This window comes from Roseivivax halotolerans (assembly GCF_900115815.1).
GTDB classification, from domain to species: Bacteria; Pseudomonadota; Alphaproteobacteria; order Rhodobacterales; family Rhodobacteraceae; genus Roseivivax; species Roseivivax halotolerans.
Map to the genome: position 1 here is coordinate 1 of NZ_FOXV01000003.1, position 55,218 is coordinate 55,218.

At 64.0% G+C, this 55,218-nt stretch carries 57 protein-coding genes, 1 tRNA gene and 1 riboswitch; of the genes, 17 read left to right on the forward strand and 41 right to left on the reverse strand.

Annotated elements, in window-relative coordinates; translation table 11 throughout:
* Positions 1 to 94: 94 nt before the first annotated feature.
* The 8 genes from BM171_RS04960 to BM171_RS04995 form a co-directional block, all read right to left on the reverse strand.
* Positions 95 to 628 (reverse strand): IS3 family transposase, encoded by a 534-nt coding sequence (locus tag BM171_RS04960; protein ID WP_093009736.1) that lies wholly within the window; start codon positions 626 to 628, stop codon positions 95 to 97.
* A gap of 8 nt (positions 629 to 636) precedes the next feature.
* Positions 637 to 930 carry a transposase gene (locus BM171_RS04965; protein ID WP_093009737.1) on the reverse strand — a complete coding sequence of 98 codons (294 nt, stop codon included), beginning with the start codon at positions 928 to 930 and terminating at the stop codon, positions 637 to 639.
* Between the two features lie 805 nt (positions 931 to 1,735).
* A complete protein-coding gene (locus BM171_RS04970; RefSeq protein ID WP_093009738.1) occupies positions 1,736 to 3,217 on the reverse strand; it encodes an inorganic phosphate transporter in 1,482 nt (493 codons plus the stop codon).
* A 27-nt stretch (positions 3,218 to 3,244) separates the two neighbouring features.
* A complete protein-coding gene (locus tag BM171_RS04975) occupies positions 3,245 to 3,721 on the reverse strand; it encodes an NUDIX hydrolase (protein ID WP_093009739.1) in 477 nt (158 codons plus the stop codon).
* Positions 3,722 to 4,054: 333 nt separating this feature from the next.
* The gene (locus BM171_RS04980; RefSeq protein ID WP_093009740.1) at positions 4,055 to 5,374 is read right to left on the reverse strand and encodes a TRAP transporter large permease; all 1,320 of its coding nucleotides are present in this window, start codon (positions 5,372 to 5,374) and stop codon (positions 4,055 to 4,057) included.
* A 2-nt stretch (positions 5,375 to 5,376) separates the two neighbouring features.
* The gene (locus tag BM171_RS04985; RefSeq protein WP_093009741.1) at positions 5,377 to 5,949 is read right to left on the reverse strand and encodes a TRAP transporter small permease subunit; all 573 of its coding nucleotides are present in this window, start codon (positions 5,947 to 5,949) and stop codon (positions 5,377 to 5,379) included.
* Between the two features lie 68 nt (positions 5,950 to 6,017).
* Positions 6,018 to 7,022, reverse strand: coding sequence for a TRAP transporter substrate-binding protein (locus tag BM171_RS04990; RefSeq protein WP_093009742.1), 1,005 nt, complete (start codon positions 7,020 to 7,022; stop codon positions 6,018 to 6,020).
* Positions 7,023 to 7,060: 38 nt separating this feature from the next.
* Positions 7,061 to 7,561 carry a gluconokinase gene (locus BM171_RS04995; protein ID WP_217646674.1) on the reverse strand — a complete coding sequence of 167 codons (501 nt, stop codon included), beginning with the start codon at positions 7,559 to 7,561 and terminating at the stop codon, positions 7,061 to 7,063.
* A 100-nt stretch (positions 7,562 to 7,661) separates the two neighbouring features.
* Here BM171_RS04995 and gntR point away from each other — a divergent pair, with 100 nt between their 5' ends.
* Positions 7,662 to 8,690 carry an HTH-type transcriptional regulator GntR gene (gntR, locus tag BM171_RS05000; RefSeq protein WP_093009744.1) on the forward strand — a complete coding sequence of 343 codons (1,029 nt, stop codon included), beginning with the start codon at positions 7,662 to 7,664 and terminating at the stop codon, positions 8,688 to 8,690.
* A 152-nt stretch (positions 8,691 to 8,842) separates the two neighbouring features.
* Here the strand turns inward: gntR and BM171_RS05005 are convergent, their stop codons facing one another.
* The 5 genes from BM171_RS05005 to BM171_RS05025 all read right to left on the reverse strand — a co-directional run bounded on the left by BM171_RS05005 (position 8,843) and on the right by BM171_RS05025 (position 15,147).
* Positions 8,843 to 9,424: a hypothetical protein gene (locus BM171_RS05005; protein WP_139218669.1), complete on the reverse strand. Its 582-nt coding sequence runs from the start codon at positions 9,422 to 9,424 to the stop codon at positions 8,843 to 8,845.
* Positions 9,425 to 9,481: 57 nt separating this feature from the next.
* On the reverse strand, positions 9,482 to 10,564 hold the full coding sequence (locus tag BM171_RS05010) for a cache domain-containing protein (RefSeq protein WP_093009746.1): 1,083 nt from the start codon (positions 10,562 to 10,564) through the stop codon (positions 9,482 to 9,484).
* Between the two features lie 307 nt (positions 10,565 to 10,871).
* On the reverse strand, positions 10,872 to 11,969 hold the full coding sequence (locus BM171_RS05015; RefSeq protein ID WP_245760188.1) for an HlyD family secretion protein: 1,098 nt from the start codon (positions 11,967 to 11,969) through the stop codon (positions 10,872 to 10,874).
* A 162-nt stretch (positions 11,970 to 12,131) separates the two neighbouring features.
* A complete protein-coding gene (locus tag BM171_RS05020) occupies positions 12,132 to 13,163 on the reverse strand; it encodes a family 8 glycosyl hydrolase (RefSeq protein ID WP_175497493.1) in 1,032 nt (343 codons plus the stop codon).
* Positions 13,164 to 13,176: 13 nt separating this feature from the next.
* Positions 13,177 to 15,147 (reverse strand): glycosyltransferase, encoded by a 1,971-nt coding sequence (locus BM171_RS05025; protein WP_093009749.1) that lies wholly within the window; start codon positions 15,145 to 15,147, stop codon positions 13,177 to 13,179.
* A 332-nt stretch (positions 15,148 to 15,479) separates the two neighbouring features.
* On the opposite strand from BM171_RS05025, the gene BM171_RS05030 reads away from it, so the two are divergent.
* From BM171_RS05030 to thiD, 6 genes are all read left to right on the forward strand, one after another.
* Positions 15,480 to 16,694 carry a CaiB/BaiF CoA transferase family protein gene (locus tag BM171_RS05030; RefSeq protein ID WP_093009750.1) on the forward strand — a complete coding sequence of 405 codons (1,215 nt, stop codon included), beginning with the start codon at positions 15,480 to 15,482 and terminating at the stop codon, positions 16,692 to 16,694.
* Positions 16,691 to 17,425, forward strand: a complete 735-nt coding sequence (locus BM171_RS05035; RefSeq protein WP_093009751.1) for a glutathione S-transferase N-terminal domain-containing protein — start codon at positions 16,691 to 16,693, stop codon at positions 17,423 to 17,425. Before BM171_RS05030 ends, BM171_RS05035 begins: the two co-directional genes overlap by 4 nt.
* Positions 17,426 to 17,564: 139 nt before the next feature.
* Positions 17,565 to 18,314, forward strand: coding sequence for a type I methionyl aminopeptidase (map, locus tag BM171_RS05040; protein ID WP_093009752.1), 750 nt, complete (start codon positions 17,565 to 17,567; stop codon positions 18,312 to 18,314).
* A gap of 115 nt (positions 18,315 to 18,429) precedes the next feature.
* Positions 18,430 to 18,525: riboswitch (TPP riboswitch) on the forward strand.
* A 47-nt stretch (positions 18,526 to 18,572) separates the two neighbouring features.
* A complete protein-coding gene (gene thiM, locus BM171_RS05045) occupies positions 18,573 to 19,364 on the forward strand; it encodes a hydroxyethylthiazole kinase (protein ID WP_093009753.1) in 792 nt (263 codons plus the stop codon).
* Positions 19,361 to 19,969: a thiamine phosphate synthase gene (thiE, locus tag BM171_RS05050; protein ID WP_093009754.1), complete on the forward strand. Its 609-nt coding sequence runs from the start codon at positions 19,361 to 19,363 to the stop codon at positions 19,967 to 19,969. The genes thiM and thiE overlap by 4 nt, the downstream gene beginning before the upstream one ends.
* Positions 19,966 to 20,772, forward strand: coding sequence for a bifunctional hydroxymethylpyrimidine kinase/phosphomethylpyrimidine kinase (gene thiD / locus BM171_RS05055; protein ID WP_093010097.1), 807 nt, complete (start codon positions 19,966 to 19,968; stop codon positions 20,770 to 20,772). Before thiE ends, thiD begins: the two co-directional genes overlap by 4 nt.
* A 126-nt stretch (positions 20,773 to 20,898) precedes the next feature.
* Here the strand turns inward: thiD and BM171_RS05060 are convergent, their stop codons facing one another.
* From BM171_RS05060 to BM171_RS05080, 5 genes are all read right to left on the reverse strand, one after another.
* Positions 20,899 to 21,573 (reverse strand): fumarylacetoacetate hydrolase family protein, encoded by a 675-nt coding sequence (locus BM171_RS05060; protein WP_093009755.1) that lies wholly within the window; start codon positions 21,571 to 21,573, stop codon positions 20,899 to 20,901.
* A 102-nt stretch (positions 21,574 to 21,675) separates the two neighbouring features.
* Positions 21,676 to 22,470, reverse strand: a complete 795-nt coding sequence (locus tag BM171_RS05065; protein WP_093009756.1) for an FAD binding domain-containing protein — start codon at positions 22,468 to 22,470, stop codon at positions 21,676 to 21,678.
* 95 nt (positions 22,471 to 22,565) lie between these two features.
* Entirely contained in the window at positions 22,566 to 24,932 is a 2,367-nt protein-coding gene (locus BM171_RS05070; RefSeq protein WP_093009757.1) for a xanthine dehydrogenase family protein molybdopterin-binding subunit, read from the reverse strand.
* 85 nt (positions 24,933 to 25,017) lie between these two features.
* The gene (locus BM171_RS05075) at positions 25,018 to 25,503 is read right to left on the reverse strand and encodes a (2Fe-2S)-binding protein (RefSeq protein ID WP_093009758.1); all 486 of its coding nucleotides are present in this window, start codon (positions 25,501 to 25,503) and stop codon (positions 25,018 to 25,020) included.
* 76 nt (positions 25,504 to 25,579) lie between these two features.
* Positions 25,580 to 26,101 (reverse strand): SRPBCC family protein, encoded by a 522-nt coding sequence (locus BM171_RS05080; RefSeq protein ID WP_093009759.1) that lies wholly within the window; start codon positions 26,099 to 26,101, stop codon positions 25,580 to 25,582.
* Between the two features lie 146 nt (positions 26,102 to 26,247).
* Here BM171_RS05080 and BM171_RS05085 point away from each other — a divergent pair, with 146 nt between their 5' ends.
* On the forward strand, positions 26,248 to 26,979 hold the full coding sequence (locus BM171_RS05085; RefSeq protein WP_093009760.1) for an ABC transporter ATP-binding protein: 732 nt from the start codon (positions 26,248 to 26,250) through the stop codon (positions 26,977 to 26,979).
* Entirely contained in the window at positions 26,976 to 27,767 is a 792-nt protein-coding gene (locus tag BM171_RS05090) for an ABC transporter permease (protein WP_093009761.1), read from the forward strand. Before BM171_RS05085 ends, BM171_RS05090 begins: the two co-directional genes overlap by 4 nt.
* A gap of 9 nt (positions 27,768 to 27,776) precedes the next feature.
* On the opposite strand, the gene BM171_RS05095 is transcribed toward BM171_RS05090, so the two are convergent.
* From BM171_RS05095 to BM171_RS05105, 3 genes are all read right to left on the reverse strand, one after another.
* The gene (locus BM171_RS05095) at positions 27,777 to 28,901 is read right to left on the reverse strand and encodes a pyridoxal-phosphate-dependent aminotransferase family protein (RefSeq protein WP_093009762.1); all 1,125 of its coding nucleotides are present in this window, start codon (positions 28,899 to 28,901) and stop codon (positions 27,777 to 27,779) included.
* Between the two features lie 82 nt (positions 28,902 to 28,983).
* Entirely contained in the window at positions 28,984 to 29,442 is a 459-nt protein-coding gene (locus BM171_RS05100) for an Lrp/AsnC family transcriptional regulator (protein ID WP_093009763.1), read from the reverse strand.
* Positions 29,439 to 29,894, reverse strand: coding sequence for an Lrp/AsnC family transcriptional regulator (locus BM171_RS05105; protein ID WP_093009764.1), 456 nt, complete (start codon positions 29,892 to 29,894; stop codon positions 29,439 to 29,441). Before BM171_RS05105 ends, BM171_RS05100 begins: the two co-directional genes overlap by 4 nt.
* Positions 29,895 to 30,029: 135 nt before the next feature.
* Here BM171_RS05105 and ilvC point away from each other — a divergent pair, with 135 nt between their 5' ends.
* Entirely contained in the window at positions 30,030 to 31,052 is a 1,023-nt protein-coding gene (gene ilvC / locus BM171_RS05110; protein WP_093009765.1) for a ketol-acid reductoisomerase, read from the forward strand.
* Between the two features lie 59 nt (positions 31,053 to 31,111).
* Here the strand turns inward: ilvC and BM171_RS05115 are convergent.
* From BM171_RS05115 to iscR, 15 genes are all read right to left on the reverse strand, one after another.
* Positions 31,112 to 31,188: transfer RNA gene (locus BM171_RS05115), tRNA-Arg, on the reverse strand.
* A 69-nt stretch (positions 31,189 to 31,257) separates the two neighbouring features.
* On the reverse strand, positions 31,258 to 32,280 hold the full coding sequence (locus tag BM171_RS05120) for a methyltransferase (RefSeq protein ID WP_093009766.1): 1,023 nt from the start codon (positions 32,278 to 32,280) through the stop codon (positions 31,258 to 31,260).
* Positions 32,281 to 32,345: 65 nt separating this feature from the next.
* Positions 32,346 to 33,566: a cysteine desulfurase gene (locus BM171_RS05125; protein ID WP_093009767.1), complete on the reverse strand. Its 1,221-nt coding sequence runs from the start codon at positions 33,564 to 33,566 to the stop codon at positions 32,346 to 32,348.
* Positions 33,559 to 34,149: a YIP1 family protein gene (locus tag BM171_RS05130; RefSeq protein WP_093009768.1), complete on the reverse strand. Its 591-nt coding sequence runs from the start codon at positions 34,147 to 34,149 to the stop codon at positions 33,559 to 33,561. The genes BM171_RS05125 and BM171_RS05130 overlap by 8 nt, the downstream gene beginning before the upstream one ends.
* Positions 34,146 to 34,634, reverse strand: coding sequence for a YIP1 family protein (locus tag BM171_RS05135; protein ID WP_093009769.1), 489 nt, complete (start codon positions 34,632 to 34,634; stop codon positions 34,146 to 34,148). The genes BM171_RS05130 and BM171_RS05135 overlap by 4 nt, the downstream gene beginning before the upstream one ends.
* Positions 34,635 to 34,638: 4 nt before the next feature.
* Entirely contained in the window at positions 34,639 to 35,922 is a 1,284-nt protein-coding gene (gene sufD / locus BM171_RS05140) for a Fe-S cluster assembly protein SufD (protein WP_093009770.1), read from the reverse strand.
* Positions 35,922 to 36,677, reverse strand: a complete 756-nt coding sequence (gene sufC, locus BM171_RS05145) for a Fe-S cluster assembly ATPase SufC (RefSeq protein WP_093009771.1) — start codon at positions 36,675 to 36,677, stop codon at positions 35,922 to 35,924. Before sufC ends, sufD begins: the two co-directional genes overlap by 1 nt.
* Positions 36,678 to 36,710: 33 nt before the next feature.
* Positions 36,711 to 37,313 carry a hypothetical protein gene (locus tag BM171_RS05150; protein ID WP_093009772.1) on the reverse strand — a complete coding sequence of 201 codons (603 nt, stop codon included), beginning with the start codon at positions 37,311 to 37,313 and terminating at the stop codon, positions 36,711 to 36,713.
* Complete coding sequence (locus BM171_RS05155; RefSeq protein WP_093009773.1) at positions 37,310 to 38,203, reverse strand: FkbM family methyltransferase; 894 nt, start codon at positions 38,201 to 38,203, stop codon at positions 37,310 to 37,312. Before BM171_RS05155 ends, BM171_RS05150 begins: the two co-directional genes overlap by 4 nt.
* Positions 38,203 to 38,517, reverse strand: coding sequence for a heavy metal-binding domain-containing protein (locus tag BM171_RS05160; protein ID WP_093009774.1), 315 nt, complete (start codon positions 38,515 to 38,517; stop codon positions 38,203 to 38,205). The genes BM171_RS05155 and BM171_RS05160 overlap by 1 nt, the downstream gene beginning before the upstream one ends.
* Complete coding sequence (locus tag BM171_RS05165) at positions 38,514 to 38,726, reverse strand: hypothetical protein (RefSeq protein WP_093009775.1); 213 nt, start codon at positions 38,724 to 38,726, stop codon at positions 38,514 to 38,516. The genes BM171_RS05160 and BM171_RS05165 overlap by 4 nt, the downstream gene beginning before the upstream one ends.
* Positions 38,723 to 38,902 (reverse strand): hypothetical protein, encoded by a 180-nt coding sequence (locus BM171_RS05170; RefSeq protein ID WP_093009776.1) that lies wholly within the window; start codon positions 38,900 to 38,902, stop codon positions 38,723 to 38,725. Before BM171_RS05170 ends, BM171_RS05165 begins: the two co-directional genes overlap by 4 nt.
* A gap of 28 nt (positions 38,903 to 38,930) precedes the next feature.
* The gene (gene sufB, locus BM171_RS05175; RefSeq protein ID WP_093009777.1) at positions 38,931 to 40,475 is read right to left on the reverse strand and encodes a Fe-S cluster assembly protein SufB; all 1,545 of its coding nucleotides are present in this window, start codon (positions 40,473 to 40,475) and stop codon (positions 38,931 to 38,933) included.
* Between the two features lie 47 nt (positions 40,476 to 40,522).
* The gene (locus tag BM171_RS05180; RefSeq protein WP_093009778.1) at positions 40,523 to 41,566 is read right to left on the reverse strand and encodes a cysteine desulfurase family protein; all 1,044 of its coding nucleotides are present in this window, start codon (positions 41,564 to 41,566) and stop codon (positions 40,523 to 40,525) included.
* A gap of 106 nt (positions 41,567 to 41,672) precedes the next feature.
* Positions 41,673 to 42,137, reverse strand: a complete 465-nt coding sequence (gene iscR, locus BM171_RS05185; RefSeq protein ID WP_093009779.1) for a Fe-S cluster assembly transcriptional regulator IscR — start codon at positions 42,135 to 42,137, stop codon at positions 41,673 to 41,675.
* Positions 42,138 to 42,304: 167 nt separating this feature from the next.
* Here iscR and BM171_RS05190 point away from each other — a divergent pair, with 167 nt between their 5' ends.
* Together BM171_RS05190 and BM171_RS05195 are read left to right on the forward strand one after the other, a co-directional pair.
* Positions 42,305 to 42,958, forward strand: coding sequence for an alpha/beta hydrolase (locus BM171_RS05190; RefSeq protein WP_093009780.1), 654 nt, complete (start codon positions 42,305 to 42,307; stop codon positions 42,956 to 42,958).
* Between the two features lie 2 nt (positions 42,959 to 42,960).
* Positions 42,961 to 43,218, forward strand: coding sequence for a hypothetical protein (locus BM171_RS05195; RefSeq protein ID WP_245760189.1), 258 nt, complete (start codon positions 42,961 to 42,963; stop codon positions 43,216 to 43,218).
* 16 nt (positions 43,219 to 43,234) lie between these two features.
* On the opposite strand, the gene BM171_RS05200 is transcribed toward BM171_RS05195, so the two are convergent.
* The 4 genes from BM171_RS05200 to BM171_RS05215 all read right to left on the reverse strand — a co-directional run bounded on the left by BM171_RS05200 (position 43,235) and on the right by BM171_RS05215 (position 49,650).
* The gene (locus BM171_RS05200; protein ID WP_093010098.1) at positions 43,235 to 43,819 is read right to left on the reverse strand and encodes a DUF924 family protein; all 585 of its coding nucleotides are present in this window, start codon (positions 43,817 to 43,819) and stop codon (positions 43,235 to 43,237) included.
* Positions 43,820 to 43,904: 85 nt separating this feature from the next.
* Positions 43,905 to 45,194 (reverse strand): MFS transporter, encoded by a 1,290-nt coding sequence (locus BM171_RS05205; RefSeq protein WP_093010099.1) that lies wholly within the window; start codon positions 45,192 to 45,194, stop codon positions 43,905 to 43,907.
* 57 nt (positions 45,195 to 45,251) lie between these two features.
* Positions 45,252 to 46,343 carry a tRNA preQ1(34) S-adenosylmethionine ribosyltransferase-isomerase QueA gene (queA, locus tag BM171_RS05210; protein WP_093009781.1) on the reverse strand — a complete coding sequence of 364 codons (1,092 nt, stop codon included), beginning with the start codon at positions 46,341 to 46,343 and terminating at the stop codon, positions 45,252 to 45,254.
* Between the two features lie 25 nt (positions 46,344 to 46,368).
* A complete protein-coding gene (locus BM171_RS05215) occupies positions 46,369 to 49,650 on the reverse strand; it encodes a YhdP family protein (protein WP_139218671.1) in 3,282 nt (1,093 codons plus the stop codon).
* Positions 49,651 to 49,757: 107 nt separating this feature from the next.
* On the opposite strand from BM171_RS05215, the gene BM171_RS05220 reads away from it, so the two are divergent.
* The 5 genes from BM171_RS05220 to BM171_RS05240 all read left to right on the forward strand — a co-directional run bounded on the left by BM171_RS05220 (position 49,758) and on the right by BM171_RS05240 (position 54,628).
* Positions 49,758 to 50,219, forward strand: coding sequence for a peroxiredoxin (locus tag BM171_RS05220; RefSeq protein ID WP_093009783.1), 462 nt, complete (start codon positions 49,758 to 49,760; stop codon positions 50,217 to 50,219).
* A gap of 36 nt (positions 50,220 to 50,255) precedes the next feature.
* Positions 50,256 to 51,062, forward strand: coding sequence for a ferritin-like domain-containing protein (locus BM171_RS05225; protein ID WP_093009784.1), 807 nt, complete (start codon positions 50,256 to 50,258; stop codon positions 51,060 to 51,062).
* Between the two features lie 207 nt (positions 51,063 to 51,269).
* Positions 51,270 to 52,580, forward strand: coding sequence for a M23 family metallopeptidase (locus BM171_RS05230; RefSeq protein ID WP_093009785.1), 1,311 nt, complete (start codon positions 51,270 to 51,272; stop codon positions 52,578 to 52,580).
* Entirely contained in the window at positions 52,570 to 53,121 is a 552-nt protein-coding gene (locus BM171_RS05235; protein WP_093009786.1) for a bactofilin family protein, read from the forward strand. Before BM171_RS05230 ends, BM171_RS05235 begins: the two co-directional genes overlap by 11 nt.
* Before the next feature lie 10 nt (positions 53,122 to 53,131).
* Complete coding sequence (locus tag BM171_RS05240) at positions 53,132 to 54,628, forward strand: MFS transporter (protein ID WP_093009787.1); 1,497 nt, start codon at positions 53,132 to 53,134, stop codon at positions 54,626 to 54,628.
* On the opposite strand, the gene BM171_RS05245 is transcribed toward BM171_RS05240, so the two are convergent.
* On the reverse strand, positions 54,601 to 55,185 hold the full coding sequence (locus BM171_RS05245) for an HNH endonuclease (RefSeq protein ID WP_093009788.1): 585 nt from the start codon (positions 55,183 to 55,185) through the stop codon (positions 54,601 to 54,603). The two genes, BM171_RS05240 and BM171_RS05245, sit on opposite strands and share 28 nt — an antisense overlap.
* Positions 55,186 to 55,218: the final 33 nt, after the last annotated feature.

Below are 55,218 nucleotides of genomic sequence, written 5' to 3' on the forward strand. Positions count from 1 at the left end.
CGGCGGAGCCGGTCGGTCCAGGCGAAGGACGTGAACTGGCTGCCCTGATCCGTGTTCATGATCTCGGGCGGGCCGAACTTGTGGATGGCCTCGCTCAGCGCTTCGCACCGTTGCCCGGCAGGCGATTTGCTACGCAAATCTGCCGAGAGGGGCAGAAGTCGGCCTCCAGGGTGTTCGAGATCCGCCAGGATAGAACCTTGCGCGTGTGCCAGTCCATGATCGCTATGAGGTATAGGAACCCGCGGCGCATGGGCAGGTAGGTGATGTCCGAGCACCAGACCTGGTTCGGACGATCCACGCGCAGACCTCTCAGCAGGTAGGGATAGGTCTTGTGCCCCTTCGCTGGCCTGCTGGTGTTTGGCTTCTGGTAGATCGGCATGAGCCCCATCAGCCGCATCAACCGACGTGTCCGCTTTTCGTTCACGAGGTTGCCGTCGTTGCGAAGGTGCCGGGTCATTTGCCGGACACCGAAGAAGGGCGTCTCCAGGAACTGTTCGTCGATCTGCCGCATCAGGCCGAGGTTCTGTTCGGTCTCTCCCTTCGGCTCGTAGTAATAGGACGAGCGCGCGATCGACAGCAGCTTGCACTGCTGACCGATGGACAGCTGAGGATGGTCAGGCTCGATCATGCCGCGCCTCACTTCCCGCCCCAAGGCTTCAGCTTTCGTTCCAAAAAAGAGTTGGCCACCGCCAGCTCCCCGATCTTGGCGTGGAGCTCCTTCACCTGCTCCTCGTCCATCTCGGGTTTCTTACGGCTCCCGCGCTCGAACACGCCGGACGCGCCTTCGAGCAGGGCTCGCTTCCATTGATGGATCATCGTCGGATGCACCCCGAAGCGGCTCGCCAGCTCGGCCGCCGTCTCTTCACCCTTCAGGGCTTCCAGCGCGACCTTCGCCTTGAACTCAGGCGCGTGCTGCTTGCGTTTCGACATCTCTGATCTCCTTCTCGTCGAAGATCAGCAGACTGCAAATCGTAGCTTATGTCAGTGTCCGAATTTCGGGGGATAGCTCAAGTTGAGGAGTTGGAGTATTTCGAAACCGAAACACAGGCGCTCGCATGGCTTAATGCAGGGGTTAGTTAGACTTCCTCAGAAACCTTAAGCTACCACATGATCGTCGCGAAACTCATTCAAACCAACATTTTGGCGTCAAACGGTCAATTGGCGCAAAGCACCTCGTATATAATGCGAACGACGGTGCCCGAGCGTCCATCGCTTTAGGTTTGCTCCTTGAACCCGCTTGGATGTCCGCTCTGATGATGCGCTTAGGGTTGTTGTGCACCTGCCGCGTAAGCCCGCAATCTGCCCTCTCTCACCGATAGCGGTTGGCAGATGTCAGCTACAAGCTGAGCGGCTGCTTATGGTGTTGCCGGTGCGGCATGCGAGTTCCCGGGAAACTATCGACGCTATCAAGTTCCGACTTCCAAGGAAGAGAGGACACACCCTTGCAGGGCCATCGCTGAATATTCTCTGAGCGTCCTATCCGACGGTTTTGGCTTCAAAAGAGTGTGGTCCACATCCTTATTGTTCTCATTCCATTTATTGGGCCCTTGGGTACGCCTCCCGGGCCTACCAGCTTTCATGGGCGTTCTGGGCTGGATCGGCCCATTTTCTGCGCGGATCAGTCTCGCCGCCCCAAGTTTCCGAGCGAAACATCTCGCCTGCCCTGATGCCACCGCGAGAGCCGGATCGCCGGCCAGCGGCCTCACTGTTCGGTTCGAACGTGACGACGGGCGTGTCAGATCGACACGAAGGACAGGGCCAGGAAGCAAATCGCGGACAGCCCGGCAGCTGCAGGGACGGTGATGACCCAGGCTGCGGCAATCGTCAGAAAATGCGAGCGCCGCACCAGCTTGCGACGCCGACGCTCCTCGCTGGGAACGCGTCGTGCCGCCGGACGCGTGTCTTGGATCATGCGGGCGCGGCGCTCGGCATGCCATTCGCGGAAGAACCCGACACCGAAGACCCCGCCGACCGCGATATGCGTCGAGCTGACGGGAAGGCCGAGCCATGAGGCCGCGATCACCGTGACGGCCGCCGACAGCGCCACGCAATAGGCGCGCATCGGGTTCAGCTTGGTGATCTGGTTGCCGACCATCTGGATCAGCTTCGGACCGAACAGCATCAGTCCGAACGAGATGCCGATTGCGCCGATCAGCATGACCCAGACGGGAATCGCAACCTCGGCGGCCGCTCCACCCGTCTCCTGCGCGTAGACGATAGCAGCGAGCGGGCCGACCGCATTCGCGACGTCGTTTGCGCCATGCGCGAAAGACAGAAGAGCGGCCGATATGATCAACGGCATCCGGAACAGCACCTTGAGAGAGCGGTTCCGGTTCTCGAGCCCATTCGACTGGTGGCGGATCAGGGGCACGGACGCGCTGGCGCAGAGCGTGCCGATGGCGGCTCCGATCATCAGGGCCGTCGGCATGTCGATCGACATGACGTGCTTCAAGCCCTTCAGCGCAAGATAGCTGGCGAACGCCGCCGCCATCAGTCCGATCAGGACCGGCACCCAGATGCGGGCCGCGGCGATCTTGTCCTCGACATAGATCACCTTCCACTTGATGAAGGCGAGCATGGCTGCCGCGATGATGCCGCCGAGCGCAGGCGAGATGACCCAGCTGGCCGCGATCGCGCTCATCGTGGTCCAACTGACCGCGCCGAGCCCGGCTGCCGCGATACCCGCTCCCATGACGCCGCCGACGACCGAATGGGTGGTCGAGACCGGTGCGCCGATGAAGGTCGCAAGGTTCACCCAGAGCGCGGCTGAGAGCAGCGCTGCCATCATAGCGGTGACGAACACCCGGCTGTCGGCGAGGCTTTCAGGCGCGACGATCCCCTTGGAAATCGTGTCCACGACGTCACCGCCCGCCAGCAGCGCACCCGCGCTCTCGCAAATGGCCGCAATCGCGATGGCGCCAGCCATGGACAGCGCCCGCGCCCCGACCGCCGGACCCATGTTGTTGGCAACGTCATTCGCGCCGATATTGAGCGCCATGTAGGCGCCGAACGCTGCCGCTACCACGACGAAGATCGCGCCCGGCGTCTGCCCGACGATCAGGCCGGCGGCGATCGCGGCGACACCGACGAACAGCAGCGACAACCCCGCTCCGATAAGCGGCCGCGACGCATACATGGTCGCGGCCTCGAGCCGCGACAGACGGTTGAGGTCGCGGTCGAGGGTTTGCCAGCTATAGGAGCCGTCCTGCTCGCTCATGTGTTTTCTCTCTCAGGGGGGCAAGGCTTATCGCGAAGGACCAGACAGCAGGGCTTCGGCATCGGACAGGAGCCTTTTCAGCTCCGGTTCCTCGACCGCGTCCGCAGCATCGCGCGGCGTCATCCAGCGGCGCTCGCGTTTTCCGGCTTCCGGATACACGTCGTAGAGCAACTCGGTTTCGATCGAATAGACGTCGACATTGGTCGGAACCGGGATACCGCCCCGAAGGCGCTTGTCGTAGCGATATTGTCCGATCCAGCCCGGTTTTCCGCCGCGCGGCTTCACGCCAGCCTCTTCCCATGCTTCCTCCAGCGCGACGCCTCCCGCATCAAAGCCGGTCTTGGGCCAGCCCTTGGGCAGGATCCAGCGGCGCGTCTCGAGAGAGGTCACGAGCAGGATTTCAAGCTTGTCCCGGTCCCGCCGAAAGCACAGCGCAGCGACCTGATACCGCGACGGGCGCCTCAGGATCGGCTGGATGAACTGGGACCATATCGTGTTGAACATCGGCATTCCTCGGATTCGATCAGCCGGTATCATCTGTGGCGTTCGGAATTCAACTTGGTGCGGCGACCTTGCGGTCCGGCGCATGATCACGGCCGGCAGGCCGTCTTGCACGCTCCGAGCGCGATGACGCGCGGAAACTGCGCGCGCCTGCCGAAAGGCGCAAGGCGCGGCTCGACCGTCGAACTGGTGTCCTGCCCCTGCGGCGCGCCGGAACGCCGCCGAAGCCGGGACTTGCCGACAGGCCGAGCGGGCCAACCACCGAGCACTTGGGGAAAGCAGCCGCCGCCAAATAGGGCGAGCACGTCAGGCCGACCCGGCCGGCGGCCCTGCCCGTCAGCGCCCGGTGATCCCCGGGAAGGCGATGAGGACGGCAAGCGCGAGGATCTGCAACGCGATGAAGGGCAGCAGCGACCGGAAGATCTCACCGAGGCTGATATCTGGCGGGGCCACGGATTTCAGGTAGAACGCGGCCGGACCGAAGGGCGGCGAGAGGAAGCTCACCTGCATGTTCATGCAGAACAGCACCCCGAACCACACAGGGTCATATCCAAGATCTGTGATGATCGGCACGAAGACCGGCATCGCCAGCAGCGCGATGCCCACCCAGTCTAGGAACATGCCCAGAAGGAACAAGATCCCCATCATGAACAAGAGCACGACCAGCCGGTTGTCCGAGATATTGGCAACCAGCGATTGGATGAATTCAAGCCCGCCCATCAGGTTGAAGACACCCACGAGCGCCGAGGCGCCGATCCCGATCCAGACGATCATGCCGACGGTCTGAAGCGTCTGCAGCGCCGCGCCTTTCATGAGCGCAAGCGTGAATTCCCCGCGCAGCATGGTCGAGATTATGACGCCCAGAACGCCAACCGCGGAGGCTTCGGTCACGCTGGCGATCCCGCCGTAGATCGAGCCCAGAACGCCGATCACCACGAGAATAGGCAGGATCAGGCCCCGCAGAAGCTTGAGCTTTTCCGAAAGCGGCGTCTCGTCGTCAGGTGGCATTGCGGGAGCGATGGCTGGGTTCATGTAGGCGCGGATCAGTACGTAGGTGACGTAAAACCCGGCCAGCATCAGCCCCGGCAGGAAGGATGCGGTGAAGAGATCCCCGATGGAGACGTTCGCGGTCAGCCCGTAGATGATAAGGACGATAGACGGCGGGACCATCGTGCCGAGCGCCCCGCCCGCGCATACGACGCCGATGGCAAGACCTCGGTCGTAGCCGAGGCGCAGCATCTGCGGCAGCGCGATGAGGCCCAGGAGAACGATCTCGCCGCCGATGATGCCGGACATCGCCGCGAGGATCACCGCGACGATGATCGTCTGGATGGCGACGCCGCCGCGCAGCCGTCCGCCCACGAGCTTCATCGCGTCGAAAAGATCGCGCGCGATGCCGGAGCGGTCGAGGATGGCGGCCATCAGGACGAACATCGGCACGGACACGAAGACGAAGCTCGTGACGAAGGAATAGACCCGGCTCGTGATAAGCGGCACCGCCATCGGTCCGAACCATCCCAGAGCGAAGATCAGCGCGACGAGCAGCGTCACGAAGGCCAGCGGAATGCCGGTGACGAGCAGCAGCAGGAGCATGCCGAACATCATGTAGGTGGCGGTCTCGACGCCGAGCCCCTGAAGCGATCCGAAAAGTTCCATCGTTACCGTTTCCCGCGTGCGTAATTCACGGTGAGCACAAGGAACTGCACCGCCATGACGGTCAGGACCGCCAGAAGGAAGACTTTCATGAGGCCGGGATAGACCGGATCCCAGGCGCTGCCCGAGCGTTCCAGCCGGAATTCGCCCGACGGCGTGAAGGCGGCACGGCCGACCATGATCCAGGCGGCATAGGTGAACATCGCCGACGAGAGCGCGCAAACTGCCGAGATGATCACGTCGAAGACGCGCCGCACCTTTGGCGACACCGCATCATAGATCAATACGACGCGGATATGGCTGTTGCGCGCCACGCAATAGAGCCCGCCATAGACGAAGGCGATGCCGGACAGGAAGATCGTGGTCTCGTGCGCCCAGGTGGTGGGATTGTTGAAGAAGTAGCGCAGGACCACTTCCTGGATGAGGATCAGCATCGCCAAGACGATACCGATGGCGAAGACGATCCCGCCTCGGGAGATGAGCCGCCCGAGCAGTCCGGCCTCGGGGATCGGCCCGCCCTCGTCTCTTGGCGGCTCTTCGCTGCTGCCGTGCTGGATATCGTCCCGTGCCGTGGTCATCGGCTGCCCTCCTCAAGACCGGGGCCGGCCTCGTGACAAGGCCGGCCCCACTTACCTTCGAGAGACCCTTACATCAGGCCCTGCTCGCTCAGATACGCGGTCAGCGCGTCGTAGACCTTCTGTGCGTTGTCCGAACGCTCGGCGACCTTTTCCCATTCGCCTTGGGCGATCTGGCGGAACTTGGCGCGCTCCTCGTCGGACCAGTCATGCACGGTCACCTCGCCCGAGGCTTTCGCCTCTTCGACGGCCTGCTGGTCAGCTTCGTTCAGCGTTTCGATCTGCATCTGCGCGAAGTCCTGGACGGACGTTTCGAGCATGGTCTGCTGCTCTTCGCTCAAGCTGTCCCACTTGGACTTGTTCATCGAGATCTCGACGAGCGGCATGGAGTGGAAACCGGGATAGACCGGGTGCGGGGCGACGTCGTGCATGCCCTGCGCCTGGTTTGTCGAGAAGACGGTGTAATCCGCCGCGTCGATCACGCCCTTGTCGAGCGAGGTGAAGACCTCGGAGCCGGGCAGGTTCACAGGAGCCGCACCTGCCGCCGCGAAGACCTGCTGCACGAGGCCTTCGGGCGCGCGCACCTTGAGGCCCTCCAGATCGTCGACACCTTTAAGCGGCACCTTGGAGACGAACGCCTCGAGGCCCGGCGTGGTCGCGCCGATGAATTGCAGGCCATAGGGGTTCACGAGCTCGTTCATCAGCTCCTTGCCGCCGCCTTCATACATGAAGTCGAGCATTTCCTGCGGGTCGCCATAAGCGCCAACGGGGTTCGCGATCAGGCCGAAGGCCGGATCCTTGCCCGCAAAATACGAGGTGTCGGTCACGTGACCGTCGAGAATGCCCGCCGCGATGGCGTCCTGTGTCTCGTTATGGGCGACGATGGACTCGACCGGCAGAAGCTCGATCTCGATCGCGCCGTCGCTCATATCGGAGACGCTCTCGGCCCATTGCTGCTGAAGCTGGAAATTCGGGTTGCCCGCCGGATCGGACGACTGGAAGCGCAGGGTCATGTCCTGCGCGAAGGCCGGGCCAGCAACGCTGGCCATGAGGGCTGCTATGGTCAGATGTTTCATGATTTGGGTCCTCTTCCCTTGGTGAAATCAATGCCGGGTCAGGCTGTGGGCCTGACGCGGCTCGCGAAGGCCTCTGCGGCATCCACGATGTCGGTGACAGGCCGAACGATATCGATGGTCAGAACGTCCGGCCCGTCCGGCGCTTCGAGAAGCGCGAACTGGCTGTCGATCAGGCTGGCGGGCATGAAGTGGTCGCTACGCCCGGCCATACGTTCGGCGACGAGAGACCGTGACCCCGACAGGTGCACGATCCGCAGGTCGCTGAGCGCCGATGCCAGCCGGTCCCGATAGGAGCGCTTCAAGGCGGAACACGCGATGACGGTGTCCTTCCCCGAGCTCAGCGCCGCCTCTGCGATCCGGTCAAGCCAGCTCCAGCGATCCTCGTCAGTCAGCGGATCGCCACGGCTCATCCGGGCGACTGCCGAGTCCGAATGGTAGCTGTCGGCCTCGATGAACTGCGTGCCTAGACGGTCGGCCAGCCTGCTGGCGACGGACGACTTACCCGTTCCGCACACCCCCATGACCAGCACGTGTGTCACGCAAATTCCTCCCGAAATGCAGCTTTCCGCCGAATGACAGCGCTATCATTAGTTGACAGCGCTGTCATTGGTCAAGGATAGACTCAGCAAGGAGCAAAGAATGACGCAAGCGCCAAGAAAAAGCCCGCCACGCGTGACCTTGGAGGATGTGGCACGCCGCGCGCAGACCTCGACGATCACCGTCAGTCGGGCATTACGCCGCCCCGGAATGGTGTCGGAGAAGCTGCGCGAGCGAATCGCGAAAGCGGTGACCGAACTCGGTTACGTTCCCGATCCTGCGGCGAGCGCGCTTGCCTCGCGCCGCTCGAACGTCATCGGTGTTCTGATCCCGTCCGTCACCAATTCCGTCTTCGCTGAGGTTCTGTCGGGGCTCTACGACACGATCGCGGGCAAGCCGTTCAACGCCCAGCTCGGGAACACGCGCTATGCGCCTGAGACCGAGGACGAGCTTATCCGCGTCTTCCTCAGCCAGCGGCCCGCAGGGCTCGTCGTGACGGGAATTGACCAGTCGCCCGTCTCTCGCGCCCTGCTCGCCGCCGCGGATTGCCCCGTCGTGCAAATCATGGAACTCGGCGAGACGCCCACCGACATGATGGTCGGCTTCTCGCACAGGGATGCCGCACGAACGGCAACGGATCATCTGATAGAACGCGGCTACAAATTCCCCGCCTTTATCGGGGCCCGCATGGACCCTCGGTCGGAGCGACGATTGCAAGGCTTCCGCGATGCCATCGCGGCCGCAGATATCGCTGAGGGGGATCGCGTCGTGACCACGCCGACCCCGTCGAGCGTCACCCTCGGCGAGACCCTGCTGGCTGAGCTTCTGGCGCAAGCGCCCGAAACCGATGCGATCCTTTGCAACAACGACGACCTTGCCCTCGGCGTGCAGTTCGCCGCCCATCGCAGGGGCATCGCTATCGGTCCTGAACTTGGCCTCTGCGGGTTCAACGACATCGAGGTCATGGAAGCCGCGCATCCGTCCATCACCAGTGTGCGGACTTTCCGGCGCGAGATGGGCCGGCTGGCCATTGATATGCTGATGGCGCGTATCGAAGGCAAAGACGTGGACGAGAACGTGCGCGACCTCGGCTACGCACTGATGCCGCGGGACAGCACGATGAGAGAATGAGGATCGGTCCCGCGAAGCGAAGAGCGCCGGACAAGCGCGACGTTTGGCTATGCGCGCCCTCCCATGCCAGAGAGATCGTCATCCAATGCCGGCGAGGACATCCTGACCGGATCCGCATTGGAACCCTCCTCCGACGCATTCGGTCTTAATGCTCAGAACGTGTTGAATGACACGCCCACGAAGACGTCTTCTGACAGGAACCGATACCCTGCCCTCAAGCTCAGGCGCGTGTCCGGAATACGTTTTGAAACGGCCAAGGCGGCGTCGTCGTATGTGTCGCTTCCCCCACGGCTGACCTCGATCGCGAGCCCGGCGGACGAGATGTTGGCCTGTGCCAGCACGAACCAAGCCGAGTCGATCGTGTCATATTCAACCTGCCCGTAGAGCCCGCCGAAACCCGTGGCCCTGTAGTGATCCGCGACAAGCTTGAGCCCAATCTCGCCGTTGTCGAACCCATCTCCTGCCTCGTGTTCGATTTTGGCAGACGGTCCGATCTTGAGGCTTGTGCCGTCGGCCGAGTAAAGGGTGTAGCCAGTCGAAACGGCAAGCTGCGCCTCGTCGCCGGCAGACGAGAGAACCGAGCCGAAGGTCAGCCGATCCCGCGTCACCGATCCCACCGCCACCGCCGTCTCGGTCGAGAAATCCGCTTGCAGGAAGGTGCCGTCCGCTTTGGCGGCTGGGGCCACGATTGTCGCCAACAGGGCTCCGGTCGCGATAGCTCCGTTCATACGCATTGCGATCCTCGTTATTGCATTGGAATTGCGGGCGCACGGCGTCGCAGAATTGATCGCCTAGTCACGCGAGAAGTTGCCGGCAGATTGCAGACGCGTCTGCAGCTTAGCCAATGTCGACGACAAGCTCGCCGCTTCGGCGGAGGAGGCATTCTCGCGCGGATAGACTTCCTCGCCGTTCGCGATGCCTTCGGCCACCCGGACAAGCTCTGCAATGGGGCGCAGCACGAGCCCGCTGATGAGCGCATAGACAAGCGAGAGTGCCGCGATCAGAAGCCCCATACCCCAGGTCGAACGCAGCTCGTCGAGGAAGCCGGGAGCATCGGGGTCGCTGGCAGGCACGCGCACGATTAGGTTCCAGCCGAGGTCGGGCACGACGAGACCGCCGACATTGCTCGCGAACGCGGAGACGAACTCTGTCGACGAGGTATCGGTGAGCACACTGGCGGGACGGCGCGGTCCGGTTGCCTGGTTCCTCTCCTCCTCCAGCAATTCATTGCCGAACAGGTTCGTGTCGCTGGCAACGACGCGGCCGTCGCGATCGACGATAAAGGCGTCGAGCCCGAACGTGTCGGCAACGTTTTGAACGTAGCCGCGCACCCATCCGAGGCTCACCCTGTAGACGACCACCGCTTGCGGCAGCCCGTCCGGCCCCAGAACGGGTCGCGAGAAATTCAGGAACGTCTGGTCGAGTTCGTCGCTCTGGTCCGATGCGAAGACATCACCGACGCTTTTCCCGCGCAATCCATCGCGGAACCACTCTGCGTTGGAGACATCCTCCCCGACGCGCCAGTCTCTCGAGCCCGCGATGATCGTGCCTCCCGGATCCGCGATACCGGCCCAGGTGACCGCGTAGCTTGCATCGGCCGCGGCGTTGACGAATTGATCGCGCGTGTCGGCTTGCGAGATGTCGACGTTGCGGACGACAGCCCCGAGGCTGTTCCATTCCCGCTCGATCGCCTCTGTGAACGTGGTGCGCATCGCTTCAGCCCCACGCAGGGCACTCGCTCTTTGTGCATCGGTTTTCACTTCCTGCGTCTGGAGAAACAGCCACAGGATGGAACAGGCGAAAATCAGGATCGCGAAAAGAATATTCCCGCCGATCACGACGACCGCGAGCCTTGGTGCAGTCATGTCTTTCATTTTCAGCTTCTCAAACAATCTCGTTTCAGGCGTCACGCTTTGTGACCGTTGGACAGCGTCATTTTGGAGCCGCAATCCGGCTGAACTTGGGCCCGAGCGACATGCGGGCATCACGAGTATATTATCTGCTTACCACGCTGCAAAATATTGAAACGTCTTGGAAAACCGGGACATCGAGTGACAGCTGGACGAGCCCTGCACCCGTGGGTTAACCAATGCGCCCTCAAGATGTCGGCATGGCCCTCTCTCGCCGCGCTTTGATCGCACGCGGTCGCCTTGGAGCAGGTCTTCCAAGCGCAGCTTGGCGTTACCCGAAGACGCTTCGCACCCAATCGAGCGGACGGCGCTCGAAAAATGCACGGCCCGTTCTCCCTACCACGCAGCCCAATTCCGAATCCTGGTTCAAGGCCGGGACGCGCAGCGTGACATCGAACCGCTCGAGGTGTTGCTGGGACGGCGCGACGGCGAGGTTCCCGTAAATCCTCTCGGCGCCACTTCCCGCAAGACGGGTCACCGTCGCATCATAGATGTCGGACTGTCCCGACATCCTGAATTCGGCGGATTGTCCGAGTGTCAGGTCGTTGTAAATCCGCTCGGTTACCGACAACGTCACGATCAAAGACTCGCAATCGAGGATCCGCAACAGCGGATCGCCGCGCTGGACGATGACGCCGTCGGCCTGAAGCACCTCCCAGAAAAGGCCCGAGACCGGGGAAGAGAGCTGTCCCCCGCCTGCCAGTGTGGCACGCACGCGCGATTGATCGACGCGCGCCGACACAGCGTCCAAGCGCTCCTGTGCCCGCACGAGATCGGCTTCGAGCGCGGCGATGTCCGTTTCGAGCTGCATCGACAGCTGCTCCGAGACCGGCGCATCGTTGTAGCCATCTCCGAGATACACACCGGCACGCGCGGCCGCGAGTTCGATCTCCAGAACGGCCACCCGTTCCCGTGCCGAGGTGAGCGTCAAGCCTCCTTCGTCCGGGCTTTGCGTGTCAGATCCGTCCTCCGCCGGTGATCCGCCGGTTTCTGTATCCGCTTCGCCCGGCACGCTCCCCGCTTCGAGACGCTCGACGCGCTCGCGGGCGAATTCGAAGCGGGTGGCAAGCTCCTCCACTCGCCTGTCCTGGTAAGATGCACTCCGTTCAGCAAGACGGTCGCGAGCCTGTTTCGCGGCCTCCAGGCGCTCGGTGGCATGGGTCAGTTCGGTCTCGGCGAAGGATTGCTCCATCTGCAAATCGGACAGCCGGACGTTGTCGACGAGGCGATCCTCAACCCGCGCCAGCACTTCACCTTGTTCGACACGCGCGCCGAGAACACGGTCTTCAACGGTGAGATCGCCTGCCACCGGCGCGCGCAGCGTGACGACTTCCGCATTCACGACCGCGTTCGCGCTCGCGCCCGACATCTGCTCACCAATGATGACCCACAACGCGGCAACAACGATCGAACCGCCGATAACAGGACGCAAATACCTCAAGGTCTGCCCTCTCTTCTTCATCCACGCCCAGAGACAAAGGCGCGGCGTTTACCAAGATCACCCCAGGCAAATCGAAGAAACTTGGCAACCTTATGGCGGTGAGCACGCCTCACCTTCCCGCTTAGCAAGATCAACAAACATGTGAAGCGTGCTCGGGAAATATGCCTCGGAGAACGCATGTGCAGGATTGCGTGGTTCGGAAACGCACTGCGTCAAACCGGCCATCGCGAGATATCCCGGCAGGTCGCTGGTCTGAATCGGCCTGCCAGTCTCGTCTCGCGCCACGATCACGCGGCCCGTCTCGGGCGGTCCGAAAAAGTCCTGCATACGCGACAGGGCCGGATGGTCCGAGACGCCGGACCACCGCAGGAACAGGCCCGCCCGCATGGCATCATAACTCGCGGCAGTTTCGCGATCCGCAGGAACGGCATACCCCTGCGATGTGACGTCGATCCAATCCGGCACGAAACCGCGGATCGCAAGTTCCGCGAGACAGGTTTGCCCATGATCGGCTGCCTGGATCAAACGCGGCCGGGACGCGGCCTCGCCCAATTCGCGCAATGCGCGGGGCATGATATAGGACGGGTTGAACAGAACCCTGCGTTCCGTGACGCGCGATTCCGCCGACGGTTTCAGCAGCGGCTCACTCGGGGCACGCGGATCATTGGCGAGGCAGAGATCCTCAATCGCTCCGCAGATCTCTTGCCAGGATCCCGCGTCGATCGGCCATCCTGAGTCGCGGGACGCCCGCAGCAAGGCCCAGGCGCGAAACAGATCGCCATCGGTGGCCGTGATCCAGTCTTCGCCGACAATGCCTGCATCCGGCGTCCAACGCCATGCCATGAGCGGATCCCGCCGCACCAGCAAATGCCGGATCGTCCACCGCTCGATGCTCTCGAACGCGACGCGATCGCCGGCGGCCTGCGCGAGGAGCAAACCATATCCCTGCCCTTCGGAGTGGGAGATGCCACCCTGCTCCGGATCACTCACTCGTCCATCGTCTCTAAGGAACCGGGATTTCCAGGCATCCCAGCGCCCCGCAAACGCGCCCGCGGCCCGCACCGGCCGGGAGGCGAGGCAGGCAAGCGCTCCAGCCACGAAACTGCGGCGATTCACGGGCATGGGGCGATGTTCCTCAGCTTCTGAATTGCAAGCGGCGGGCCACGTCTCCGAGTATCGCGGTGATCCGCACGTTAGACACACCCGGTGCCGTGCCATCGGCATAAAAACGCAGAAACAGCGCTTCGCGTTGCTCAGGCGTCGGGGACAATTGCAGGCGTGCACCGTCGCGTGTGGGCGCGATCACGTAGCTCTCGACATCGCCGACCCCTTCGATCCGCAGCATGCCTCGGTCGTCGGGAGCGAAGGCATGTCCGCGGATCCGCGCGGTGTCGCTCGTCAGGGAGACGAGCCAGACGCTGTGTGCCGCCGCCCCGCTCTGAAAGACTGCGCGTTCCGGCGCATCGGCGACGTGCCGCTCCCGGCGCGGCAGCTCCACGCAAGCAAGGCAGGTGATGCTGAGAACGACAAGGTTGTAGACCGTCCAGAACAGAACCACCCATTTGCCGTCACCGGCGTCGTTATAGGCGAAGCCATCGAAGAAAATGCCGAGGCAAAGCCCGATAAAGGTCAATGCAAGCAGGATCGCGAAAGGCGCCATGATCCGCCACTGGATCACGATGCGCGACCGATCCCCGCCCTTGGCCGTGACGGAAAACGGATGCCCTTTGGGTTTCAACAGACCCACGATCGCGGCTCGGCTGATCGGGATCGCGGCGATCAGCTGGCTCACATCATGGAGCAGCGGCAACACCATCCTCGGTGCCAGGAGGTTCATCGCGAACTGCACCCAGATGTAGAATACGCCGAAGTAGATGAGGACATCCTCAAGGCGGGCATCGACGACGATGATGTTGAAATACCAATAGAGCAGCGGAAAGGTGATCGCGGCGATGCGGAAGACGAAGCTCGGCAACCAGTAGAAGACCGAGTCGATCACGCTCCACCGGTTGCGCAGACGCAGGTTGTTCTTCGCGAAAGGACCGACCGAGGATCTGGCGATCTGCATGAGCCCCAGGCACCACCTTGCCCGCTGGGTGACGTATTCCTTGAGCCCTTCCGGCGCGAGTCCTTCGGTCAGCGGCTCGTTCAGGTAGACCGTCTTGTAACCTTTCTCCTGCATCTTGAGCGACAGGAGAAAGTCCTCGGTCACGCTTTCGGTCGGCATCTTGCCGATCTTCATCAAGGCGTCGTAGCGCGCGATCGACGAGGTGCCGCAGCAGATCGTGATCCCCCACGCATCGCGCGAGGATTGCATGTAGTCGAAGAAGAAACGCTGCTCGTCGGGATAGGACCGCGAGATGTTGAGATTGTGCTGGATCGGATCGGCATTGAAGAAATGCTGCGGCGTCTGCACAACGCCCACATCCGGGTCGTGGAACAATGCCAGCGAGCGCGAGACAAAGCCCCGGTGCGGCACGAAATCGGCGTCGAGGACGGCGACGAATTCGGGCGGCTCGGCATCCTCGGCGAGCCGCTCGAGCGCATGGTTGATATTGCCGGCCTTGGAACCTTTGTTGTCCGGTCGGCGCATGTAGCGCACACCTTGGCCCGCGCAATAGTCCTGCAACCAGTCGCGGCGACCGTCATCTAGGACAAGGATTTCCTTGTTCTGGTAGCGCAGCGATTTCGCGCCGACGATGGTGCGTTCCAGCACCTCGAGTTCCTCGTTATAGGTCGCGATAAGGATCGCGACCCGCGGCGCTTCGTTTCCCCACCATCCTGCGTGCTGATCGGCCTCGGTGCTGCGGTCGCGATACCGCGACAGGATGACGAAGGCGGAAAGCGAGCCGACGAGTGCGCACAGCTCGAGTGCCAAGAGCGCGCTGCTGGCGGCGAAATCCAGCGTCAGCCCGACCGGGGCGAGCGTCTCGGTCGCCCTCCACCAAGCGTATCGCAGGGCCAGCAAGAACGCGATGCCGAACAGAAAGCTGCGATGCCACACGTTCTTTCGGTCGACAAACGCGCTGAAGACGAGGCCGAGCCCCACGACCAGCATCATCTGCATGAATGCCGATCCAAGCGATCCCAGTTGCGGGAAGTACATGACGTCGTGTTCCTTCGCGTTTCAGGTCCGGCTCTTGGCGCCCTGCCCTCGTTTTCGGATGCGATACCGGCCTGACCAGGAGACCTGCAACCGTTGGGCATGGCTCATCCCATAGCCAACCGAAGGAATTCGTTGATTTTGTGACGGACGAAGGCTTACGCGCCGTAGCTGACCTTGATGATCCGCGGCAGGCAGACGCCTCTGCCATCGCGATTGAGGGTTCCGCGAGCAACGCAGGCTCCCGATGCGAAATTGAGGCGAAACGTTCGGCGCGCTCTACGTCTCGGTCCGGTGCGCTCGTCGCGCAAACTGTTTCAAACTGGAGACCCGCCATGCCCGGACCGCTTGAGGGATTTCGGATCATCGATCTGACCACGATGATCTCGGGCCCCCTCGCCACGATGACGCTCGCCGACCAAGGCGCGGAGGTCATCAAGATCGAGCACCCGAACGGGGGTGATCACAGCCGGCAGGTGACCGGCCGGCGCGGTGGGATGTCTGCATCCTTCCTCAACAACAACCGGGGCAAGAAATCGGTCACGTTGAACCTCAAGGACCCGCGCGGGATCGAGGCTGCGCTGAAGCTTTGCGAGACCGCCGATGTCGTCGTGCAGAACTTCAGACCAGGCGTGATTGATCGCATCGGGCTCGGTGAAGAGGCGATACGCGCCGTGCGGCCCGATGTGATCTATACCTCCATCGCCGGTTTCGGCTTCACCGGAGACTGGGCGCGCCGTCCTGTCTATGACCCGCTCATCCAGGCCCTTTCAGGGCTGGCGAGCGTGCAAGGCGGCGCCGATGCCGCGCGGCCCCGGCTCGTCCGCACGATTCTCCCCGACAAGCTGACCGCGATCCAGACGGCGCAGGCCATCACTGCCGCGCTCCTGGCGCGTAGCCGCACCGGCAAAGGCAGCCACGTCCAGATTTCCATGCTCGACACGGTGTTGGCGTTCCTCTGGAGCTCGGACATGTCAGGCTACACCTTCGTGGGGGACGAGCTGGAGCCTGCGGCGGACGCGGATGCCCAGACTTTCGTGGAACTCATCTACCGGACGGCGGATGGATGGATGGCGGTCTCGGCTCATACCGACAGCACGTGGAAGGGGCTGTCGGCCGCCGTCGGCCGACCTGACTGGCTCGAGGATCCGCGATTTGCCAGCGTCGCCGCCCGAGAGGAAAACAAGCCTGCCCGGCTCGAGCTGACACAAGAGGCCTTGCTCGAGGACACGACGGAGAACTGGATGCGCCGCCTGACCGACCATGATGTGCCCTGCGCGCCGGTGCTCACCCGCGCCGAGGTTTGGTCGCATCCGCAGGTGGAAGCGAACAGCGCGATCCTCGAACAGGATCACCCGCAGGCGGGCCGTATACGACAAGCCAGGAGCCCGGCCCGGTTCTCGGCCACTCCGCCCGGAGACCCGGCGCCGGCACATCTGCTCGGGCAGGACACGCGCTCAGTGCTCGAAGACGCCGGCTACGATCCGGCTACGATCGACGAGATGATTGCGAGCGGCATCGCGACGGAAAAACAGGAGAGCAATCCGTGATCGATCTCTACTTCGCGCCAACACCCAATGGATGGAAGGCGGCCATCATGCTCGAGGAGACGGGGCTCGACTATCGTCTCAATCTCATGCGCCTCGCCGAGGGCGACCAGTTTGCGCCCGAGTTCCTCAAGATCAGTCCCAACGCGAAGATGCCCGCCATCGTCGATCACGCCCCTGCTTCTGCTTGGGGCGAAAACCCAGTTTCCGTTTTCGAGTCCGGCGCGATCCTCCTTTATCTCGCGGACAAGACGGGCGTGTTCGCACCGCCGCCGGAAGATCTGCGCGGGCGCAAGGAATTGATGGAATGGCTGTTCTGGCAGGTCGGCAACCAGGGACCAATGGGCGGCCAGCTCAGTCATTTTCGCAATTACGCGCCCGAAGACGAGCGCGCCTATGGCTTCAAGCGGTATCTTGGCGAATACGACCGTAACCTCGGCGTTCTCGAGAACCGTCTCGATGGGCGCGACTACCTTCTCGGGGCGTATTCCATAGCGGATATGCTGGCATTCACTTGGGCCTTCATCGCCAAGCCTCTTGGCGCTTCGCTCGAAGACTTCCCGCGCGTGGCTGAGTGGCGCCGCCGGATCAAGGAACGCCCAGCCGTGCAGCGTGCAATCGACCTGCACAAGTCGGACCAGAACCGCGGCCGGCACAGGGCCGACAACAACAGGGTGTTGTTCAATCAATCCGCCAGCTCGCTTCGTCAGAAGTCAGCGCCAGGCAAAGAATGACCGGCGTTTTGACTGCCTCATACAGCTTGAGGGCATCCGTTGACCGGCAGGCGCCATCATCGGAGAACGGCAGGCCGGCAGAGCGTTGCAAACCCGTCTTGCGTGGGTAACGTCGCCTCGATGGCAAAAAGGGACGATCATGACGATCACGAACCAGGGCGAATTGGACGGCATGAAGGCTATCGGGCGGATCGTCGCGAATACCTTGCGCGACATGGCGGCAGCGATGGAGCCCGGCATGACCACTCGGGAGCTAGACGAAATCGGGCGAGATCTCCTGGCGCAGGAAGGCGCGGTTTCCGCACCTAAAGCGACCTACGGTTTCCCGGGCACCACCTGCATCAGCGTGAACGAGGAAATCGCCCACGGGATACCGGGCGAACGCGTGATCGCGCGCGGGGATCTCGTGAATATCGACGTCTCGGCGTCGAAGAACGGGTATTTCGCGGATACCGGCGCGACCTGCATCGTGCCCCCGCCCGATCCCGCGAAAGAGCGTCTCTGCCGTGACGGCAGACGCGCCATGGAGATCGGGATCGCAAAGGTCGGCGCCGGCAAGCCCCTCGCCGGGATAGGCCAGGCAATCGGGCGGTTCGCATCGGCACGGGGCTACACGCTCATTCGGAACCTCGCGAGCCACGGCGTCGGTCGGTCCCTGCACGAATATCCGGGCGAGATCGCCACCTGGCCGGACCGCCGGGAGCGCCGCCGGATGACGGCAGGGCTCGTCTTCACGATTGAGCCGTTTCTTTCCACCGGCGGCGTGATGGCGACGGACGGGAAGGACGGTTGGACATTGTACTGCGAGCCGAGAGCGCCGGTCGTGCAGTACGAACACACCGTGATCGCCACGAAACGCGGTGCGATGGTCGTGACCGTCCCGAGCTGAGGGCCGCGCGGTGCTTGCCCCCCCGAGGGGTGCGACCGGACCCGGCCAGTCAGGGGCCTGTTAGGCAGGACAAGTCCACAACTCTTGTGCTCCTTTTATTGCTGTGACAGCCTCGGTCTCGCAACAGGGGCGTCCGCCATGCGCGGGCTGAGAAGCACCCTTCGAACCTGAACCGGATCATGCCGGCGGAGGAAGTTGCGGAGATGGCCCCGAAAGGTGAATGCCGTCTGCCGTGCCTCCGCCCGACAAGGAGGCACCATGCACAATCCCGGAACAACCCTGAGCGCCATGCGCGCCTCGGCTCCTCTCGTTCACAACATAACAAATTTCGTCGCCATGAACGTCATGGCCAATGTCCTTCTGGCCATAGGCGCGTCGCCCGCGATGGTCCATGCGCGCGAGGAAGCGGCTGAATTCGCCGGATTGGCACAGGCACTCACCGTGAATATCGGCACGGCGGATCCCGCATGGGGCACCGCGATGCAGGAGGCCGCGGCCGTCATGTCCGAGGCCGACCGCCCCTGGGTCTTCGATCCGGTCGGCGTGGCCGCCACGCGGTTTAGGCAGGACCTGTCCGATCGGCTACTCGATTTGAAACCGACAGTGGTGCGCGGCAATGCCTCCGAGATCCTCACCTTGGCGGGTCTTGGCGGCTCTGCACGCGGCGTGGATACCGGCGACAGCGTCGCCTCGGCCGAGGATGCGGCGCGCGCCCTGGCCCAACGAACCGGCGGTGTGGTCGCCGTTTCCGGCCCGGTCGACTACATCACGGACGGTGCACGCGTTGCGCGCGTCTCCAACGGTCACCCGATGATGGCGCGGATCACGGTCATGGGCTGCTCGCTCAACGGGGTGATCGCGGCTTTTTGTGCCGATCATCCGACGTTCGATGCGACTGTCGCGGCGCTTGCGGCCTATGGTGCCGCTGGCGAAATGGCGGGCGCGGCGGCGCAGGGACCGGGCAGCTTCCAGGTGGCGTTTCTCGATGCGCTCCATGCCCTCACACCCGAGGCACTGAACGCCGCCGCGCAGATCGAGCTCGCGACATGATCGGGCCGGTCTACGTCGTGACGGATCCGGGCGCACCTATCCCAGTGGCCGATCAGGCGATGGCCGCCGCCCGCGGCGGGGCCTGGGCTGTGCAGATCCGCGACAAGACCATGCCCGACACGGACCTTGCACGCCTGACCGAAGCACTGATGGAAGCGCTCGCCCCGATGGACGTACGCGTCTTCGTCAATGACCGGATCGAGGTGGCACGCAGCACGGGCGCCGACCTCCATATCGGCCAGGGCGATGGCGAGCCGGAGCGCGCACGCGCGCGGATCGCACCAGGCGCTCTGCTCGGCCTGTCGATCGAGACGATAGCGCAATGCAGGCGCATTCCATCGGGCGTCGACTATATCGGCGCCGGTCCCTTTCGCGCCACACCGACCAAGCCCGACGCGGCAGAGCCCATCGGGAGCGAAGGGCTGGCCCGCATCGTCCGAGCCGCGCCGGTGCCGACCATCGCGATTGGCGGGCTGACCGCGCGGGACATCCCCACCCTGAAACACGCGGGGGCGTCCGGAATGGCCGTCGTTTCGGCCGTCACACGCGCCGCGGACCCCGAAGGAGCAACCCGCGCCCTCGTCGATACATGGAGACAGGCATGATACCGAACATCCTCTCTATCGCCGGATCAGACCCGTCGGGAGGCGCCGGCATCCAGGCAGACCTCAAGGCGATCTCGGCCAATGGCGGCTATGGCATGGCCGCGATCACGGCGCTGACAGCACAAAACACACATGCCGTGCGTGCGGTGCTGCTGACCGAACCGGGCATGGTCACCGAGCAGATCGCAGCCATCCGCGAGGATATCCGCATCGATGCCGTGAAGATCGGCATGCTGGGCAGCGCGGCTATCATCGAGGCCGTGGCCGTCGCGCTTTCGGACCTTGCCGCGCCTGTGGTGCTGGACCCGGTCATGGTGGCCAAGGGCGGCGACCGCTTGTTGGCGGAAGAGGCCATGAGCGCTCTTCGCGACCGGCTCCTGCCGATTGCCACGGTTATCACGCCGAACCTGCCCGAGGCCGCTGACCTCTTGGGCGAGGACATGGCAACGAACCGGCCCGGCATGGAGGCACAGGCAAAGGCCTTGCTGGCCCTCGGGCCATCAGCGATCCTGATGAAGGGCGGACACCTCTCCGGAGACCAGAGCCCCGACCTTCTGCGAACTCGGGATGAGAGTCTCTGGCTCGAAGGCATTCGTCATGTCACGCGCAACACGCACGGAACGGGCTGCACTCTGTCTTCGGCCCTCGCCGCGCATCTTGGCCACGGCCTCGCTTTGCCGGAGGCGGTGGCGCGAGCGAAGTCCTACACCGCCGCTGCGATCGCGCAGGCAGACGAGCTCGCCGTCGGCTCCGGTCACGGTCCGGTTAATCATTTTCATTCGAAAAGCCCGGAGGCCAATTGACCACGCCTGGCATGCTGGACCAGTCCACCATCCCCACCAATCGCAAGGGACTTTCCTGACCAGCGTAAGGAGGATCGTGGCCGTGCTCACACCCGGCTTTCTTCTCACACCGGGCCTGCCGGCGGATCAGGTCAGCGTCAGCCGAACCGGCTCCAGCCCTTCGCAAGTGCCAACAAGAACGTCACCGCGCGCGACGGCCCCGACGCCAGAGGGCGTGCCGGTCATCACGATATCCCCGGCACCGAGCGCGTAGAGCGTGTTGAGATCGTTCAGAATTTCGGGCACCGACCAGACCATGTCCGCAAGCGCACCCTCCTGCCGGAGCGTGTCGTTGACGGTAAGCGAGAGCACCTGTGCGCCGATCCCGCCGAATTCGGAAGCCGCTGTCAGAGGGCCGATGACAGCGCTCGCCTCGACGTCCTTGGCGGTCGACCACGGCCGGCCTTTCGCTTTCGAGGCCGCTTGCAGATCGCGCCGCGTCATGTCGAGCCCGACCGCATAGCCGAAGACCGCGCTCATCGGATCTGCCGCATCGACCGGCCCGTGAAGCGCAACCACGAATTCGACCTCGTGGTGATAATCCTCCGTGCGTGGCGGCATCGGATGGCTGCCAGACCCCACGGCATGATGCGGGGACTTGGTGAAATAGAACGGCGCTTCGCGGTCGACCTCGTTGCCCATCTCGGCGGCGTGGGCTGCGTAATTCCGTCCGACGCAGAAGATCCGGCGCAGCGGAAAGCGCGCCGCCTGCCCGTGGATCTCAAGGCTCGGTTGGCGTTCGGGGTCGAAAATGTAGGACATGAGGCGCCTCAGCTTGATTTTTCGCGACATTGCCACGCGGCCCCGCAAAGAGAAACCCCGGCACCTTGCGGCACCGGGGGTCACTTGCACACAGGTGGGCTATCAGCTCGCCGCTGCGACGGCCCGTTTGGTCATCACCTTCACGATATGCGCGCGGTAATCGCCGGAGCCGTGAAGGTCCGAGATCATGTTCGAGCCATCCGGAGCCGACAGGCTGTCGATCGCCTCCGCCGAGAAGTTCGACGAGAGCGCGCTCTCGGCCTCGCTCCAGCGGAACACGCCTTCGTTCGAAGCGCCGGTGACCGCCACGCGGACACCATCGGCGTATTTCGCCACGAAGACCCCGACCAGCGCGAAGCGCGAGGCCTGCTGCTCGAACTTCTGGTAGTTCGATTTCTCCGGGATCGGGAAGCGGACCTCGGTGATGATCTCCGCCTCTTCGAGCGCGGTTGCGAACATGCCCTGGAAGTAATCGTCCGCGGCGATCTCGCGCTTGTTGGTTTTGATCGTCGCGCCCGTGCCGAGCGCTGCGGCCGGGTAGCAGGCCGAGGGGTCGTTGTTGGCCAGACTGCCGCCGATGGTGCCACGGTTACGCACCGCGGGATCACCGACATTGGCGGCGAGGTTGGCGAGGCCCGGGAAATCCGCCATCGCCTCTTTCGCGACCGTGCCATGCGTCGTACCGCCGCCGATGGCGAGCTGGCCGTCATCGGTCTTACAGACACCCTTGATGTCCGCGATGCCCGTGAGGCTCACGAGCTTTGTCGGCATGGCAAGGCGCTGCTTCAGCGTCGGAATGAGAGTCTGACCGCCTGCAAGCGGCTGCGCGTCCTCCTCGCCGAGGGCTTTGACCGCCTCGTCGATGGATGTGGGCCGCACCAGATCGAAATTGTACATCTTGTCCTCCTTCTGGCCGCGTCTGGGGCTCTGCCCTCACGATCCGGCCGAAAATAGATGGGTGGGTCCGGGAGGCCGCGCCCCCCGGACTGGCCTCACTTCTGCATCGCAGCCCAGACGCGCGCCGGTGTCGCGGGCATGTTGATGTGCTCAACATGGGTGTGGCCACCCGAATGCAGCGCATCGATCACGGCGTTGATGACCGCGGGCGGCGAACCGATGGCTCCGGCCTCCCCGCAGCCCTTCACCCCGAGCGGGTTGTGAGTGCAGGGCGTCTGGCAGGAATGGTCCACCTGGTAGAACGGCACATCATCGGCGCGCGGCATGGCGTAATCCATGTAGGACGCGCTCAGAAGCTGGCCGTTCTCGTCATAGGCGCAATTTTCCAGAAGCGCTTGGCCGACACCTTGGGCGATCCCGCCATGAACCTGGCCGGAGACGATCATCGGATTGATGATGTTGCCGAAATCATCGGCGGCCGCGAACCGCTCCACCGTGACCTTGCCGGTCTCGGGGTCCACCTCGACCTCGCAGGCATAAGCGCCAGAGGGATAGGTGAAGTTCGCCGGATCGTAGAAGGCCGTCTCCTCGAGCCCCGGCTCGATATCCTCGAGCGGATAGTTGTGCGGCACGTAGGCTGCCAGCGTCACGTCCCCCCAGGCGACCGACTTGTCAGTGCCCGCGACGGTGAACTGGCCGTCCTTCAGCTCGATATCGGCCTCGGAGGCTTCGAGAAGGTGCGAGGCGATCTTCTTGGCCTTGTTGATGATCTTTTCGGTCGCCCGGACCATGGCCGAGCCGCCCACCGCGATAGAGCGCGAGCCGTAGGTGCCCATGCCCATCGGCGTGTTTGCAGTGTCGCCATGGACGATCTCGACCATCGAGGCATCAATGCCCAGCATCTCTGCCACGACCTGCGGGAAGGAGGTCTCGTGCCCCTGCCCGTGGCTGTGGCTGCCGGTCATCACCGTGATGCCGCCCGTGGCGTTCACACGCACCGTCGCGCTTTCATAAAGACCCGCACGTGCACCAAGCTGTCCGACAAGGTTCGACGGCGCGATGCCGCAGGCCTCGATATAGCAGTTGATGCCGAGCCCGCGCAGCTTGCCGCGCTTCTCGCTTTCCTTGCGACGTGCCTCGAAGCCCGCGAAATCCGCGATCTCCTGCAGCTTGTCCATCGTCGCGTCGTAATCGCCGGTGTCGTATTCCACGGCGACCGGAGTCGAATAGGGGAACTCGGTGATGAAGTTCTGCCGGCGCAATGCGACCGGATCGACGCCAAGCTCGCGCGCCGCCTTGTCAACGACCCGCTCGAGCTGGAACGTCGCCTCGGGACGACCCGCCCCGCGATAGGCATCGACCGGAACGGTATTGGTGAAGACCGCCTTCACGTTCACGTAGATGAGCGGGGTCTTGTAATTGCCCGCCATCAGCGTGCCGTGCAGCCAGGTCGGCACGGAAGGTGCGAAAGTGGACAGATACGCGCCCATGTTGGCGTAAGTCTCGGTCCGGATCGCCGTGAAGTTGTTGTCCTTGTCGAGCGCGAGCTCGATCTTGGTGACGTGGTCCCGCCCATGTGCGTCCGACATGAAGGCTTCGGAGCGCGAGGAGGTCCACTTCACGGCCCGCTTCAGCTGGCGCGCGGCGAAGGTGCAGAACGCCTCTTCGGCATAGTGGAAGATCTTCGTGCCGAAGCCGCCGCCCACATCGGGCGCGACGACACGCAGCTTGTGCTCGGGGATGCCGAGAACGAAGGCGCCCATCAGAAGACGGATCACGTGGGGGTTCTGCGAGGTGGTGTAGAGCGTCGACATATCGTCGGCGCGGTTGTAATCGCCGACGGCAACGCGCGGCTCCATCGGGTTGGCGACGAGACGGTTGTTCACCAGCTCGAGCGTGGTGACATGCGCCGCTTCCTTGATCGCCTTGTCGACCGCCTCGCGGTTCTCCTCGACGAAGCCCCAGTCGTAGCAGAGGTTGTTTTCGAGATCGTCGTGCACCTTCGTGGCCCCGTCCGCGACGGCGGCCTTCATGTCCACGACCGCGGGCAGTTCCTCGATGTCGAGCTCGATCGCCTCGGCGGCGTCGCGCGCCTCTTCGAGCGTCTCGGCGACGATGGCCGCGATCGGATCGCCCACATGGCGCACCTTGCCTTGCGCGAGGACGGGATGCGCGGGCTCCTGCATCGGATTGCCGTGCCGGTCCGTGATCTGCCAGCCGCAGGGAATGCCGCCGACGCCTTCGAAATCAGCGCCGGTGAAGATGCGCACGACGCCCGGCATACCGGATGCGGCGCTGGTGTCGATGTTCTTGATCCGGCCATGCGCCACATCCGAGCGCAGGAAATGCACATAGGCCTGACCATAGATGTTCACGTCGTCGGTATAGTTTCCGACGCCAGTCAGAAAGCGGACGTCCTCGCGCCGCTTGGTGCTGGCTCCGATGCCTGTGTCCTTCGGCATGTCTTATCCTCCCTTGGGTCGATGCGGGTCATGCCGCATCTGGAATGCTCACAGGGTGCGCCCGAAGGCACACCGCCCGTTCAGATCATTCGGCCGCGATCTGTTCGACGTCCTGTCCGGATGCCGCCATGATCGCCTTGATGATGTTGTGGTAGCCCGTGCAGCGGCAGATATTGCCTTGCAGGTAGGAGCGGATCTCGTGCTCGCTGGGCTTGGGGTTTTCCTTCAACAGCGCCGCCGCCGACATCACCATGCCCGGCGTGCAGAAGCCGCATTGGAGGCCGTGATGGTCCTGGAATGCCTGCTGGATCGCGTTGAGCGAGCCGTCGGGATTGGCCGCGCCTTCGATGGTCGACACCTCGGCCCCGTCCGCCTCGGCGGCGAACATCGTGCATGCCTTCACCGCCTCGCCGTTCACATGCACGACGCAGGCACCGCATTGCGACGTGTCACAGCCGACATGGGTGCCGGTCAGGCGCAGATCATTGCGCAGAAAATTGACGAGGAGCGTGCGCCCCTCGACCTCACCGGAAACGGACTTGCCGTTCACCGTCATCGAAACCTTGGTCATAAAATCCTCCCTTGGATCTTTGTCTCTTGTGCCTTTTCCGGTCGCGCCCTTCCGCGACCGGTCTGTCCCGCCCCGGTCAGGAGACGAGACGCTTGAACCAACCTTTTTTCTTGTCGCCGGGCGTCTGTTCGGCCTCTGGGGCCTCCTCGGGATCGGCCGGGCCTTCGATCGCCTCTTGCAGGCGGGTGAAGAACTGGTCCGCCATCTTCTTGGCGAACCCGTCGATCACGCGGCTGCCAAGCTGCGCGAGCTTGCCGCCGACATTGGCGTCCACGTCGTATTTCAGAAGCGTGCCTTCGCCGTTCTCCTCGAGGTGCACCGTGGCGCTGCCCTTGGCGAAGCCCGCGGCGCCGCCCTTGCCCTCGCCCGAAAGCTTCAGCGAATTGGGCTCGTCGCGCTCCGATACGTTGACCTGTCCCTTGAACGTCGCCTTCACCGGGCCGACCTTCTGAACGACCGTGGCCTCGAACCCGTCTTCGGCGTTGCCGGTCATCTCGGTACAACCTGGCACGCATTCCTTCAGAACGTCGGGATTCAGGATCGCCGCCCAGACCACCTCTCGGGGGGCGGCCACTTCGCGGGAATCGCTCATCTGCATGGAATGTCCTCTCCTTTTGCGGCGAGGTTAGGGATCAACCTATCGCCGGGGTATTAGACCTTTTGCCGAGTGGCCCGGTCGCTGCCGGCCTTTCGCCGCCGCCCCGCCCCGGCTAGGTTTTCCCGGATCGGAAGGGGAGCCGCGGAATGCGAGCCGGTATCGCAACAGAGGGTGTAAGCTTTCGCTACGGACGTAAAGAGGTGCTGAACGATGTCGGCTTCTCCGTGGAGCGCGGACGCTTCGCCGCGCTTCTGGGTCCGAACGGCGCGGGCAAGTCGACGCTCTTCGGCCTGCTCACCCGTCTGTTCACCACGCCCGAAGGCCGGATCGAGATCGCCGGGCAAGACATGCGCAAAACGCCCCGCGCGGCGCTGGCGCGGATGGGTGTGGTCTTCCAGTCGACGACGCTCGATCTCGACCTGACGATCCGCCAGAACCTGCGCTATTTCGCGGCGCTGCACGGGCTTTCTGGCCGCGCGGCGGAAGCCCGGATCGACGCCGCGCTGGAGAGGCTGGCCATCGCCGACCGTGCAGGAGAGAGAGCGCGCGGTCTCAATGGCGGACACAGGCGGCGGACGGAAATCGCCCGCGCCCTCATCCACGATCCCGAGGTGCTGCTGCTCGACGAGCCGACCGTCGGCCTCGATGCCGCCGCGCGGGCGGGGATCACCGACCATGTGCACCGCCTCTGCGCTGACGAAGGTCTGACCGTTCTCTGGGCGACGCACCTGACCGACGAGGTTGCCGATACCGACCGGCTCATCGTCCTGCATGAAGGGCGCATCCATGCCGATGGCGAAGCGCGCGAGATCCGGGGCGCGCAGGATCTGAGAACCTGCTTTCTTAAGATGACCGGCGCCGACGAGGCCAGCGCATGAGCGGCTACTGGACGGCCCTGCGCGCCATCGTCCTGCGCGAGGCGCTGCGCTTCGTCCATCAGCGCGAGCGGTTCCTCGCCGCCCTGGTGCGCCCGCTCGTCTGGCTTCTGGTCTTTGCGGCGGGCTTCCGGGCGGCGCTTGGCCTCTCGATCATCCCGCCCTACCAGACCTACATCACCTATGAGACGTATATCGTGCCCGGCCTCTGCGGCATGATCCTGCTGTTCAACGGGATGCAAAGCTCGCTCAGCCTCGTCTATGACCGCGAGACCGGCTCCATGCGGCTTCTGCTGACCGCGCCCCTGCCCCGCTCATGGCTCTTGTTCTGCAAACTGCTAGGCGCGACGCTGGTCGGCATCCTGCAGGTTTACGCCTTCCTCGCCATTTCCTGGGCTTTCGACATCACGATGCCGCCGGCGGGCTATGTTGCCGTCCTGCCCGCGCTGTTGATCGCAGGGCTGATGCTCGGCGCGCTGGGACTCGCGCTCTCCTCGCTCATCAAGCAGCTGGAGAATTTCGCGGGCGTGATGAACTTCGTGATCTTCCCGATGTTCTTCCTGTCGACCGCGCTTTATCCGCTCTGGAAGATGGCCGAGAGCTCCACGCTGTTGCGCGACATCTGCGCGGCGAACCCCTTCACCCATGCGGTCGAACTGATCCGCTTCGCGCTTTACGCCGAGGCGAACCTGCCCGCGCTCGGCTGGACCGGGCTGGCCTTCGCGGCCTTCTGGGGCCTTGCCCTCTGGGGCTACGATCCGGCGCGCGGGTTGGTCCGCCGGAAGGGCTGAACCCGCACGTCACAAAGCCCGGTCGAGCGCCGCGTCGAGCCGGGCAACGGTTGCGTCAACGTCCTTGAGCTTGTCGAGCCCAAAAAGACCCAGCCGAAAGGTCGAAAACCCCTCGGGCTCGTCGCAGGCCAGAGGCACGCCTGCCGCGATCTGCACGCCGTTTTTCGCGAAAGCCCGGCCGGACTGCACCTCGGGATCGCTCGTGTAACTCACGACGACGCCCGGCGCGCCATAGCCTTCCGCGGCGACGGACCGGATGCCTCGCGCGGCGAGGCTCTCCCGCACCCGCGCGCCCAGCTCGAACTGCGCCGCGCGCATCGCGTCGAACCCCTCGCTCTGCGTCTCGCGCATCGCATCGCGGAACGCGCGCAGCCCGTCCGTCGGCATAGTCGCGTGATAGGCATGACCTCCATTCTCGTAGGCCGCCATGATCGCGCGCCATTTCTTGAGATCGGCGGCAAAACTGTCCGAGGTCGTTTCTTCCATCCGCTGCGCCGCGCGCTCGGACAGCATCACGAGACCCGCCGAAGGGGTCGCAGACCAGCCCTTCTGCGGAGCGGAGATCAGCACGTCGACGCCCGTCGACGCCATATCCACCCAGGCGCAGCCCGACGCGATGCAATCGAGGACCATGAGCGCGCCGACCTCATGCGCGGCCTCGCTCAGCCCCGTGAGGTAGTCATCGGGCAGGATGATTCCCGCCGAGGTCTCCACATGCGGGGCGAAGACGATGTCGGGCCGTGTCTCACGGATCTTGGCCTGAACCTCCTCGATCGGCGCAGGTGCGAAGGGCGCGTCGATCTCGTTGCCGGTGCGGCGGGCTTTCACGACATGGGCCTCTCCGCCGAAGCCGCCCGCTTCGAAGATCTGGCTCCAGCGATAGGAGAACCAGCCGTTGCGGACGATCACGGCTTCAGCCTCCTGACCGAATTGCCGCGCGACCGCCTCCATCGCGAAGGTGCCGCCGCCGGGAACGATGGCGACCGCATGGGCCTTGTAGACCTCGCGCAGCATCTCCGAGATGTCCCGCATCACGTCCTGGAAGTTCTGGCTCATGTGATTGAGCGAACGGTCGGTGAAGACGACCGAGAATTCCTCGAGCCCGCCGGCGTCGATATCCTGATTGAGTGCCATTCTGCGGTCTCCTTCCCGTCACCTGTCGATGTGCTACGCTGTCCCGGCGCGGCTGGCAAAGCCTATCTCGGCATACCGGGGCTCACCCGATCGGGCCCGGCCGCCGCTCCTCGGACAGAAGCACATTGGCATCGAGGCTCGCCACGCCCGGTAGCGTCATGATCCTCCGCCGAAGCACGCGCTCGAAATCGGGCAGATCGCGCGCCACGACTCGCAGGCGGTAATCGTACATCCCGAGAATATGCTCGACCGTCTGCACCTCGGGAATGGCCGAAACGGCCCGCTCGAAATCCCCAAGACTCGCCTGCCCCTTGGTGCCGAGCTTCACGCCAAGAAAGACGGTCACGCCGAAGCCGAGCTTTTCCGCGTCGAGATCGAGCCGCGTGCCGCGAATGACGCCCGCCTCGCGAAGCCGCCTGATCCGCCGCCACGCGGCCGGCTGCGAGAGCCCGAGCGCGCGGCCGATCTCGCCGGCGGAAGCATCCGCATTGTCCACGAGCGCCCTCAGGATCGCGCGATCGGTCTCGTCGGTCTCGATCATAGCGGTAGAGTCTCGTCATGCTTGACCCGGGCGATATGCATGAGCGCCTCGAGATCGGTGATATGCGGCAGAGCCAGAAGCTTTTCCCGGTAGAGGGTCTGATAATGCGCCAGATCGCGCGCGATGACGGAAAGCCGCACATCGACCTGGCCAAGAAAGGTCTGGATCTCGATCACTTCAGGCACGCGCCGCGCCTCTGCCGCGAATTCTTCAAATGCGTTGCTTTGCGACTTGTCGAGCGTCACCCGCAAGGAGACCTCGACCGCATAGCCGAGTGCCGCCCAATCGATAATGGCGCGGGCACCGCGCAGGATGCCCGCGCTTCGCATCTTCCCGAGCCGCCGCGTCAGCGTTGTCGCGGTGACGCCTGCTCGCTCGGCCAGTTCCTGCCCCGAAAGATCGGGTGCGGCCTGAAACTGGCGAAGGATGCGTCGGTCTGTATCGTCGAGCATGAATTCTCCGACAAATCGCAAATAGTCGAATTAGAATTTCGCTCTTTGCACAGAACGCCCGAATATCGCAACAACATTCATCCCTGTCGCACTTATCTTGCCGGTCGGAACAAGAACCAGCCGAAGGAGGCATCCATGCGCGTGTATTATGACCGCGATTGCGACATCAATCTTATCAAGGACAAGAAGGTGGCCATCCTGGGCTACGGCAGCCAGGGCCATGCCCATGCGCTGAACCTGCGCGACTCGGGTGCCAAGAACGTGGTCGTTGCGCTGCGCGAGGGCTCCGCATCGGCGAAAAAAGCCGAAGGCGAAGGGCTGAAGGTCATGGAGATCGCCGAGGCCGCCGCGTGGTGCGACCTGATCATGTTCACCATGCCCGACGAGCTGCAGGCCGAGACCTACAAGAAATACGTGCATGACAACCTCAAGGAAGGCGCGGCCATCGCCTTCGCCCACGGCCTCAACGTGCATTTCGGCCTGATCGAGCCGAAGCCCGGTGTCGACGTCATCATGATGGCCCCCAAGGGCCCCGGCCACACGGTGCGCGGCGAATACACCAAGGGCGGCGGCGTGCCCTGCCTCGTCGCGGTCGACAACGACGCGACCGGCAAGGCCCTTGAGCTGGGCCTTTCCTACTGCGCGGCGATCGGCGGCGGGCGCTCGGGCATCATCGAGACGAACTTCCGCGAAGAATGCGAAACCGACCTCTTCGGTGAGCAGGCGGTTCTCTGTGGCGGCCTCGTCGAACTGATCCGCATGGGATTCGAGACGCTGGTCGAAGCGGGATACGCGCCCGAGATGGCCTATTTCGAGTGCCTGCACGAGGTGAAGCTGATCGTGGACCTGATCTACGAAGGCGGCATCGCCAACATGAACTACTCGATCTCGAACACCGCTGAATACGGCGAGTACGTCTCCGGCCCCCGCATCCTGCCCTACGACGAGACCAAGGCGCGGATGAAGGCGGTTCTGAACGACATCCAGTCGGGGGCCTTCGTGCGCGACTTCATGTCCGAGAACCAGGTCGGTCAGCCGTTCTTCAAGGGCACGCGCCGCCTCAACGACGCGCACCAGATCGAGGAAGTCGGCGAGAAGCTGCGCGGCATGATGCCGTGGATCTCGGCCGGCAAGATGGTCGACCGCGCCAAGAACTGATCGAAGATCCGGGGCGGCGTTCGCGCCGTCCCGCCCCATGGGCGCCATGTTTTGGAGAGTGGCGCACCCGAAAGGATTCGAACCTTTGGCCTCTGCCTTCGGAGGGCAGCGCTCTATCCAGCTGAGCTACGGGTGCCTGAGCGCGTTGCTAACCGCTCCGCCTCTCGGACGCAAGCAGGCTCGAAAGCCTACCGGCAAAATCCCATCACTCCGGTTTCCGCGCAGTCGCGAGCATCGTCATCTCGGGGATCATCGTGTCGATCTCGGTATCGGTGAACCCGGCTTCTGCCAAAAGCGCCGCGAGGCTCGTCGTATCGTTGGACCGTGCCTCGGGCGTGAAGGCCGTGTGCTGCAATTGCCAGAGCGCCGCAAGGCGCGGGCCATCGCGGCTGTCGCTCACAATAAAGTCGTGGATCATGACGCAGCCGCCGGGGCGCAGCACATGCATCGCTTTTTCCAGAAGTCCCGGCTGCGCGTCACCCGGCACGCCTGAGAAGAGATAAGACATCAGCACAGCATCGACACCGTCCGGCCAGTCCGCCTCGATGGCATTGCCCTCGGCATAAGTGATGCGGTCCGAGAGTCCCGCCTCCTCCACGTAAGACCGCCCAAGCGTTGCGACGTTCGGGAAATCGAGGATCGTGACCTTAAGCTCGGGATAGGCTTTGCAAAGCCCGATGGCGAAAGCGCCGGTGCCGCCGCCGACATCCAGCACGTGCCGCGCATCGGCGAGGTCGACCTTCTTGGCCAATTGCCGCGCCGGTCCGGACGATCCGGCATGCTGGCTTTCGGAATAAAGCCGCGCCTCCTCAGCATCGCTAAACCAGGTCTCGTAACTGTCGGTGGCGCCAGGCGGCAATTCGCCCGTCAGTGCGGGGCCGAGCTGGTCGAGCAAGCGGTACATCTGCTTGCCGACCTGCAGCCGCAGGTAATCACCGAAATCGTATTTTGCGCCTTTCACGAGGAAAGCTTCCGCCGCGGGCGAGTTCGAAAAACGCCCCTCGTCGACCGTCACGAGGCCAAGTCCCGCGAGCGCCGTCAGCAGGGTCGCTGCACGATCGCCATGGACACCTGCCGCCTGCCCGATCTCCTCAGCGGTCTTCGGGCCACCTTGAAGGGTCGAGAACACCCCCAAATCGAGCGCTACGAACAGCGCTTTCGAGCCCATGAAGCCGAACGCGATGTCTGAGATCTGGTCGGCATCTTTCAACGGCTCGGGTGTCGGCATGGGGTGTCCTCGGATGGTTGCTGAGTGGCCCCCATCCTACGGCCTCCCCCCCGAGGCGCAACCGGCTAGCCGAAAAGGTCGTGGGCGAGCTCGAGCGCATCGATCAGCGTATCGACTTCGGCCTCGGTGTTGTAGAGTCCGAAAGAGGCGCGACAGGTGCCGGTGACGCCCAGGAAATCCATGAGCGGGCCCGCGCAATGGTGACCGGCCCGGACCGCGACACCCTTCTTGTCAAGAATGGTAGAAATATCATGGGCATGCGCCGCGGAGTTCATCGTGAACGAGAAGATCGCGGCCTTGTCCTCGGTCGTGCCCTGCACGCTCAGCCAATTGAGCCCGTCGAGCCGCTCGCGGGCGTAGTCGCGCAGCCGCGCCTCGTGCGCCGCGACATTCTCCATGCCGAGATCCATGAGGTATTCGAGCGCCACGCCGAGCCCGATCGTCTGCACGATGCCGGGCGTGCCCGCCTCGAACTTCATCGGCGGATCGGCATAGGTCACCTCGTCCTTGTGAACCTCGCGGATCATGTCGCCGCCGCCGATGAACGGTCGCATCTCGGCCAACCGATCCTTCTTGATGAAGATCGCGCCCGAGCCGCTCGGACCGTAAAGCTTGTGCCCGGTGATGGCGTAGAAATCCGCGCCAAGCGCGTCGAGGTTGACCGGCATGTGCACCGCCGATTGCGAGCCGTCAACGAGGACGGCCACCCCTTTTTCATGTGCCGCGTCGATGATCGTCTTCACGTCAACGACAGTTCCCAAAACATTGGAAAGATGTGTGATTGCGACAAGCTTGGTCTTGGGTCCGATGGCGTCGATGACCGCTTGCGGATCGAGTGCGCCGCGACTGTCGATATCCACCCATTTCAGCTGCACACCCTGCCGCTCGCGCAGGAAATGCCAAGGGACGATATTGGCGTGATGCTCCATCACCGACAGCACGATCTCGTCGCCAGCCTCCATGCGCGGCATGGCCCAGCCATAGGCGACGGTGTTGATGCCCTCGGTCGTGCCGGAATTCAGCACGATCTGTTCCTCGTCGGCGACGCCGAGAAACCGCGCGATAATCCCACGCACGCCTTCGTACTTCTCGGTCGCGAGATTAGACAAGTAGTGCAAGCCACGGTGAACGTTGGCATATTCCTCGGCATAGCCACGCGTGACCGCGTCGATCACGGCCTGCGGCTTCTGCGCCGAGGCGCCGTTATCGAGATAGACCAGTGGCTTGCCGTTCACTTCGCGGCTGAGAATTGGAAAGTCCTTCCGGACTTCTGTGACGTCATACATTCGCGTTCATCCCGGATGCTGTCGCTCCGATGAGCGTGAGAAAGAAGGATAGCCCGACCGCCATCCCTGCGAGCGCCAGAAGCAGCACGAAGGCCGCCTTGCCGAGAGATGGAAAATCATGGGCTTCCGCGAGGAAGTTAATGAGGATCCAGAGCCCGACAAGCGAGGCTCCGAATGACAAGAGCAAGGCCAATGCCGGTGCGATCGGTGTGATCAGCAGCATCGCGGCCTGCACGAGCGCCCGCAGGGCCTGGAGCCAGATCAGCGTGAGCGCGATATCCTCGAGCCGGCCCGTTCCGCCGACAGCACGTCCCGACCAGGTCAGAACGAAGGCCGCTAGGACCAGCGTTCCTGCAAGACCGGCGAAGAAGAGGACCGGCTGCTCGACGAATGGCGCGATGCTCGGATCCGGCGGCGTGAGGATGGCCGACGCGCGCACGAACGCGGTGTTCAACACAAGCACAAGTGCCGCCGAGAGAAGCAGCGCCTCGCGCCCAAGCCCCAAGGACAAAAGAAGCCGAGCGACCTCCCTAGGGGCCGTCACGCTCTGCCAGGCGAGGCTCAGGAAAGCGGCTGGGGTCATCGAACGGCCTCGTATTCGGCGACCTTGAGGCCGGAGATCCAGAACCAGGTAAAAGCCGCGAACCAGGCCGCACCGACGATCGTCAACTCGATCCCCGCCCCGATGAAGCCCGCGACAAGCCCGTTCAGCAGCAAGAGAGGGCTGGAAGCGAGCAGCGCCCAGAAGAGCGCAAGCCGCGCGCCGTACCAGTCCCCTTTGCCGCCGAGCGCCTTCAGCACGATGTGGCTGAGACCGGCAAGCCCGTAAAAGAACAGCGGCGCGACGAAAATCCAGCCGAACAGTGCACCGGCCATCAACTGGTCGAGCGGTTCGTCCTGCAGGTGCGACTGCCGTGCGAGGGCCGGCAGACGCGAGACGAAAAACAACACGCACGCGCCCATCAGCATTGCCAACGCGCGATCTTCACGACGGCCCGCAGACAGGAGGCGGCGGATCACCGCCCCCGGTCCGCGATAGCTCGCCAGGATGTCCGTCGAAACCGCCACGAGTTCAGGCGGTCCGGCGTCTCATCAGCCAGGCTTCGATCCGGCTGTTGATCTCGTCTTGAAGCGCCTGATCTTCGACTTCGAGCACTGCCTCGGCAAGGAAGGCGAGCGTCAGAAGGTCTTCGGCATGGCCCTGCGGCACCCCGCGCGAACGCAGGTAAAAGAGCGCCTCCTCGTCGATCGCGCCCGAGGTGGAGCCGTGCGAACAAGCCACGTCGTCGGCGTAGATCTCAAGCTCCGGCTTGGCGTCGAACTCGCTGCTGCCGTCCAGAAGAAGCGACTGGCTGATCTGGTAGCCGTCGGTCTTCTGCGCGCCTTTCTTCACCAGGATCTTACCCTGGAAGACACCGCGCGCACCGTTCCGCAGAACCTTCTTGAACACTTGCCTGCTTTCGCAATTCACCGCGTCATGCGTCACGAACACCGTATCGTCGTGGTGGAAATCGCCGTCGCCCATACAGGCCCCGGCCACATGCGCGACGGCGTTGTCGCCGGTCAGCTCCACGATGACCTCGTTGCGGGTCAGCATCCCGTTCGCGGTCAGGGTGAAGGATTTGAAGACCGATTCCTCGCCAAGCCGCGCAAAGATATGCGTCGCAGCGCGGCGTTCGTGATCGCGCCCTTGCATGCGGATATGATGGAAGGTCGCACCGTCGGCGACATCCACCTCCATGACCTTGTTGAACCGCGCAGCCGCCGGCCCGTTTTCGAGCACGGTCAGTTCCGCGCCCTTCTCCACCTTGACGCAGTGATGCAGCATCGCATCGGATGTCTCTGATTTATGGTGATAAATCAGGCTCACCGGCTTCGATGCCTTGCCGGTGACACGGATCAGGACACCGTCGGTCGCGAACGCCGCGTTGAGCGCCGCGAGAGGCCGCTCCACGGGGGTCTGCCCTGCAATCTCAAGCTGGCCGTAGATGTCCTTGGCCCAATGGATGTCGGCACTGCTTTCGGACAGCCGTTCGATCTCGATCCCTTCGAGGGAAAGATCGTCCGAGGCTTCGGCATCGAAGACACCGTCGACGAAGACGACCTTCAGACGGTCGACATCTTCGAAAATCGGCGTCTCACCGGACTCGAACAACGCTGCTTTCGGGGGCTCGGGCTGAACAAGGCTCTCCGGCCGCGTGTATTTCCAGTACTCGTCGCGAGCATGCGGCAGGCCCATCGCCCGGACCCGCGCAAGCGCGTCGCGGCGCGCGGAGGCGGACCAGCCGCCCTCGGGCAGGCTGAGCGTCGCCAGCCGCTCTTCGGTTGCGTCAAACTTGATCTGCGGTGCAGCCATTACGCGTTCTCCGACAGAATGTCGCCGTAGCCGTTCTCTTCGACCTCGAGCGCCAGCTCGGGGCCGCCGGTCTTCACGATCCGGCCGTCGGACATGATGTGCACGACATCGGGCTGGATGTGGTTCAGAAGACGCTGATAGTGCGTGATGACGAGGAAGCCGCGATCGGGCGCGCGCAGCTTGTTCACGCCGTCCGCCACGAGCTTCATCGCGTCCACGTCGAGGCCGGAATCCGTCTCGTCGAGGATGCAGAGCTTGGGCTCGAGCATCGCCATCTGCAGGATTTCGTTGCGCTTCTTCTCACCGCCCGAGAAACCGACATTGACCGGACGCTTCAGCATCTCGGCGTCGATGTCGAGTTCCTTCGCCTTGGCGCGGATCTCTTTCAGGAAATCGGTAGAAGACATTTCCTCCTCGCCGCGTGCGACGCGCTGCGCGTTCACGGCGGTGCGGAGGAAGGTCATGTTGCCGACGCCCGGGATCTCGACCGGGTACTGGAACGCCAGGAACATGCCGGCCGCGGCACGCTCTTCGGGCTCCATATCGAGGATGTCCTCCCCCAGAAGATGCGCCGAGCCACCGGTAACCTCGTAGCCGTCGCGGCCCGACAAAACGTAGGACAGGGTCGATTTGCCCGACCCGTTCGGCCCCATGATCGCATGCACCTTTCCGGCCTCGACCTCGAGGTCGACACCCTTGAGGATCTGCTTGTCCTCTTCCTCGAGCTTCACCTGAAGGTTTTCGATTTTCAGCATGTTATCATCCTTTCCTGTCTCATCTCGATGCGTTCAGGGACGCATCATGAATTGCATGATCCGAAGCAGGCGATCCGGCGGGATCGGCTCCGGCGTGATGTCGAACCGGGCCATGCGCCCGGTGATCTCGGGACGGCCGAGGTAGTCCTCGACCTTGTGGTAATGCTCACGCTGCACGTAATCATCAAAGAGCAGTGTGACAGGCCCCTTGGAGAGGTATTTCGCCGCAAGCGCGCAGCCTTGGCGGAAGCGGCCATCGACCAGCACCACGTCGGGCTGGCGAAACTCGCTGAGGCCCCAGACCTCGAGCGGGTAGCGGGGATAGCGTTTCCATTCACTGTCATCTGCCGGATGGCCCCACTCTTTCGTCGGGCCGATATCGGACCAGATCACGTCGACCTCGGTGGATTTCGCGGGCGGATTTGCCGCGAGCCATCCCCGCATCATCTCGGCCCAGTCCTTGTCGGATTCGACCGAGAAGACCTGCTTGCCCGGCATCTCGGACGCCATCACGGTCGAGCCGCCCGAGCCATATTCGAGGATCACGGACGCGCGCGCGTATTCCGCACGCACCAGCGCCGCCTCGGCTTCGGGGAGCGTCAGCTCCGGTCGAGATATGATGGTGCCATCCCTCACGTGGCGCGCGCTCCTAGCGTCTCGCAATAGGCGGCGAACGCGCTTTCCGGTAGCACGTCGCGGCGGATCAGTTCCTTCAGGCAGCGCGCGACCAGATCCGGCAGGCGAAGCGCTCCGGACGCAATCAGCGCGTAATGCTTAAGTGCTTCGTCGGAGAAGCCGTCCATCCGCCGTGGATCGCGCAGGAAGACGGCATCGCCGTCGATGAGTTGCTGGTTCGGGAGGCGCGTTTTCGAAGAGAGCGATGCAGCTTCGTTGATATGCCCACCCACCAGCGTTTGAAAGCTGTGCAGGAGAAATCCCTGCCCACGCAGTTCGCGAACCTGATCCTCGACAAGCGGCTGATGCTCGTAGATTGGAAGAAAGCCGACCTCCGTGATTACGACCAGCGCTTCGGAAAGCTTCGATCGCCCGTTCTCGAATACGGCAAGCTCGCCCCCCTGGATATCGATCTTGAGCAGGTCGATCGCGACGATCTCTGAAAGTTCGTCCAGTCGCTTGGTCTCGAGAGGAACGGTTTCGCGAATTTCCATGAACTTCCGCCAACGCGGTTTGTTCAAATATTCCCGCGTGAGTGCATCGGGACGGTAAAGTGAGGTGAAGCCGCCTGACTGACAGACGTTGAGAGAGCCCATGCGGCCATCACCCACTGCGTAAGGAAGATATCTTTCGTGCGCGCTCTCGCGATTTGCCAAAGCCTCAAAGACGGAAGCTTGCGGCTCGAACCCGGTGACCCGAGCAACCTTCGCATCCAGCAGCGGCTGGTACACCGGCGCCTCGGTTGGATTCGCGCCGACATCCACGATTTCCGTGAGGCGCGCAGGCTCCAGAAGCTCGCGCAGCCGAATCAGCGCGGGGTCGAGGTCAGCGCCCTGTTCGTCCTTCGCCATCACTCGATCACCACCGCTGTTCCAGACACCGACACCATCAACATCGACTCGCCGACGACTTCGTAGTCGATATCCACACCAACCACCGCGTTGCCGCCGAGCTGTCGCGCCCGCGCCTCGAGTTCGCGCATCGCGGTCTCCCTCGCATCTGCGAGCTTGGTCTCGTAAGCCCCCGAGCGACCGCCGACGATGTCGGTGATCTGGGCAAAGAAGTCCCGAAAGACATTCGCACCCATGATCGCCTCGCCGACGACGATGCCCCGGTATTCGGTGATCCGGTGGCCCTCGAGCGTGTTCGTGGTCGAGACGATCATGCGACAAGCCTCACATAGTTGAAGACCATCATGGCCAGGAGCGCGACGCCGCCGACAATCATGGAGGTCAGCGTCACCGACCCGCGGATCAGCCCTTGCGTGTTGCCGTTCCGCGCCCGCACCACGAGACCGATGAAGGCCCCGATAGCTACACCGATGCCGGCCCCTGCGCTTTTCACCAATAGAAATGCCAAAAGCTCTGCGCTCATCGCCGTCCCCTGCCCGTCACTGCCTGCGCGAAAAGGTTTCCCGAAACTCCCGAGGCGAAAGAGACGCCTGGAAAGACGATCATGTCCCGAGCGCGCGCGACAGCACTGACCACAACGGAGAAGAGACCACGGAACGCGCCCGTCAGAACCGCCGGGAATAGGGCCAGCTTGATCATGACGCGCGCGCTCCGTCTTAGTCGCCCGTTAGCCTACCGAGCCTTCGAGCGAGATCGCCACGAGCTGTTGAGCTTCCATCGCGAATTCCATCGGCAGTGCCTGCAGCACTTCCTTGGCAAATCCGTTCACGATGAGCGCGACCGCCTCTTCCTCGTCCATGCCGCGCTGGCGGCAATAGAACATCTGGTCGTCATCGACCTTGGACGTCGTCGCCTCGTGCTCCACCCGGCTCGAGTTGTTCTTCACCTCGATATACGGAACCGTGTGAGCGCCGCACTTGTCGCCGATCAGGAGGCTGTCGCACTGCGTGTAGTTGCGCGAGTTGGTCGCCTTGGGATGCATCGAGACCAGACCGCGATAGGTGTTCTGCGCCTGCCCGGCCGAGATCCCCTTGGAGACGATTCGGCTCCGGGTGTTCTTGCCCAGATGCACCATCTTCGTGCCGGTATCGGCCTGCTGGTGATTATTGGTGATCGCGATCGAGTAGAACTCGCCCTGGCTTTCATTGCCGCGCAAGATGCAGGACGGATACTTCCATGTCACCGCAGAGCCAGTCTCGACCTGCGTCCACATCACCTTGGAGCGGTCGCCCCGGCAATCGGCACGCTTTGTGACGAAGTTGTAGATGCCGCCCTTGCCGTTCTCGTCGCCCGGGAACCAGTTCTGGACGGTGGAATACTTCACCTCGGCATCTTCCTCGGCGATGATTTCCACGACAGCCGCGTGCAGCTGAGCCTGGTCGCGCTGCGGCGCGGTGCAGCCTTCGAGGTAGCTTACATAAGAGCCCTTGTCGGCGATGATCAGCGTCCGCTCGAACTGGCCGGTATTCTCGGCGTTGATGCGGAAATAGGTCGAAAGCTCCATCGGGCAGCGCACGCCCGGCGGCACGTAGACGAACGAGCCGTCCGAGAAGACCGCCGAGTTCAACGTCGAATAGAAATTATCGGAGATCGGCACGACCGAACCCAGATATTTCTGCACAAGCTCGGGATGCTCGCGGATCGCCTCGGAGATGGAACAGAAGATGACGCCGGCCTTCTTCAGCTCCGCCTGGAAAGTCGTGCCGACCGACACGGAATCGAACACCGCGTCGACCGCGACGCGCCGTTCTTCCCCGCCGCCGACGCGGCCCTCTGCAGGCGCTTCGTCCGCGCCTTCGACACCGGCGAGGATCATCTGCTCTTTCAGCGGAATACCGAGCTTCTCATAGGTCTCCAGGAGCTTGGGATCGACCTCGTCGAGCGATTTCGGCTTCTCGGCCATGCTCTTGGGTCGGGCGTAGTAATACTGCTCCTGGAAGTCGATATTGGGATACTCGACCATCGCCCAGTTCGGCTCCTCGAGGCCGACCCAGCGATCATACGCCTTCATCCGCCACTCGGTCATCCATTCGGGCTCTTCGTTCTTCTCGGAGATGAGACGCACGATGTCGGGCGTCAGGCCCTTCGGCGCGTATTCCATCTCGATGTCGGTTTCCCAGCCGTACTTGTAGGTGCCACCGAGATTGCGGACCTTGTCCACCGTTTCCTGGTCGACGCCGTCTTTCACTTCGGGAGTGTCGAGAGCTGTCATTGTCCGACCTTTCCTTGTCCTGTCTGCATCCTCGCGCGGGTTCAGCCTCAGGCGGCCTTCGCGCGGTGTCGTTCAAGATGGCGCAGCCACGTTTCGGCAAAGCGCATCACATCGTCTTCCGTCGTCTCGAGACCAAGGCTCACCCGGATCGCGCCCGAGGCCACCTCGCCCGTCTCGCCCATGGCGCGCAAGACGCGGCTCTCGCGGACCTTGCCCGATGAACAGGCCGAGCCTGCGCTGATCGCAAAACCGGCAAGGTCCATCTGCATGACCTGCGTCTCGCCTTTCCAGCCCGGCACCGCGAAACACGACGTGTTCGGCAGCCGCCGCACGGCCTTGCCCATGAATTTAGTCTCTGGCGCGGCCTGTGCAACGGCATTCTCTAGAACGTTTCTAAGTTTTTCCACCCCGTTCCAGAGCCCGGCATCGAGATCGCGCATCGCAGCCTCTGCCGCGGCGCCGAAGCCCGCGATGCCGATCACGTTCTCCGTGCCCGAGCGGCGGCCCATTTCCTGCCCGCCGCCGCGGATCTGCGCGGCAAGGTCCGTGCCGCGCCGCATCACCAGCGCGCCGACCCCCTTGGGCCCGCCAAGCTTGTGCGCCGAGACGATCGCCATCTCCGCGCCGCTCCAGTTGAAGGCGAAGGGCAGCTTGCCGAACACCTGCGTCGCATCCGTCAGTGCAAGGCCTTGCGGCAGATCCTGCACGATCCCCGTCTCGCTGTTGGCCGCCTGCAGGACGCTCTCGCCCGGCACAGCCACCGCGACCTTGCCATCGCGGTCCACCGGCAGATCCGCATCGATCCAGGCCGCAACCGCGTCATGCTCTATGTCGCCGCCGCGCAGGCCCCGCCCCACAAGCGCCAAAGCTGCCGCCTCGGTCGCGCCGGAGACGAAGACCACGTCCGCGCTATCGGCGCCAAGGGCGGTGGCCACTTGCCGCCGCGCCTTCTCGACGAGCCCCTTGGCCGTGCGCCCCTCGCCATGCACTGAGGACGGATTGCCCGCGACATCCATCGCGGCGATCATGGCCTCGCGCGCCTCGGCCCTCAGCGGCGCCGTCGCGTTATGATCGAGATACACGCGTCTCATGCGCGCCCGCGCCCGCTCTTTGGGTTGGCGAAAATACCGCGGGGGTCCGGGGGCAGCGCCCCCGGCCGGCATCCGCTTGCGCGCCGCGTGGAGTGCACTCCTGCCGTCATGACGCGTCGTCGACCACGTCGAAGAGCGACGGGACGGCCGGGCACGGGACAAGCCCGTTGCCGGCCACATCCGACAGCCGCGTCTGGTGCAGGAAGACATAGACATGCGCCGATAGGCCCTGCCAGAGCCGGTTGGTCATGGATTGCGCCTTGGATCCCGACAATCCGCCCGAGGCGCCGGCTCCGGTATGCATCGCCGACACGGTCTCATCGACCGCTGAGAGCACATCGACCACGCGAATTTCCGTGGCCGGCCGCGCCAGCTTGTATCCGCCGCCCGGCCCCCGCACGGACGCCACGAGATCCGCCCGGCGCAGCTTCACGAAAAGCTGCTCGAGATACGCCAAGGATATATCCTGCCGCTTCGAGATCCCGGCCAAGGTGACCAGGTCGCCGTCGGGCTGCATCGCGAGATCCACGAGCGCAACCATGGCGTAGCGGCCTTTCGTGCTGAGTTTCATCGCGTCCTCCCGGCGTCATCCGAGCCCGTGGCGATTGACCTCGTCTCAGGCTTTGCATATTTGCGACCAAGCCCGATAGGACCGTTCTCGCTGATTAGAATAGTTCTAAATTGCTTGAGGAAAGTCGTCAAGATTTTCCGCCACCCGTTAAGGAGCCCTGTCGCCCCATGCCCGAGGTGATTTTCCCCGGACCCGAAGGCCGCCTCGAAGGCCGCTATCATCCGCAGAAGGATCGCGACGCGCCGATCGCGATCGTCTTGCATCCGCACCCGCAATTCGGCGGGACCATGAACAACAAGGTCGTCTACAACCTGCATTATGCCTTCTACAACATGGGCTTCACCGTGATGCGGTTCAACTTCCGCGGCGTCGGCCGGAGCCAGGGCGAATACGACCAGGGCGTCGGCGAATTGTCCGATGCGGCCTCGGCCCTCGACTACCTGCAATCGCTGAATTCCAATTCCAAGCATTGCTGGGTCGCGGGCTTCTCGTTCGGCGCATGGATCGGGATGCAGCTGCTCATGCGGCGACCGGAAATCACCGGCTTCATCTCGGCATCGCCGCCGGCGAACATGTACGACTTTTCCTTCCTCGCGCCCTGCCCCTCCTCGGGCCTCGTCATCAACGGCACCGCCGACCGGGTGGCACCGCCTGCGGACACGCGCTCGCTGGTAGGCAAGCTGAAGGACCAGAAGGGCATCACCATCACCCACGAAGAGATCGAGGGAGCCGGGCACTTCTTCGAGGAGCCGCACATGGACACGATGATCGGCACCGTCACCGATTACGTGAAGCGCCGCCTCACCGAGACGACGCGCTGATCATGGCCGGGTTCGCAACCGACATCGCTGACCGCCTCGCGCAAGACACGATGGAGGTCATGGATGCGAGCGGCGAGGATCGTCTCTATGTCGAGGTCGCGGCGGTTTTGGCCGCAGCCTCGACCACGCTCGAGGAAGAATATCTGACCTGTATCCGCGTGCGCCTCGCCGAACGGCGCGCCCGCGAATTCCTGAAGATGAAGACCGGTGCGATGGCGACCGATCCCGCACAAGCGGCCCGGCAGACACCCGACAGCTGATCCGGAGGGCGGCCTGTCAGGCCGCCTTCGACGCCTCCTGGAAGTCGCGCAGGATCGCACCGTAACCGCCGTTATCCGCAAATTCCCGCTCCTGGTCCGTCGACCGACGGCCAAGCGCCTCGTTGCGATAGGGAAACCGTCCGAAGCGGCGGATGACCTCGCGATGCACGCGGGCATGCAAGAGATTGTCTTCCCCGCCCGGCAGACGCTCCTTCATCAGCCGCACGCATTGCTCCTGGTCGCACAGGTTCTCCGCATGCATCATCGGGAGGTAGAAAAACTGTCGCGCCGGGGCGTCGATCTTCTGGTCCCACCCGCGATGGACGGCCTGCTTGGCCGCAGCGAGCGCCACCTTGTCGGAGGCGAACGCCTTCGCCTCTCCCCGGAACATGTTCCGCGAGAATTGGTCGAGAAGGATCACGTAGGCCAGAACGCCCGAGGGATAGGTGAGCCACAGCGCGAACTGCCCATCCATTGCGGCCTCGTAGCTCGGCAGGAACCGCTCGCGGATGTCCGCATCGAGCGCCTCGTCCTGTTTGTACCAGCCTTCGGCACCAACCTCGTCGAGCCAAAAGCTCAGGATCTCTTCCGGTGTCTTCAGCACGGCCTCACTCCCTTCAGACCAATCCACTCACCCGAGTTCAGGGTAAACATGCGGCTTTTCGCACGAAAAATCACCTTTTATGTCAGGAAGGTGACAAAGCGCTTTCGTTCTCACGCGCCTCCTCCTCCTGGGCATTGTCCGCCTCCGCGGTCTCGATCGCCCAGTCCTGAGCCGCGCCGACCGCGACAACCGAAGCGTTGGGCATGACCGGAATGTAATCGTAGGTGTCGTCCGAGGCCGGCCGTCGCGTCGAGCGATAGAGTGCGTAAGCCGTCAGCAGCAGCATCGGAATCGCGATCAGCACGAAGAACGCATAGGCCCCGACCTCGGTCATCAGGTAGCCTGTCAGGATCGGGCCCGCGACCGCGAAGATGCCGTTGAGGAACTGCAGCCCCGCCGAGGCCGCGGCCATGTCGTCATAGTCGAGAAAGTCGTTCGTGTGGGCGATGAGCAGTGAATACAGCGGGTTGGCCGCCCCGCCGATCAGCACGGCGGAGATCGTGAGGATCGTGAAATTGTCGCTCATCACCGCGGCCAGCACCGCCGCGCCGCCGCCCATCGCCGCCACGAGCGAGATCAGGAGCCGGCGGTCCATACGGTCCGAGATCCAGCCGAGTGGATACTGGAAAAGCACTGCGCCTACGTAGAAGGCCGCAACGAAGATCGACGTCTGCGCCAGCGTCAGCCCCGCCTCCACCGCGAAGACCGCCGCCATGCCGTATTGCGCGGCGTAGACCGTGCCCATGAGCGCCATGCCCACGCAGCCGAGAGGCGATGACTTGAAAAGCGTCTTCAAAGTCATCCGCTTGGTCGTCTCGAAAGCAGGTGTCGGCGAGACCGTCAGAAGGATCGGAGCGAAGGCGAGCGAAACCAGCACCGAGGGGATCACGAAGAGCAGGAACCCGGTCGCGTCGGGCAGGTTCAGAATCGCCTGCGCGGCGATGATCCCGGCCATCTGCACGATCATATAGAGCGAGAGCGCCTGCCCCCGCGTCTCGTTCGTCGCCGAATTGTTGAGCCAGCTCTCCGCCGTCACGTAGAGGCTGCAGAACGCGAAACCGAGCACGATCCGACCCGCGATCCAGAACGGCGCATAGGGCAGCGCCGGGAACAGGATCAGCACCGCGGAGATGATCGAGCCGAGCGCGGCGAAGACCCGCACATGACCCACCCTCTGGATCATGCGCGGCGCGGTTTGCGAGGCGATGATGAAGCCGAGGAAATAGGCCGCCATGATGATCGACATCATGAAGGGCGAGAACCCTTCGGCCGCGCCGCGCACACCCAGAAGCGAGCCCTGGAGCCCGTTGCCGACCATCACGAGCGTCATGCCCAGAAGAAGCGCCCAGGACGAATTCAGAACCTGGATCATCGCGATCATCCCAGTATCGGAGTTATGCCGCGCCTTACCGTGATTCTGCCGGGCGGCTCAACGCGATAGGCGTCCATCCGTGGTCGCATTGCGACCCTGCATGTCGGGAATGAGCAGCGACGCGTCTCCGTAGGAAAAGAATCGATACCCCTCCGCGATGGCGTGATCGTAGATGCGCAGGATCCGCTCGCGTCCCATAAGCGCCGCGACCAGCATCATCAGCGTCGATTTCGGCAGGTGGAAATTCGTCATCAGCGCATCGGTGACGCGGAACTCGAAGCCGGGATAGATGAAGATGTCGGTATCGCCCTCGAAAGGCGCGATCACTCCGCTTTGCGCCGCCGTCTCGATCAGCCGCAAGGCCGTGGTGCCGACCGGGATGACACGGCCACCCGACGCTTTGGTCGCAGCGATCTCGGCCGCGGCCTCGGCGCTGACCTCTCCCCATTCGGCATGCATCCGGTGCGTGGTCACGTCCTCCACCTTCACCGGCAGGAAGGTGCCGGCACCGACATGTAAGGTGACATGCGTGAAGGTGACGCCGCGCGCCATGAGCGCCTCGAGAAGCGGCGCATCGAAATGCAGCGAGGCCGTGGGCGCGGCAACCGCGCCGGACCGCGCCGCCCATACCGTCTGGTAATCGTTCTTGTCTCGCGCATCGGCAGGGCGGCGCGCCGCGATATAGGGCGGCAGCGGCATGGCGCCGGCCTCGGACAGCGCCGCATCGAACGCCTCGCCCGCGAGATTGAACCTCAGCCGCCCCTGTCCGTCCGCTTTCGCTTCGAGAACGGCCGAAAGGTCGGACGAGAAGACGACCGTTTCGCCTTCGCGCAGCTTCTTCAGCGGCTTGACGAGCGCCGACCACGTCCCGTCCGCTTGCGGCTCGAGGAGCGTCGCCTCGATCCGCGCGCTGCTCTCGCCCTCCGCGCCCATGCGCCGCCGCTCCCCCGACAGGCGCGCCGGGATGACCTTGGTATCGTTCAGCACAAGCCGATCGCCGGGCCGAAGCCAGTCCGGCAGGTCCGAGACGACGGAATCGCTGATCCGGTCGCCCTCGGCCACAAGAAGCTTTGCCGACGAGCGCGGGCGCGCCGGCCGCGTCGCGATCCGGTCTTCGGGCAGGTCGAAATCGAAATCGGACAGTTTCATTGCGGCGGTCGCATCCCGGCGAAGATCAATTGCCCGCGGAGGCGTTCGGCGGCGGCCGCCGGAAGATCTCGCGGAACATGCCGGGTGTGAACACCGAAAGCGGATTGACCGCAACCCGAGGCTGCGCCGCGCTGCCCGTGACGTTGAAGTTGAACCCGAAGAGCCCCTCGCCCCGGCGCGTCAGCACTTCTCCAACGCCGTTCAGGAAGTAGATCGGCGAGAACACACCCTGCAGATCGAGCCGCCGGTTCGCAAGCCCGATATAGCCGTCGACCGAGATTCCCATGGAGGGGCCGACAGCCGACGCGCGCTCCACCACGACCTGCGAGGGTGTGAGGCGAAATGCCGAGGAAATGTCCGAGAAATAGATCCCGGGCCCTTCGAGCTGGTCGAGAATCCCGACTATGGACACCGCGTCGAGAAGCGCGCCGAGGGCGGGCGCGTTCCTCAGGCGCGCATCGGTCACGCTCAACCGTCCGTCGTATGTGCCCGCGGCCCCGCGCACCGGCACCAGCGTCAGGTCGAGCGCGCCATCGTCGATCTGTCCGAAGAGGCCCGTCGCCTCGAGAACGGCCCCGGCATTGTCCGATTGCAGGCGGATCGCCGTGCCGCCGTTCCGGGGCACCGCCGCGCCAGAGAGCCGTACGCCATCGCCGACAAGTCCCGAGGTGAAGGAGCCGTTGAGCCCGCCCGCCGCTTGAAACTCGCCGCGCAGATCGCTGAGGACGATTCCCTCGGTCACCGTCAGCCGATCGAGCGCCACCGAAAGCGGAACCCCCGCGCCTCCTCCGCCGCCGCCAGCACCGCCGAAGGTCGCGCGGCGCAGATCGAGCGAGCCGCCCCTTATTGCGATCGCCGGCGGCCGTCCGGCCCCGCGATTGGTCACCGCGACATTGCCCGAGAACCATCCTCCGACCGAAACCTGTGGAAGATCGAGCCGCTCGAAACCGCCAGACGGTGCAAGCGCGACGGCACCTTCTGCAGAGAGCCCCGCCCCCGAAAGCGCCAGTCGGTCGATGCTGATCTGGTCGCCAAGACGCCCCGACAGCGCAAACCGTCCTTGCTGACCTGTCCCGAGCGACCAGCCGATTGCCGGGATGGACAAGCCCACGCCCGCGAGGTTCGAGGTCAAGTCGAAGGACGGGGCCACGCCGTCCGACAGCGTCAGCTCGAACCGGCCCGGTCCTTCGCCTCGCAGAAATCCCTCTGGCAAGGTCACGCCGAACGCGCGCGCTGCGCTGTCCGACAAGCGCAGATCCGCAGTCACGGTGGCGGGCTGACCGGCCTCCGCGCCAAACGGCAGGCGGAACGTCCCTGAAAGCGGCACGCCCGACAGCGACGCCTGCCCAGACACGGTGAGCCCCGTCTCCGTCAACGCAACGTCGAGGCGCTCCGACGCCAGTATCCGGTTCGGCACGACAAGTCCGCTCTCGGCATTGGCGACGCTGCCCGCAAGATCGATGTCCATATCGGGCAGCCGGATGCCATCCCGGAGCGGCAGGCGAAGGGTGCCCGAGGCTGTCATGTCCCCTTCAACGAGCGCGACGGGACGGTTCGCTCGCTGCATGACGCGCAAGGGGTCGGCATCGAGAAAAGAGAGAAGCGCCGTCACAGATGAAGACGCGTTCAAGCGGACTTCCCCGGTCGCGGGCTTCTGCGACGCGTCGGCAATCACGAATTCGGTTCCGGCAAGGTCGATCCGCCCGCCCTGTTCGGGATTGGCGACCCCCGTCACCACGCTGACCGCGAGACGGTCGTCATGGATCACGAGTTGTCCGGTCGCGTCTTCCACAGGCGGCAGCGTGTCGGCAAACCGCACCCGCGCCTCTTCGAAACGCAGATCGAAATACCGCATCGGTGCGTCCATGCCGGGTGTGAAGCGCAGCGCCACCCTGGCGTCGCGCAACACCCCGTCCTCGACGTTCTGCGACACCCAGTTCCGTGTGCCCGGCGCGATCCGTCCGGGCCAATAGGTAATGATCTTGTCTGGCCGCGCATTGTCGAGCTGGGCATCGAGCGCAACTTCCCAGCCGTTGCCGCCGGCGCTGGCGCGTCCCGACGCTCGCAGCGGCATGTCCTCGTCGAAGACACGCAAACGCCCAAGGTCGAGCCGGAACGGATCGACGGACAGCCGCAGGTCCGCTTCCGCCCGCCCGACCTCGAGGGGCGCCTCGAATACGCCGTCGGGGTTGGTGACAAGATCGCTCAGTTCGAACTGTCCGACGAAGTCGCCATCCTCTGCAATGGTGACGCGGCCCTCCGCCTCGGCCCGGCCGAAGGCGCTATCGACGGCGATCTCGGTAAAGCGCAGGCTGCGGGTCTGCGGGATATATCCGAAGGCCGTCCGCGCGCCGGAGAAGCGGACGGGCTTGGCGCCGGGTGTCGGCTGGAGCGCACCCTCACCCATTGCCAGCGTGACGTCGAGACCACCGAGCGCTCCGGTCTCGGTCAGGTAGCCGCGCAGATCGCCGGTGATCGGCGCGCGGATCGCATCGAGCCAGGCTAGCGCGGGACTTTGCGTCGCGATATCGCCCGCGGCGAGGTTGTCGAGCGCCAGGCCGAAGCTCAGATCGCGGTCGCCGATGCCGCTTTCGGCGCTGATCTCGACCTGCCCGAGGCCGGTCTCACCGCCAAGAAGCGTCACGTCGCCGTCAATCCGAAGGGTTCCCAGACTGCGCTCGGCGACCAGCGCGCCGCCATCGGCGGTCCAGGTCCGTCCGGCGCGCGCATCGCTGTAAGACAACGTGATCGCATCGATCTCGACCCGGTCCAGCCCGGAAAGTAGCGGCGTGCCGAGCGCCTCGTCGATCCGGCCGATCACGGTGGGCAGGTCCGGACGCTCTTCCCCCGGCGTGATCCCGAAGCCGAGCGAGAACGCCCCGCCCGTGTCCCGCTCGAGCGTCAGAAGAAGCCCCGAGGCATCCGCCTCGCGCAGCGCCAGCCGCCGCTGCAGAAGATCCGGAACCGAGAGGCCCGCCCGAAGCGATCCGAGGCTGGCGATTTCCTGTCCCGTTCCCGGGTCGCTGAGACGCGCATTGATGAGACCCACCCGCAACAGCCCGTCGCTCAGCACCTGCAGGCGCAGATCGCTGAAGTCGAGGTCGATGCCCGGCAGCGCCGCTTCGGCGCGCGTCTCGATCTCTTCGCGCAGCCAGCCCGGCGCATCGATCGGCTTGCCCAGAAGCATCCAGCCGATCAGCAAAAGCATCGCGGCGAAAGACATCAACAGCCCGAGCGTCCATCCGCCGACACGGCGTGCACGCGACAGGATCGCGCGGGATCTGGGAGGATTTTGCGTCTCGCTCACTGGAAGGGTTGCCCCGGCGCCTTATTCTGCCTCACCTGTCAGGATAGAGCCCGTCGGCCCCGTTTGGAAACGGGGCATGGCGATCACAAGTTACAGGAGTAGATAAAATGCCAGAGATCGGCGACACGGCCCCCGACTTCACGCTCCCCGTCACCGGCGGCGGAGAGACGACGCTCTCGGATCTCAAGGGCGCGCCGGTGGTATTGTTTTTCTACCCACGCGACGACACGTCGGGCTGCACCAAGGAGAACGAGGACTTCACGCGCCTGATGCCCGAATTCGAGGCGGCAGGCGTCAAGGTCTTCGGCATATCGAAGGACAGTATCGCGAGCCACGACAAGTTCATGGAGAAGAAGTCGCTCGGCGTCCCGCTTCTGTCGGACGAGAATTCGGATGTCTGCGAAAGCTATGATGTCTGGAAGGAAAAGAAGATGTACGGCAAGACCTTCATGGGGATCGAACGGTCGACTTTCCTCATCGATGCCGAAGGCCGCATCGCCGAGATCTGGCCGAAGGTGAAGGTGCCCGGCCATGCCGAAGCGGTGCTGGAGCGCATCCAGACGCTCTGATAGGCGCGCGCCCGGCACGACAAGGGGACCGATCACATGGCGCTGACGCTTTCTGAAATGGCGGTGGATGTTTTGACCACCGCAGACGGACGCGAAAAGACTGCGAAATCTCGTAGTTACGCAGCCAGATGGTTCACGGCCCGTGCCGAGGGGGCGGAGATTCCCGTCGGGACGGCCGATCCGCCTCTGCGCCCCTCGCGTCCGTCCCGACCGGAGCTTCTCGATCCGCGCGATGTGCCCAAGCGCAAGCCTGGCAGCCCCGCGGGTCGGATCGCGCTTCTGCACGCGGTGGCGCATATCGAGCTGAACGCGGTCGATCTGCATTGGGACATCATTCCGCGCTTCGCAGGCACAGCGATGCCGCCGGGCTTCTACGATGACTGGGTCAAGGCTGCGGACGAGGAATCCAAGCATTTCAACCTGATGTGCGATTGCCTCGAAGCCGAGGGCAGCCATTATGGCGCCCTGCCCGCTCATGCGGGGATGTGGCGCGCAGCCGAGGATACGGCAGAGGATCTCTTCGGTCGTCTCGCGGTCGTTCCGATGGTGCTGGAGGCGCGCGGGCTCGACGTCACGCCAGGCATGATCGAGATCTTTCGGAAAGCTGGCGCGCATGATGCTGTTTCCGCGCTCGAGACGATCTACGCCGAGGAAGTCAGCCATGTCGCCTACGGCTCGAAGTGGTTTCACTATCTCTGCGGACGGCAGGAACTCGATCCGACGCCTCAATTCCACAGCCTTGTGCGGCGCTACTTCAAAGGCGCGCTGAAGCCTCCATTCAACGAGGAAAAGCGCGCAGAAGCGGGCCTGGCCCCCGACTTCTACTGGCCGCTTGCGCAGTAATTCGGCAGCGCGTTTCGACCTAAGTCTTAGGCCAAGCCCCGGAGGAATCGGCGGATTTTCGCCATTATGGCGCATTTCCGCCCGTTCTGGGGCGGCGAGCGCCCGAAAAAGTTGCGCCATCGGGAATGTGTGGGTAACCCCCTTTCCCAAGGTGCCGAGTTTGGGGAAACGAGCACTGCGATTGGGACGGGATAAGGACACGGACACGTGCGAACGAAGCTCGCGATCAAGCTCCACTCACTTCTGGAGCGTCATTTGCCGGAGCGTCGGCTCTTCCTGAAATCAGAAACGGATACTCGTTTCATCCGGTTACGCCCCGAGACGCAGGCCATTGCCGCGCTTGGAGGCACCGCCATCGTCGCCTGGACGATCATCGCCACCGCAGTTCTTCTGATGGACTCCATCGGCGCCGGAAGTTTCCGTGACCAGGCCCTCCGCGATCAGGTTACCTACCAGCAGCGCCTCAATGCTCTCTCCGACGAGCGCGACGCCCGCGCCGCCGAGGCGGTTGCGGCACAAGAGCGGTTCAATGCCGCGCTTGAACAGGTCTCTATCATGCAATCGGACCTGCTGGAGGCCCAGAACCGGGTCCGCGAGCTCGAGACCGGGCTCGATATCGTGCAGGCAACGCTCGGCAAGACGATGAAAGAGCGCGAAGCCGCACGCCAACAATATGCCGCGCTGAAAAGCGATCTCGACGACGATGGCGTTGCCACGGGCGGCGGCTCGGGCGAGAACGAGACCGTTGCGCTTTTGACCGACGCTCTGTCCCGCACCGCCGCCGAGCGCGATCAGGTCGTCGCCGATGCCGAGGACGCGCTCGTGCGCGCCGACGAGATGGCGACCGAAATCCGCCTCATGGAAGAGAAGAACGACATGATCTTCCGCCAGCTCGAAGAGGCGATGTCCGTGTCCGTGAAGCCGCTCGACAAGATGTTCGAAGCGGCCGGCATGGACCCCGACACGATCATCGGGCAGGTCCGCCGGGGATATTCCGGCCAAGGCGGCCCGCTGACGCCGCTCTCCTTCTCGACCCGTGGCGATGACCTCGGCGCGGACGCAGAGCGCGCCAACCGCATCCTCAACCAGATGGACCGGCTGAACCTCTACCGGATCGCGGCCCAGAAGGCCCCCTTCGCATCGCCGCTCAAGGATCCGTTCCGCTTCACGTCCGGTTTCGGCCGCCGTTGGGGGCGCCTCCATGCCGGCACGGATTTCGCCGCACCGCACGGAACCGCGATCTACGCCACCGCCGACGGCGTCGTCATCCACGCTGGCTGGCAGTCCGGCTATGGCCAACTGGTGAAGATCAAGCACGAGTTCGGCATCGAGACGCGCTACGCCCATAACTCGAAACTGTTCGTGTCCGAAGGCCAAAGGGTCTCGCGCGGGCAGAAGATTGCTGCTATGGGGAACACTGGACGGTCGACCGGTACCCACCTGCACTACGAAGTGCGCGTTGGCGGAACCCCCGTGAACCCCATGACCTACATCAAGGCTGCGAACGATGTTTTCTAAGAGCAAGATCAACGACCCGGCACCGAAGTCGGACGACCAGCGGTCGCCCGCGCAGGCCGAGACACCGAAACCCGCCGCGCCCGACTACAAGTCGGACTTCAAACCCTCCACCACGCCCAAGGCCAAGCCGCCCGCATCGGTCCTGTCCTCGGATCTGCACGTCCAGGGCAACCTCAAGACCTCTGGCGACATCCAGGTCGAGGGGACGGTCGAGGGCGACATCCGCGCGCATCTTCTGACCATCGGCGAGAGCGCCACGATCAAGGGCGAGGTCATCGCCGACGACGTGGTCATCAACGGCCGCATCGTGGGCCGTGTGCGCGGCCTCAAGGTCCGCCTGACCGCCACGGCGCGCGTCGAGGGCGACATTATCCACAAGACGATCGCGATCGAATCCGGCGCCCATTTCGAAGGCTCGGTCCAGCGCCAGGACGACCCGCTCTCGACCAAGGGCAAGTCGGGCGGCGCAGGTGCCGCGCCTGCGCAATCCGCACCTCAGCAGCCCGCCGCCGCCTCGAAGGCAGAGCAGCAGCCCAGCTGAGCCAATCGACATGACCGATCAAACGGCCCCTTCGCAGCCCGAAGGGGCCGTTTTCGATTCCACCCTCTGTGCCGCGCGCTCCCGCAAATACCTGCTTGTTGCAGCGATCCTTGCCTCGGCGCTCGGCTTCATCGACGGGTCGGTCGTGGCCATCGCCCTGCCAGCCATGCGTGAGACCCTGTCCGCCTCGCTGAGCCAGGCGCAATGGATGGCGAACGCATATCTTCTGACGCTGTCGTCGCTGATCCTCGTCGGTGGGGCGCTTGGCGACCGTTTCGGTATCGCGCGAATCTTCGGCGGCGGCATCGCGCTCTTCGTGCTGGCCTCGATCGGCTGCGCTCTCGCACCAAGCCCCGACGCACTGATCGGCGCGCGGAGCGTTCAAGGGATAGGCGCGGCGCTGATGGTGCCAGGCTCGCTCGCGCTTATCTCCGCCGCCTACCCCGCCGAGGACCGGGGCCGCGCGATCGGCGTCTGGGCCGCAGCCTCGGCGCTGACAACGGCCCTCGGGCCCGCCATCGGCGGCGCGGTGCTCAGTCTCTTCGGCGACACCGCGTGGAGGCTGATCTTCGCGGTGAACCTGCCGCTCGGCGGCGGCGCGCTCTGGCTTTTGTGGCGTTATGCGAGCGACGGACGACGGGAGCAAGGCAAACGCATCGACTGGCTCGGTGCAGGCCTCGCAACCGCCGGCCTTCTGTTCATCGCCTGGGGCCTGTCCGGTTCTGAACACGAGACCGGGACCAGGATCCGTTGGCCTCTCGCCGGTTTTGGGCTTCTCCTGTTTGCAAGCTTCATCGCCTCGCAGCGCTATCTGAGCCAGCCGATGGTTCCGCTCGGGCTTTTCCGCAACCCGGTTTTCAGTGCGGCGAACCTTCTGTCGTTCTTCCTCTACTACGCGCTGACTGCCATGCTTTTTTTCCTTCCAATGCTGATAATCGGAATCTGGCAGGTGCCGGAGGTGCTGACGGCACTCGCTTTCGTACCTCTGTCAATCTTCATCTCGACGCTCTCGCCACGCATGGGCAGGCTGGCGGGCCAGATCGGGCCGCGTCGCCCTATCGCGACGGGCTCGGCTCTGGTCGCGCTGGCCTATGGCGTCCTCGCGTTCGCGGCACCGCTCCAGGCATTCTGGTCGGCGGTGATCCCGGCGATGGCGCTCGCCGGTCTCGGAATGGCTTGCGTCGTCGCGCCCCTGTCGACGGCAGTGATGGGGGCGGTTCCGGGCGATCAGACAGGTACGGCCTCTGGGATCAACAACGCCGTGACCCGCGTCGCGGGCCTCGTCGCCGTGGCGCTCTCCGGCGCGGTCGCGGCCACGGTTTACAAGGGCACAGGCGGCGCGTTCAGCTTCGCGGAAGCGTCAGAGGCCGGCGATCCAGCCCATGTCGCCGCATCGAATGCCGGCTTTCAGGCGGTCGCGGGCTCGGCGGCGCTCCTTGCGCTCGCCAGCGCCGTCGTCGCCTGGTTCGGGCTGGAAGATCAGGCCTCGAGCTCCGCGTCCCAGTAGAGGAAATCGAGCCAGCTGTCATGCAGGTGGTTCGGCGGAAACTTCCGGCCCATGTTCCGCAGCTCCTCCGCGCCCGGCTGGCGGGGCGGCTTCTGCAACGACAGGCCCGAACGGTGCAGGCTTTTGGAGCCCTTCCGCAGGTTGCAGGGCGCGCAGGCGGCGACCACGTTCTCCCAGCTTGTGATACCGCCCGAGGCGCGCGGCACGACGTGATCGAAGGTCAGCTCGCCCTTCGATCCGCAATACTGGCAGCGGAATTCGTCCCTCAGAAAAAGATTGAAGCGCGTGAAGGCCACGCGCTTCTGAGGTTTGACGAAATCTTTCAGGACCACGACGCTCGGTATCCTGAGACTCATCGAGGGGCTTCGCACCACCTCGTCGTATTCCGCGATGATATCGACCCTGTCGAGGAAGGCTGCCTTCACCGCCTCCTGCCAGGGCCAGAGGCTCAGCGGATAATAGGAAAGCGGCCTGTAATCCGCGTTCAGCACAAGCGCGGGATGCTGCCTGAGGCTACCCGGCTCGCGCACGAAATGTGTTCTGAAATCGCCATCCATCGGAGGACTCGTCCTTCGCCCTGTCTGCTCGTC

Coding starts and splice junctions, on each gene's coding strand:
- BM171_RS04960 (WP_093009736.1), bottom strand. CDS start 628: ATGATCGAGCCTGACCATCCTCAGCTGTCCATCGGTCAGCAGTGCAAG.
- BM171_RS04965 (WP_093009737.1), bottom strand. CDS start 930: ATGTCGAAACGCAAGCAGCACGCGCCTGAGTTCAAGGCGAAGGTCGCG.
- BM171_RS04970 (WP_093009738.1), bottom strand. CDS start 3,217: ATGAGCGAGCAGGACGGCTCCTATAGCTGGCAAACCCTCGACCGCGAC.
- BM171_RS04975 (WP_093009739.1), bottom strand. CDS start 3,721: ATGTTCAACACGATATGGTCCCAGTTCATCCAGCCGATCCTGAGGCGC.
- BM171_RS04980 (WP_093009740.1), bottom strand. CDS start 5,374: ATGGAACTTTTCGGATCGCTTCAGGGGCTCGGCGTCGAGACCGCCACC.
- BM171_RS04985 (WP_093009741.1), bottom strand. CDS start 5,949: ATGACCACGGCACGGGACGATATCCAGCACGGCAGCAGCGAAGAGCCG.
- BM171_RS04990 (WP_093009742.1), bottom strand. CDS start 7,022: ATGAAACATCTGACCATAGCAGCCCTCATGGCCAGCGTTGCTGGCCCG.
- gntR (WP_093009744.1), top strand. CDS start 7,662: ATGACGCAAGCGCCAAGAAAAAGCCCGCCACGCGTGACCTTGGAGGAT.
- BM171_RS05005 (WP_139218669.1), bottom strand. CDS start 9,424: ATGCGTATGAACGGAGCTATCGCGACCGGAGCCCTGTTGGCGACAATC.
- BM171_RS05010 (WP_093009746.1), bottom strand. CDS start 10,564: ATGAAAGACATGACTGCACCAAGGCTCGCGGTCGTCGTGATCGGCGGG.
- BM171_RS05015 (WP_245760188.1), bottom strand. CDS start 11,969: ATGTCGGGCGCGAGCGCGAACGCGGTCGTGAATGCGGAAGTCGTCACG.
- BM171_RS05020 (WP_175497493.1), bottom strand. CDS start 13,163: ATGCCCGTGAATCGCCGCAGTTTCGTGGCTGGAGCGCTTGCCTGCCTC.
- BM171_RS05025 (WP_093009749.1), bottom strand. CDS start 15,147: ATGTACTTCCCGCAACTGGGATCGCTTGGATCGGCATTCATGCAGATG.
- BM171_RS05030 (WP_093009750.1), top strand. CDS start 15,480: ATGCCCGGACCGCTTGAGGGATTTCGGATCATCGATCTGACCACGATG.
- map (WP_093009752.1), top strand. CDS start 17,565: ATGACGATCACGAACCAGGGCGAATTGGACGGCATGAAGGCTATCGGG.
- thiM (WP_093009753.1), top strand. CDS start 18,573: ATGCACAATCCCGGAACAACCCTGAGCGCCATGCGCGCCTCGGCTCCT.
- thiE (WP_093009754.1), top strand. CDS start 19,361: ATGATCGGGCCGGTCTACGTCGTGACGGATCCGGGCGCACCTATCCCA.
- thiD (WP_093010097.1), top strand. CDS start 19,966: ATGATACCGAACATCCTCTCTATCGCCGGATCAGACCCGTCGGGAGGC.
- BM171_RS05060 (WP_093009755.1), bottom strand. CDS start 21,573: ATGTCCTACATTTTCGACCCCGAACGCCAACCGAGCCTTGAGATCCAC.
- BM171_RS05065 (WP_093009756.1), bottom strand. CDS start 22,470: ATGTACAATTTCGATCTGGTGCGGCCCACATCCATCGACGAGGCGGTC.
- BM171_RS05070 (WP_093009757.1), bottom strand. CDS start 24,932: ATGCCGAAGGACACAGGCATCGGAGCCAGCACCAAGCGGCGCGAGGAC.
- BM171_RS05075 (WP_093009758.1), bottom strand. CDS start 25,503: ATGACCAAGGTTTCGATGACGGTGAACGGCAAGTCCGTTTCCGGTGAG.
- BM171_RS05080 (WP_093009759.1), bottom strand. CDS start 26,101: ATGCAGATGAGCGATTCCCGCGAAGTGGCCGCCCCCCGAGAGGTGGTC.
- BM171_RS05085 (WP_093009760.1), top strand. CDS start 26,248: ATGCGAGCCGGTATCGCAACAGAGGGTGTAAGCTTTCGCTACGGACGT.
- BM171_RS05090 (WP_093009761.1), top strand. CDS start 26,976: ATGAGCGGCTACTGGACGGCCCTGCGCGCCATCGTCCTGCGCGAGGCG.
- BM171_RS05095 (WP_093009762.1), bottom strand. CDS start 28,901: ATGGCACTCAATCAGGATATCGACGCCGGCGGGCTCGAGGAATTCTCG.
- BM171_RS05100 (WP_093009763.1), bottom strand. CDS start 29,442: ATGATCGAGACCGACGAGACCGATCGCGCGATCCTGAGGGCGCTCGTG.
- BM171_RS05105 (WP_093009764.1), bottom strand. CDS start 29,894: ATGCTCGACGATACAGACCGACGCATCCTTCGCCAGTTTCAGGCCGCA.
- ilvC (WP_093009765.1), top strand. CDS start 30,030: ATGCGCGTGTATTATGACCGCGATTGCGACATCAATCTTATCAAGGAC.
- BM171_RS05120 (WP_093009766.1), bottom strand. CDS start 32,280: ATGCCGACACCCGAGCCGTTGAAAGATGCCGACCAGATCTCAGACATC.
- BM171_RS05125 (WP_093009767.1), bottom strand. CDS start 33,566: ATGTATGACGTCACAGAAGTCCGGAAGGACTTTCCAATTCTCAGCCGC.
- BM171_RS05130 (WP_093009768.1), bottom strand. CDS start 34,149: ATGACCCCAGCCGCTTTCCTGAGCCTCGCCTGGCAGAGCGTGACGGCC.
- sufD (WP_093009770.1), bottom strand. CDS start 35,922: ATGGCTGCACCGCAGATCAAGTTTGACGCAACCGAAGAGCGGCTGGCG.
- sufC (WP_093009771.1), bottom strand. CDS start 36,677: ATGCTGAAAATCGAAAACCTTCAGGTGAAGCTCGAGGAAGAGGACAAG.
- BM171_RS05155 (WP_093009773.1), bottom strand. CDS start 38,203: ATGGCGAAGGACGAACAGGGCGCTGACCTCGACCCCGCGCTGATTCGG.
- BM171_RS05160 (WP_093009774.1), bottom strand. CDS start 38,517: ATGATCGTCTCGACCACGAACACGCTCGAGGGCCACCGGATCACCGAA.
- BM171_RS05165 (WP_093009775.1), bottom strand. CDS start 38,726: ATGAGCGCAGAGCTTTTGGCATTTCTATTGGTGAAAAGCGCAGGGGCC.
- BM171_RS05170 (WP_093009776.1), bottom strand. CDS start 38,902: ATGATCAAGCTGGCCCTATTCCCGGCGGTTCTGACGGGCGCGTTCCGT.
- sufB (WP_093009777.1), bottom strand. CDS start 40,475: ATGACAGCTCTCGACACTCCCGAAGTGAAAGACGGCGTCGACCAGGAA.
- BM171_RS05180 (WP_093009778.1), bottom strand. CDS start 41,566: ATGAGACGCGTGTATCTCGATCATAACGCGACGGCGCCGCTGAGGGCC.
- iscR (WP_093009779.1), bottom strand. CDS start 42,137: ATGAAACTCAGCACGAAAGGCCGCTACGCCATGGTTGCGCTCGTGGAT.
- BM171_RS05190 (WP_093009780.1), top strand. CDS start 42,305: ATGCCCGAGGTGATTTTCCCCGGACCCGAAGGCCGCCTCGAAGGCCGC.
- BM171_RS05195 (WP_245760189.1), top strand. CDS start 42,961: ATGGCCGGGTTCGCAACCGACATCGCTGACCGCCTCGCGCAAGACACG.
- BM171_RS05205 (WP_093010099.1), bottom strand. CDS start 45,194: ATGATCCAGGTTCTGAATTCGTCCTGGGCGCTTCTTCTGGGCATGACG.
- queA (WP_093009781.1), bottom strand. CDS start 46,343: ATGAAACTGTCCGATTTCGATTTCGACCTGCCCGAAGACCGGATCGCG.
- BM171_RS05220 (WP_093009783.1), top strand. CDS start 49,758: ATGCCAGAGATCGGCGACACGGCCCCCGACTTCACGCTCCCCGTCACC.
- BM171_RS05225 (WP_093009784.1), top strand. CDS start 50,256: ATGGCGCTGACGCTTTCTGAAATGGCGGTGGATGTTTTGACCACCGCA.
- BM171_RS05235 (WP_093009786.1), top strand. CDS start 52,570: ATGTTTTCTAAGAGCAAGATCAACGACCCGGCACCGAAGTCGGACGAC.
- BM171_RS05240 (WP_093009787.1), top strand. CDS start 53,132: ATGACCGATCAAACGGCCCCTTCGCAGCCCGAAGGGGCCGTTTTCGAT.
- BM171_RS05245 (WP_093009788.1), bottom strand. CDS start 55,185: ATGGATGGCGATTTCAGAACACATTTCGTGCGCGAGCCGGGTAGCCTC.